We start from the raw sequence: 49,734 nt of genomic DNA on the forward strand, positions 1-49,734 counted from the left end.
GACAAGCAGCGCGCCGTCGACGCGATCGGCGCCGTCACCCCGGGCGGTTGCACCGACCTGTCGTCGGGATACCTGCGCGGCTTGCAGGATCTGCGTCGCGCCGCCGGTGTGGCCGGGATCTCCGGCGGGACGGTCCTCGTCATCAGTGACGGCCACATCAATCGTGGTATCCGCGATCACGACGAGTTCGCGAGCATCGCCGCCAAGGCGGCCGCCGAGGGCATCGTGACGTCCACACTCGGGTACGGACGCGGCTACGACGAGTCGCTGCTCGAGGTGATCACCCGGGCCGGCAACGGCAACCACACCTTCGCCGACGACCCCGACGCCGCGGGCGTTGCCATCGGTACGGAAGTACAAGGGCTGCTGTCGAAGTCGGCCCAGGCCGTCACGCTCACCGTGCGCTACGTCGAGCAGGTCGGCGAACTCTCGCTGTACAACGACCTGCCCGCGAACCAGACTGCCGACGGCGAGGTGATGATCGAGCTCGGCGACCTCTACGCCGACGAGGGGCGGAAGTTGTTGCTGCGCATGGGTGTCACCGGCCTCGCCGCACTGGGACTGGCCCAGATCGCGACCCTCGAACTGCGTTGGGTCCAGACGGCGACCCTCACCGAACACACGGTGGCCCTGCCCATCTCGGTGAACGCGGTGCCCGGCGACGAGCTCGGCGACCGCATCCCCGACCCCACCGTGCAGTCGGAGAAGCTGTATCAGGAAGGGCAACAGGCGAAGCTGGAGGCGTCGCGCGCCTACGAGTCCGGCGACACCGCAGCCGGACTCGAGTACCTCGCCCGGTCGCGGGCGAGTTTCCTCGACGCAATGGACGTGGCCGGCGCGCCCCCGGTCGTCGGTGCCGCCGACGAGATCGCCTTCCTGGATCAGTTGGAGGCCGAAGTATCCACTCTGGGAGCCGGTTACGCCTCCAAGCGTTCCCGCGACTCCTACCAGCAGAGCAACCGCAAGCGGGGGCGTGGGTAGGCCGCACCGTCCTGTTGCCGACCCGCCTCCCCAACCCCCGCTGGTCGGCCCGCCTCCCCAACCCCCGCTGGTCGGCCCGCCTCCCCAGCCCCCCGCTGGTCGGCCCGCCTCCCTTCCGCCAGTCGAGTAGCCTGCCGCTGGTCGAGTAGCCGACGAGCTTGCGAATCGGCGTATCGAGACCACCATCTCGCCGGTCGAGCGGTGCGAGCCCCCAGGGCGAGCACCGAGTCGAGATCCGGTGACACGACGACGAAACCCCACCACAGCACACACCGCGAGAGGACCCACATGCCCTCACTCACCGACATTCAACTCGACCGCGCCCACGGCACCCTCCTGGGCACCGCTGTCGGCGACGCCCTCGGCGTCCCGTACGAGTTCGGCCGACGCCTCGGCCCCACCGACATCCCGGAGATGATCGGCGGCGGACTCGGCTCCTATCAGCCGGGCGAATGGAGCGACGACACCTCCATGGCCGTCGCCATCGCGACCGCCGCCGCCGAGGGTCACGACCTCACCTCCGACGCCGGACTCGACGCGGTCGCACGCCAGTTCCTGCGATGGCTCAACGACTTTCCGGGCGATTGCCCACCGGACATCGGCAACCAGACCTACGCCGTGCTGTCGGCGACGCGACGCAGGCTGCACGGCGATCCCGACGCGCCGGTCGGCGCGATCATGCGGGAGGAGTCACTGATCCACGCCGCCGAGCATCCACGCTCGGCCGGCAACGGCGCGCTCATGCGCACCGCGCCGGTCGCACTCGCGCACCTCGACGACCGCGCCATGCTCGCCGAGGCCGCCCGCGCCGTCGCCGGGCTGACCCACAGCGACGCACTGGCCGGTGACTCGTGCGTCATCTGGTGCGAGGCCATTCGTGTCGCCATCCTCGACGGTCGCGTCGACATCCCCGCCGGACTCGACCTCCTGCCCTCGCGACGTCGCGGTCAATGGTCGACGTGGCTCGAGGAGGCGGCCACCGCCGATCCGGCCGGCTTCGCCCCCAACGGTTTCACCGTGAGAGCGCTGCAGGCGGCGGCCGCGTCGATCCTGCAGACACCCCGCACGTCGGCGGATGCGCATCAGACTCTTGTCGAATCCCTGTATACCGCAATACGTATCGGCGATGATACCGACACCGTCGCGGCCATCGCCGGCGGATTGTTGGGAGCTCGGTGGGGGGCGAGTGCGGTGTCGGGGACGCACCGCGACGCCGTGCACGGCTGGCCGTTCGTCGACGGCGACGCGACCACCTACACCGATCTGGCAACGCTGACCGACAAGACCTTGCCAGCGACAGCAAACGAGGTGCGCTCCTGACGGCGCTCACACGCAGTCAAGCGACGTCGACCATCGGAACGTCTGCCGCCGCGCACACCCGAAAACTGTCGGACCCCCATGGAATGATCAACCGCGAGAATGATCGAACACAGCACCCGACGAGAGGACGACGAATCATGGAGAGCGCGAACGCACATCCCGCACCGGTTCCGCTGCCCACGCGTCGTCCCCGCCTCGACATCGGCTGCCTGCGCCCAGCGGAGCCACAACCGATGACCTCGGTGGCGCTCGCCGTTCGACGGGTTGCCGACGCCCGGTATGTCTACTGCGCCGCGGGCTCCGACGACGTGGAGTGGGTCGGCCGGGTGTCCTCGCCGAGCACGCACGTTGCGGTCCTCGACGCCCTCGTCGATATCCGGCGTCGCGCGGCCGGGCACCCGCGACTACGGTTCGCCGTCCAGCTGTCGGCCGGAAGTCCTCTGTGGCGCAGCAAGATCGAGATCGAGACACTGCTTCCGGGGGTGCTTCTCGATTTCGCAGCCCCCGCGGACGCGCCCCTGTTTCACAAGGCCCATACACGGATCAACGCCGAGGTGGCGCCGGCGCCGCCGAGCGCCCGGGACTTCGAGCCGGTCACGGTCGCCACCGACGGATCGGTCCGCGGTGCCATCACCGGTTGGGGCTGGCTCGCCACCGACGGCAGGTACGGTCTGCGCGCATTTACGCACTCACGCAAGGTAATCGGTTCGAATCCCGTTCTCGTCGCAGAGCTCCGCGCCATCGACGACGCCGTGCGGGCCATTCGTCACGCACCGTTGACGATCCTCACCGACAGCCGACTGGCCGTGACCATGGTGCGCAAATGGGCTGCGGGCATCACGGTTCTCCCCGACGGCTACACCACTGACCGTGGTAACGGTCCGGCCGGCCTCGTCCAGGCGCAGCGGCGCATCCAGACGCACCGCGACCGCATCGACATCGTGTGGCAGCCGGGCCATCGCGGTCACCTGCTGAACGAGGGTGCCGACGCCCTCGCGCGTCTCGCGTCGCGGCGACTGACGCCGGGCAACGACCTGACGAACGACGAGTACCACCGACGCGCACAAGGGTTGGCCGACGGGTTTGCCGACGCCTTCCGCGCTGAGCACGTCGGCGAATCGCGTGCCTCGTAAACCGCCACTTCGACCACAGCGCCGGGTGGTGCCGGCCGCACCTCCGCTACCGGAACCCTCGCGCCCTTTCCCGGCGGCGCACTTCATTCCCCTGCCGGGCCGGTTTCCCGAGGACGTCGTCGTCGGCCACGACGGAATGCTGTACTGCGGTGTGGACGGTGGCAGCATCGTCCAGATCGATCCGGATGGCCACACGACGCGCATCGTCGCCGACACGGGCGGCCGCCCCCTCGGACTCGAGCCGGCTCCCGACGGTCTCATCGTCTGCGACGCCTACCGGGGCCTACTGTCGGTCGACGTCGCTACGGGCGCGGTGACGACGCTCGTGTCCGAGATCGACGGTGTGCCACTGAACTTCTGCTCCAATGCCGCGCTCGCCCCCGACGGCGCGATCTGGTTCACCGAATCGTCCACACGGTTCGGTTTCGACCACTACCTCGGGGCGTTCCTCGAGCACCGCCCGTCCGGGCGGCTGCTCCGCCACGACGTCGACGGCACCACGTCGGTCATCCTGACCGACCTCGACTTCCCCAACGGCCTCGCGCTCACCCCGTCCCGCGACGCGCTGATCCTCGTCGAAACCGCCGGATACCGACTCAGCCGCGTCAACCTGAGCGACGCGCGTCGCACCATCCTCGCCGAGAACCTCCCCGGCTATCCCGACAACCTGTCACAATTCCGCGACTGGCACGCCTGGGTCGCCCTCACCAACCCGCGCAGCGCATCCCTGGACCGCTCCGGGCGACTGCCCGGCTGGATCCGCCGGATCGCATGGCGCCTACCCGACCGGCTGATGCCCGGTCCCGACGACATCGTGTGGCTTCGTTCGATCACCGCCGACGGTGAAGTCATCGACGACATCCACACTCACCGCGACGACTACGAAATGGCGACCGGCGCCGTCGAATACCGCGGATTCCTGTATGTGGCCGGGCTGCGCCGCACCGCGCTCCTGCGACTCGATCTGTCCGCTTTGGCGATCACAACCCGGCGTCCGTAAGTCGCTTCATCAGACTCACCTTGCGGGAGTGCGTATTTCGCAAGACCGCGACCCGCTCGACGAACTCGTCGTCGTCACCACCGCGGTGGTACACCTCCTGCAGGTCGGTCAGCAGGGCGACCGCGCAGTCGTAGTCGGCGGCCTTGGTGGCCTGCATGTGCGCCTCGACTCGCGACCAGCTCCGCACGCGGTCCTCGGACAACTCGGCCAGCCGCCGCTCATGGGCGGCGAGCCGCTCGCGCTCGATCCGGGCCTTCTCCCGCGCACGTTTGCGCGCCGCCGACCGTTCCCGCGTGGTGGCGAGCTGGTCGGCACGCCGCAGGAGCTCGGCGACGAGGGGCCCGGCGGGCGCGTCGACCCGCGGCAACGATTCGCGATACCGCCCCATCAACTCGAGATGCACCTGACGCTGCCCGTCACGCAGCACCCGGACCAGCAGCGCGTCCTTCTCCGTCGCGGCAAGACCTCGAACAAAGCTCTCGTACTCGTCGGTGGTGTCCTCGATGTCGGCGGAAGACTCAGCGGCGGCTCGGAGCAGATCGTCATCGACACGCAGGTAACGGGCCAGTGCACGTTGCGGCGACGTGAGGGCCCGCAGTCCGGGCGGAACAGGTGGCGTCGGCGTCGATTCGTCCTCGTCGTCGATCAGGACGCCGTTCTCTCGCACCCACCGAAACGGGCGACTCTGCGCCGCAAGCCAGCCCAGATACAGCGCCCGGAGATCACCGGCGGCGAGTTCCCCGCGGATTCCGACCATCGACGACAGCATCGCGGGTGCGTCGAGATCGTAGTCGTCGCCCTCGTCGTTGCTCGTCAGATCGATGATGACGTGCTCGTCGGTCGACCAGATATCGACCTCACCGTCGACGATGTAGCTTTCGTACGCATCGAAATCCGCCAGCGCGATCGGGATCCGAACCATCAGCCGGTGGGTACCCCAACTGGTGACGTGCAGGTGCGCGTCGTACCACAGTCCCATCAATTGCCCTGGGCTGCCCCGAAAGTCGCCGTAGTCGTACTCGTTGACGAAGCTGGTGGCGGTGATGTCCGCACGTGACGACAGCCCACGCATCTGCGCTTGCTCCTCGTCGCCGAGCGGCCGATCGATCGCGACGAACTCGTAGTACTGGTACTCACTCATCGCGGACCCACAGATTCGTCGCGAACCGCCCGGAACGTGCTGCGCATGCCCTGGTGGAAGGTGATGCGGCCGGCGATCACCGTGGGTTCGACGAACGTGACCCACCCGGCGCCGCTCGCTTCGTCGTTGTCGTCGAATCCGACCCACGTGAAGTCGACCCGCGACGGGTCACGGTCACCGGGCGGCTCCCAGTCGATTCCGCCTTCGACCGCGATGAATCCCAGCAAACCCAGGCCATGGTCGTCGAAGATGATGAACGCCGGCCCCATCAGGTCGATGGTGTCCTGGTCCCACTCGCTCATCTCGGTGATGCGCCAGGAACCCACGAGGTCGGAACGCACAAAGGGAAGGTGATCGGTCATGGTGGCCACTGTACGAGGAAGCACCGACAGAACCGGTGGCGCACGGATCGGCCTCGACGACGTGGGCCGAACACAACCGACTCGGCTGCAGTCATACGACTGCAGCCGAGTCGGAGACGAATGCACACCCGGGAACACGTGCCGCCCAACACGGGAGCGCAGGATGCGGCGCTGGACTCCCCCGACGACGAGCTCAGCTGTCCATCAAAAGGACTGACAGCCGTAGGAATCCAACGACATCATCTGCGTCGAGTGATGCAGGAATCCGTTGAGAACGTTCGTGTACCTCGTACCCCGACCGCACGGAAGGGAAGACAAACCCTCGCCGCGCGACTTACCGTGGCAATCAACGGATTCGACAGATCGGGATGGACTCGCCCGTGGCGGGGTCTTCGAAACTCCTACGCACCACCGGGATTCCCTCTCTGTCATCATCAATTCTACTGAAGGTGCGCCACTTTCAGTAGGGACGAAAGTCCCTGATATACACTAGCGGCGATATCCGATGCGCCATAACGGATGTCGCCACAACGGCTCCGCCCAACATCTCCCGGATGTCGGACGCGGTGATGGCGGTACCGAACAGTTCCCCCTCGTCGATGGCCGCGTCAAACAGTGCGCGCTTTCGATCCTGCAGTGCCACAACACGTTCCTCGATGGTGTCCGAGGACACCAACCGATACACGGTGACCGGACGCTGCTGACCGATCCGATGTGCACGGTCGATGGCCTGCGCCTCGGCCGCCGGGTTCCACCACGGATCACACACGAAGCAATAGTCTGCCTCGGTCAGATTCAGACCGAATCCACCGGCCTTCAAGCTGATCAGAAACACCTGCGTTCCACCCGAGGTGAATTCGGCAATGGCAGAAGCACGTTCACGTGCCGTCTTGCTGCCGTCGAGGTAGCTGTAGGCGATCCCGGCGTCGGCGAGGTGCGCACGGACGATGGCGAGGAATCCGGTGAACTGACTGAACACCAACGCACTGTGCCCTTCGGCGATCAGCTCCGGCAGACTCTCCATCAGGAACTCGACCTTCGCCGATTCGACTCCACCGTTCGTCTCGTCGACCAGTCCGGCGTGCAGACTGAGCTGGCGCAGCAGACTCAGCGACCGGAACACCTGGAAGCGGCTCTTCTCCCAATCACCGAGCAGTCCCAACACTTTCTGGCGTTCCCGGGCCAGCCGGGTGTCATAGATCTTGCGGTGCCGGGGAGCGAGTTCCAGCATCATCGCCTGCTCCTGCTTCGCCGGCAGGTCCAGAACCACCTGGTCCTTGCGGCGGCGCAGCATGACCGGTTTCATCCGGCGGCGGAGCGTGTCCATCCGGCCCGACTCCTCACCGGACTCGATGGGTTTGCGGAAGTAGGTCTCGAAAGCCTTGGGGGACGGGAACAATCCCGGAGCGGTCACCGACAGCAGCGCCCACAGCTCCATCAGATTGTTCTCCATCGGGGTACCGGTGATCGCCAGTTTGAACGGCGCGTCCAACCGGCGGGCGCACTGGTGGGTCTTACCGGTGTGGTTCTTGATGAACTGCGCCTCGTCGAACAGCGCTCCATCCCAAGAGAATTCGCTGATGTCGTCGAACATCAACCGCAGCAACGTGTAGGAGGTGACCACGACGTTCGCGTCGCCGACCGCCTCGGCAGTCGGTATCCCCGACTTGGCCTCGGTCGCGACGATCGACGTGACCCGCAGCGAAGGGACGAAGCGTCGGGTCTCGGCCACCCAGTTCGGGACAACGCTCGTCGGCGCGATCACCAGGTAACGCACGTCGGGGTTCTTCTTGGCCGCCCGCGCCATCAACGCCAGCGTTTGCAGCGTCTTGCCCAGACCCATGTCGTCGGCCAGGATTCCGCCGAGATCGTTGTCGGCGAGGAAGCTCAGCCAGTCGAGGCCGTCCCTCTGATAGTCACGCAACGTCGCCTTCACGGTACGTGGAGTCGCCACTCGCCGAGGGGGTTTGGCCGCGGCCAGTTTGGCCATCCGGGCCTGCCACGCCTTGAGTTGCGCATCGACGACACCGAGTTCGAGCAGTTCCTCCCACAATGTCGCGTTCATCGACGACGTGTTCACCCGGTCGTTCTCGATCTCGCCGAGTTGCCGTGCCTCGGAGAGTAATTCGGACAGGCGTCGCAACTCCGGGGTGTCGACGCCGACGTAGGCGCCGTCGTCGAGGACGATGAACGACGACCCCATCGCGAGTTCGGAGATGAGCTGTCGCAATGGGATCTCCCGGTCCCCGACGGTCACCGCCACATTGAGGGCGAACCAGTCGTTGCCGGTGCCGTCCTCACCGGCACCGAATCGGATCTCCGGCGTCGCGTCCAGGTAGTGGTAGTCGGTGGCGATCCTGTTGTCGATCAGGATGTTCGGCTCCTGCTCGAGTTCCGGGAGGATCTCGGTTGTGATGAATGCCGCGTCCACCGGGCGCATATCCGCCGCCGTCCGCAGGATGTGCTCCGGGAGGTCCCCGATGCCGATCTCGTCGGCCAGGACCTGGTCGAGAAGAGTGACCGCCTCCTGCGCGCGCGGACCCGGGTGACTCACGGTTTCCGCACGCCACGAGACCCGCGCCGACATCACCCAGTGGGCGGTCGTCGTGGCCAGCAGGAGCAGCTCGGAGCGGATCGATTTCCACAGTGCCGCTTCGGCTGTCGCGTCGCGGTAGGGGGTGGCGCCGATCGGTTCGTTGACGTCGAAGACGTGTCGCTTGTCGTTGACCAGGTAGCCCACACTCCAGGTGTACCGATGATGATCACCGGCATCACTGAGGGTGAGCACGGCGACCGGCCCGGTGATCGTCGGCGGCGTGAGCAGGCCGTCGTCGACGGCCACGGCGCGTCGGCGTTCGATGCGGGGCAGGAACTCCAACGCGAACTCTGGCAGATCCGATTCGGGGACGGTGACTGTCCGGATCCGGGTGGCGAACTCGATCTCCCCTTGCGTCGGTACCGGATCGGCGAAGCCGGCGAGCGTCAGCGTGTCATCGGCGATGTAGGAGAGTCCGTGCGGTTGGGGCCCGGCGGTGCCGAGCAGGGACACCGCTCCGGGCTCCACCGCGGCGCCGTCGACGTGGAGGACCGCACCCACCCGAACACCGTCATCGTCCTTGGTCACGTCGTAGTCGATTGTCGCCGAACCCAACCGCACGTTCTTGACGGGAAAGCTGCGCGTCGTCTGGGCGATCGGCGTGACCCCGGCGTCGACGGCGTTGCGCAACGCCGGCCAGATCGATCGCGGTGCGTTGGTCAGCGACAGCGTGTCGGGGTTGCTCACGTAGCTATTGCGGTGCAACACCTGATAGATCGTGCGCAGGGCGTCACAGTGGGCGACGTCGAGTTCGGTGTTGTGCGTGAAGAGGACGTCCTGCCATGTCGCCCCCGTCTTGATCCACTGACCACGTTTCCCCATCACCATAGGCCGCAGGTGCAGTCCCGGTTCGGGCATGAACCGCGACGACTCACCACGCCCGACGATCAGGGCCAACGGCCGGCGTTCGGACTCGTCGCTCGAGGTACCGACCACACCGCCCAGTGCGGTCCGCCAGTTGGGGGCGACCGGCGCCGGGGCGGCCGTCGCGGTTGTCGCACCCGCTCGCTGCGAGTCCGAGATCGCGACCAGCATCAGGGTGGCCGCGTGTTTGCAGCGCACACCGACCGGACAGCTGCACCGCGTCGCGGCGAGGGTGGCCATCGACGGCGTTCCGCGGAACAGTACCGACACCCGATACTGCTGCGGTCCGCTCCCCTGGCACGTCCCGGACAGGACCTGACCGTCCGACGACCACCCGTAGGTCCTGATCATCCCGCTGCGGCGATACTGCATGGCACGCTGCAGCGTCGTCGCACCGAACTCGCGGCGGAGGTCGGCGTCGGAGGCGATCAGAGCAGGTGGGACCACGTGCCGCAGGGTACCGGGTGACGACCGATCACGGCACACGCACCAAGGGCAGCACAGCCTGAGCCCGTGTCATCCCGTGTCATCCCGTGGAGCCCACCCATGCCCGAACTGTTCGAGATCACCCGCCCGATCCAGGCCGATCCGCCCATCACCTTCAGCATCCTCACCTCGCCCGACGGCCACGTGGTGGCCGGCCTGCGCGCGAGGCTGGGAATCTTCGCGGGGACGGTCCAGTCGCGCTGAAACCCTCGGTCGGCGGCAGGGTTTGCCCATTTCTAGACATTCCCCAAGTAGCCGAGCGACAAAACCCCAGGTCATGGCTTCCGGCTACCGGGCCCGATGTCTAGAAATGGGCAACGACTTGCTCGACACCGCTACTTCTTCGTCAACGACGACTCTTTGTACGCCGCCTTCGCCCCGGTCTTGTCGGATTCGACGATCCAGAAGGGCTCGCCGTCGCTCGCGTCGAACTTCTGGCCGTCGAAGGTGAAGGGCGAGGAGCGTTTCTCGCGTGCGGTGCCGTGTTGTCTGCGACCACCTGCGGTCTCGCCGAGTCGGGCACCGCGCCGGCGGCTACTCCTCCATCCCCCGCTGGGAGAGTTCGTTGGCATCCGCCCAGCCGACGATGTCACCGCGGTTGATTGCGACTGCCAGGAGGTCGGGGAATGCATCGGGGGTGCACGCAAAGGCGGGAACCCCCATCGCACCCAACGCGGTCGCGATGTCCCGGTCGAACGACGGTGCGCCTTCGTCGGACAGCGCGAGCAGCACCACCACGGTGATCCCGTCGGCCCGCATCTGCGCGACACGTTTGAGCATCTCGTCGCGCACGCCGCCCTCGTACAGGTCGGAGATCAGCACGAAGATGCTGTGCTCGGGGCGGGTGACGAGGCCTTGGCAGTAGGCGATGGCCCGGTTGATGTCGGTGCCGCCGCCGAGGGTGGTGCCGAAGAGGACATCGACGGGATCGTCGAGTTCGTCGGTGAGGTCGACGACCTCGGTGTCGAAGACGACGAGGGAGGTCCGCACCGAGCGCATGGTGGCGATGACCGCACCGAAGATCGAGGCATACACGATGGATCTGGCCATCGAACCGGATTGGTCGATGGCGAGGATGATGTCCTTGCTGACGACCTGAGCGCGTCGGCCGTGGCCGACGAGCCGTTCGGGCACAACGGTTTTCTGTTCGGGCAGGTAGTTGTGCAGATTGCGGCCGATGGTCGCGTTCCAGTCGATGTCCCGCAGCTTCGGTCGGTTCACCCGGGCGGCGCGGTCGAGGGCGGCACCGACGGCACTGCGGGTTCGGTCGGCGATACGGCGTTCCACCTCGGCGACGACCTTGCGGACCAAGGCGCGCGCCGACGCCTTGGAACTCGCCGGGATCGCGCGGCCGAGTCCGATCAGTGTGGTCACCATGTCGATGTCGGGTTCGATGCTGTCGATGAGTTCGGGTTCGGTCAGCAACGCGTACAGGTTGAGGCGTTCCACGGCGTCGCGCTGCATCACCTGAACCACGGTGGACGGGAAGTACTCCCGGATGTCGCCGAGCCACCGCGCGACCGAGGGCGCCGACTTGCCCAGTCCCCCTTTGCGGGAACCGCCGCCGTTGGCGTCGTAGAGCGCGCCGAGTGCGTTGTCCATGGCGAGGTCGGCGCCGCCGAGGGCGGGGAACGCGTCGGCGGCCGGGTCGCCGAGGACGAGTCGCCAGCGGCGATCGCGATCGGCCGCAGCGCTTTCTGATTCACCGTTGTTGTCGGTCATGGCAATCCCAGGATTCCGGCGACGACGGCCACCGCGGGTGCGGCGAGTTCGGCGTCGAAGGTGGTGGCGGTGGTGACGGGAACGGATCGCTGCCGGTCGAGGGCGGCGGCGCGGTTGCCGATGTTGCGTCGCACCGACGGGTCGAACACACCGAAGGTCCGGCGCAGCAACGGGAGGACGTCGGTGAAGTCGTTGTCCCCGAGGCCGGTGAGCCAGCCGTCGAGGATGACGAGGAGGTCGCGGTCGTGGACGAGGAGCAGACCGCCATCGCCGAGGAAGCCGTCAATCCATTGCGCTTTGGCGGTCGGCGTCGATCCCGTCGACAGTGCGAACTGCAATCGGGTTGCGGCGTCGGCGGTTTCGATGTGTCCGCCGTCAAGGAGCAGTCGGGTGACGCGACCGACGAGGAGGCCGTTGACATCGGCGCGGTCGGCGATCGCGTGGAGCGCCCCGGTCCACCGCTGAGTGTCGTCGATGTCGAGGAGGGCGACCACCTCGTGCACGGCGTCAAGGCGTTCCTTGAACTCGTTGGCGGCGTCGTCGTTGAGGCTGGAGACCGCGGCGGGGATGCCGACGCACACACGCGTCAGCAGCGAGGACGCGACCAGGCCGAGGGCCGCGGTGTCGGTGCCACGGACGTCGCCGTAGCGTTGGGCCCGCCCGAGCGCCGGTAGGGCCTCCATCAGTTGGGCGACATCGTGATTCACGGCGGCGCGGTCGCGCAGTGCGGTGAGGACGGTGGGGATGACCTCGACGAGCTCGGCGAGCAACGCGGATTCGAGGGCCCCGGTGACCTGTCCGAGTGATGTTCCGCCGCTCGCTGTGTCGGCGACCTTCGCCGCGGCGGCCCCATACACCGTGGTGCCCCACACCGATGCCATCACGATGTCGATGACGTACTCGGGGCGCCACGCAAGGATCCAGCCCTCCTTGAATGTGCCGGTGCCGGTGACCTCGTTGGGTGTGCCCCAGTCGACGCCGAGGATCTGCAGTCGGTGTAGCAGAAGCGATTTCGCCTTGTCGGCGGGTTTGCGGAGGTCCAGGACGAGTTCTTTGGCGACCGGATCCATTTTGAGGCGTGCGGATTTCGCGGTGGCGGTGACGTCGGCCTGCAGCGGGACGACGGGGGCGTCGGCGGGGACGGCACCGAGGCGTTCACCGATGACGGCCTCGCGGTGCATCAGGTCGGCGAGGGCGGTGTCGCCGTGACACATCACCGACAGGGTGGCCTCGCCGATCTCGGCGAGACCGGCGAGGGGTCGGCGCCGCAGCACGGCGAGTGTCTCGGCGAGTCGCGCGGTTTCGATGATGTGCGCCGAGGACACATCGATGTCCTTGTCGCGCAGCAGGTTGGCCTGGTGGATGAGCCAGCGGACGATGACGTCGTCGTCGGTGGTGAACAGGTGGTGATACCAGCCGGGTGAGATGACACCCGCACCGTAGCCGGAGGCGGTGGCCAGGCGGGAGTGGGTCCAGGGAACCCAGGCGAGGCGGCTGCGGAGTTTCGGTGCGCCCTTGAGGGTTCGGGTGTCGGCGGCCGCGGGTGGGAGTTTCCCGGCAAGTGCCGGTGCGTGCCAGGCACCGCAGATGACGGCGACCCGCTGCACTCCGTCGCGTTTGAGGGCCTTGCGGATCGCTTGGCGCATATGGGCTTCGCGGCGGGCCTCGTGCCGGGCTTCGGGGTCGGAATTGTCGGTGACCTGCAGGAAGTCGTCTTCCCGCAGCGCCGCCATCGCCTCGGTGATGGCGTCGAAACCTGCTCCCTCACCCCGGGTTTCGATGACGTCGTCCCACCAGCGTTCGGGGTCGCCGTACCCGGCGGCGGTGGCGAGGGCACCGATGGGGTCGGCGCGGTACACATCCATCTCGCTGGGCGCATCCATCTCGCGGGGCACATCCATCTCGCGGGGCGGGTCTGTCTCGCGCGCGGCCCCAGCCTCGGTGCGGTGCGCGAGCACCATGGAGGTGGGGAGGTCGCAGAATTCGACCGGCACCGCGTGGGTCACCGCCCAGCGCATGGCCTGCCATTCGGGGGAGAACTCGGCGTACGGCCAGAATGCGGCACGCGACGGATCGTCGGCGGCGTAGCCGAGCAGCGCGACCGGTGGCGCCATTCCCTGGTCCGTCACCGCCGCGATGAGATCCGACGCATCGGCCGGCCCCTCGATCAGGACGGCGTCGGGTCTGATGCGGTGCAGTTCACTGACGACGGCCCGGGCCGATCCCGGTCCGTGGTGGCGGATGCCGAGCACGTAGGTGCCCGGCGCCACCGTGTCGGTGGCGCCCTTGGCGGTTTCGGCGGTGGTCACCGACATCGTCAGCGCAGCGCTCCGCGGGCCGCGCGGTAGAAGTCGGCCCAGTCATCACGCTCGCGGACAACGCTTTCCAGATACTCGGTCCAGACGACGGCGTCGGCGGAGGGATCTTTGATGACGGCACCCTGGATGCCGGCGGCGGTGTCGGCGGGGCGGAGGACACCGTCACCGAAGTGCGCCGACATCGCGATGCCGTGGGTGATCACCGAGATCGCCTCGGCGGTGGAGAGCGTACCGCTGGGTTGTTTGACCTTGGCGCGGCCGTCTTCGGTGACCCCGGAACGCAGTTCACGGAACACGGTGACGACGCGCCGGATCTCCTCGGCGGCCGACGGCAACTCCGGCAGATCCAGTGACTTGCCCAGTGCCGCAACACGTTGGGTGACAATGGAGACCTCTTCGTCGGCGGTGGCCGGCAGGGGCAGCACGACGGTGTTGAAGCGTCGACGCAACGCGGAGGAGAGGTCGTTGACGCCGCGGTCGCGGTCGTTGGCGGTGGCGATGACACTGAAACCCTTGGTGGCCTGCACTTCCCGGCCGAGCTCGGGGATGGGCAGGGTCTTCTCGGACAGAATGGTGATCAGCGCGTCCTGCACGTCCGACGGGATGCGGGTCAGTTCTTCCAGTCGGGCGATCTTGCCTTCCTGCATGGCGGTCATGATCGGCGAGGGCACCAGCGCGTCGGTCGACGGCCCTTCGGCGATGAGTCGGGCGTAGTTCCAGCCGTAGCGGATCGCCTCTTCCGGGGTGCCGGCGGTACCCTGCACCAGGAGTGTGGAGGTGCCGCTGATGGCGGCGGAGAGATGTTCGGACACCCAGGTTTTCGCGGTACCCGGCACACCGAGGAGCAGCAGCGCGCGGTCGGTGGCCAGCGTCGCGACGGCGACCTCCATCAGGCGACGCGGCCCGATGTACTTCGGCGTGATCTCGGTGCCGTCGTCGAGGGTACCGCCGAGTAGGTAGGTCACCACCGCCGACGGGCTCAGCAACCAGTTGGCCGGTCGGGCAGCGGTGTCGTCGCGCGCCAGTGCCGCAAGTTCGTCGGCGTAGAGCTGTTCGGCGTGCGGACGGAGGAGGTTGTCGGCGGTGGTCATGGCAGCTCCCTGGTCAGGACAGATCGGATACGGAGGGCTTCGGACAGCGTTGCGCAGGGGATGATGGCGTGCGGATGACGTTCCCGCACAATGGTGATCATCGACTGGAAGTCATCGGTCGCGGGCAGTCCCGTGGACATCAGATCGAACAGGGTGAGGACGTTCCCGCGGACGAGGCGAGTATTGGCGAGCATCGAGTCCAGCAGCCGCAGGGCGTGGCGCGCCATCTGGTCCGACCAGGGTGCGGGCAGCGCATGCAGTCCGACCAGTTGCCGCTCCGCCGCGAGCGAGGGGAAGGCGCGCACCACGGCATCCGGGTCGGCGAAGGCGATGACCCGGGCGGACGCGCCGGGATGGCTCATGAGCGCGGTCGCCCAGCGTCGGTCCTCGAATGTGACGGCGGCCGAACACAGTCCCTGCACAATCGTGGCCTCGTCGGAGTCGGTCGCGGCAACGATCGTCTCGGGCGGCTGACCGAACTGCTGCTCCCAATGCCCCGGCGGGATACGCGACAGCAGTTGCGCCAGAACATGATCACCCAGCGCCACGCCCTTGGGTGCGGTGAGGTTGATGCCGTCACGAGCGAGCGGTGTACCCGCCGGGCCGAGCGTGTCGAGGTCGAGACCACTCGACCGCAGCACAAAGCCCGACTCTCCCGCCACCCACTCCATCAACCCGACAGCCGCCCCCACCAACCGCCGCCGATGCGCCGACCCGTCCACCCGGTCGAGAATATCGGCTGCGACAGCCCGGATCTTCCCGCGTCGATCATCGAGTGCAGCCTCGAGGAACTCCTCGTCGTCGAGGGAGACCTGTCGAAACATGGCCGGTAGCAGCAACTCCCTGTCGGTGCCCGATTCCCCACTCCAGCCGACGGCCAGCAGTTCACGCACCGCACCGGGATCACGCTCGCGCAACGCTGTCAGGTAGGCGACACGCTCTGCGGGTTCACCGTGCGTCCACGCGGACTGGTCGGGCGGAGCGCTCACGAGCGACGAATCATCCAGCACTGCTTTGATTTCCGGCGCCTGCCCGACGAGCCAGCGTCCGCGAGGTCCGACGATGGTGGAGATCGCCGGTCGCAACGTTGCGTGCCGTGCGGTCCGCGACAGCAGGTACGGCAGAAGGGTCGCGGGGGGTCGTAACCCCGAGTCGGCCAGCAGGTTCAGACACCACTCGGCCATCCGCGGCGTCATCTCCATGGCGCGAACGGCGTAGGTGGAGACCACCTGCGGCATGGCCGCGCGCGGATCTTCCGGGGCCACCGGAATCGGCTCCGCAGACACCGACTCGGGCCCGCACGCGGCACGGGCCGCAGCGGTGAGCGAGGCCACCTGCAGAGCGAAACGAGCCGGATCACTCTGCGCTGCATCAGAGTCCGGTAGGTGTACAGCGATGACGGGATCGGCTCCCGCCGGAGTCACCGGTCGACTGCGAACCCCGACCAATGCTGCGGAGACGATCTCCTCCCAGCTGCTCACAGTGCGATCACCTCGCCGTCGCAGATCACCGACGCCACCTCGAGGCCACCGGACCCGAGTTCCCCGAACGCCGAGATCCGCCGGCCACCTGCGACGGCGAGCAGCAGCGGCCACGCGTCGCCGATCTCGGCGACCGGGATGGCCGAGCCGGTGGCGTCGATGAGTGCGGGCGCTTCGGACGCCATCCGCCCGAAGCGGCCGTCGATGAGCACAGGCCAACTCAGCGTCCACGGATCGTCGGCGATTGCGCGGGCACGGGCGCGCCGAGCGTCGGCGATCGTCGTCGGTTGCAGCGAATCCAGGGGATCGAGCTGCGCGGGCAACTGTTCCGACGGCGGTGTGGAGTCGTCGTAGAGACAGCGCAGCCCCGGCGCCCCCGGGTAGAAGTGCATGGTGGTGGCGATCGTGGCGCCGGGAACGGGTCGTAGTGGCAGGGTGGCTCCGGTGGGGGCGTAGTCGAGCAGCATGCCGAAGCGTCGGGTGCCGGCACCCCATACCCAGGTGCGGCGGCTCTGGAGGTGATCTTCGTCGGTGTCGCGGCGACCGAGACACAGCCACAGGTCGGTGATGCCCGCACCGGCCAGGACGTCGGCCTTGGCAACCGGATAGCCGACGTGGCGTCGGACGGTGGCGGCGAGGTCGTCGGGAAGCTGGTCGATGCGCTGATGCGCGGTGGTCAGCGACCAGAGCCGGCCATAGTCCTCAAGGAGTCGGCCGGGCCAGTCGACGGCGTCGTCATCGCCTCCGAAGAACAGGCCGGGGAGCCGGCGGACGCGAGCGGCGAGTCCGGGCGCCTGGGCGTCGACGAGGCGCGCGGCGACCGCGTCGAAGCGGCTGTAGGCGTCGACCTCCGAGCCGGCCAGGCCGTGGCCGACTTGGTCGGTGAGCCAGAGTTGCAGTTCGTCGATGCCGCCACGGACTCGGTCGACGCGTTGCGCCGCGGTCTTCGCGGCGCGTTCGGGATCCTTGGGTGCCGCCGGTTCCACGGCCTTCTTCCCGGCGCGTTCGACGCGTCCGGCAAGCCACGCGGCGGCGTAGTCGGACGGCTCGGCGGCATCGGGTACCTCGTGCTGCGCCCACAGCAGAAGCAGGCCGAGGGCGTGTTTGCAGGGGAACTTCCGCGATGGGCACGAACATTTGTACGCGGGTGACGCGAGCTCGACGATGGTCTGATACGGCGTCTTCCCGCTGCCCTTGCACAGGCCCCAGACCAGCAGGTCGGTGGCGCCCAGATCGGTCCATGGGGTCGGTGTGGCGAGCTTCTGCCCTGCCGTGGCCGATGACGCGTCGGGCGCCGAACCCAGCACCTGATCGGTCGTCCAGCGGTCCCCCATGGGTTTCACACAACCACATCCACCCGACATCCGTCGTCGGGAAACCCCGGCAGACGGCCGCGGAGCAGTGGTGACGGTGACCCCATCGCGTGGGCACGCGTCGACCAGGGTGTTGATCGGGCGCAGCAACTGCCGGTCCATCGGGTGTGACGATGACCCCGCCCGCCCCTGATGTCACGCCCCGCCGATGACGGGCACCGTCACCGTCTGCCCGTCACCCGCGGGAATCGCCACCGGTAGCGAGTCCTGGCCGCCCCGATAGTTGGTCGATCCTCCCGATATCACCAGGCGTAGCCGATGCCCGGTCTCGAAGCGGTGCACGATGGCGGGCATGGTGACGGTGACCGGCCGCGAGGGATCAGCAATACGTGCCGGCGCCACCAGATTCCCGACCGTCGTCGCGTTGCCGACCGCGTCCACGTCGACGATCCGGAGAAACAGCACGAGTTGCCTCTCGGCGGGCATGTTCGCCGGGACCGTGGTACTCACCCGCACCGCGACGCGTGGCGAACCGACCACGTCGAGCGGTTGCGCCAGTGCCGCGGAATCCCACATTGCGGCGGTTCCCGGCACATCCCGTTCCGGCACGCTGATCAAGCCGAGCGAATCGGGATGGTCGTGGGTGGTCGGCAGACCCCACGGAGGTGTGACGAACCGCGCGGTGCCCGGACGCGTACGCACCCCCTGGGTCGCCAGCCGATCGGTGGACGAGAGCCGATAGGTCAGTGCCGATCCCACATCGGCGGAGTCGGCGTAGGCGTAGGCGGGCTCGGTGTCACCGTCGACGCGGATCCAGTTGCGGAAGTAGGAGAATCGCGGTCCCGGCGATGCCGTTGTTCCCCGGAGGTGGTGATCCATCCACGCCACGATCCTGCGCGTGACGTACTGGGTGGCGGGATCGGGGGCGTTCTCGACGTAATCTCCGGTCTCCGGCAGAGCGGAATGACCACCGCTCATCCAGATCATGTGGGTGTCGACGCCCCGCGAGGTCAGCCCACGATAGGTGGCGACGGCCTCGTTCAGATTGAACAAGGTGTCACTCTGGCCCTGGAGGAGCAGCGTGGGGATGCGAATCCGATCGAGATAACTTGCCACCGACCCGGCCCGCAGCCGTGCCACCACGTCCGGCGTGACGACACCCGTCGTCACCGCCTGCGTCACCGCGGTGCAGATCTGCGTCGGGTAGTTGGGGCAGCCGGTCAGTCGCGTCGGGTCGACGTCGCCATGGGCGAACCCCGACGCCACGCCCGCGAAGACAAGGGACGCATCCCAATTGGTCTTCGGCGCTCCGGTGCCCCGGGTCGAGACGCCCACTGTCTGGCCGGTGTTGTTGGGCGCCAGCGAGTAGGACAGATCATTCCACGTGGCCATCGGGGTGATGGTGTCGATCCGCGGATCCATCGCCGCGGCGGCGAATTGGACTTGTCCCCCGTAGGAACCGCCGACCATGCCGACCCGCGGGTCATTCGGATGCGCGCGGCCGTCATGCGCCACCGCGTCGCGCATCACCACATCCAGGGCGGGCGCACGCTGGGTGTGTGCGGCATCGAGGTAGGCGTTGGCCTTTCCGCCGAGATAGTCGACGAGGTGCGCGGCGGCTCGGCCGTCCGGATCGGGTGTGTCAAAGCTGATGCGGCATCCCGATCCGCCGAAGCCGAGTCCCGAGTACGCCAGCACCACATAGCCACGGCGCGTGAACATCTCGGCCATCGGCTTCAGGTCATTCTTGGAGCCGCCGAAACCATTGGTGGTCAGGATCGCCGGCGCGCGGTGCGCCGAGTCCACCCCGGCGGGGACGTAGACGTCGGCGACGACGTCGCAGGGCGCACCGTCCTCACCGGTCGCCTCGAAGTGCCTGGTACTCACCGAATGGTTCGGTGTATCGCCGAATGCGATCGGGGTCAGCGCACCACCTGCAAGTGCCGGACCGACGGTCCCCGCAGCCACACCCAACGCCAGTCCCAGGGCGGCCGTCCGACGGCTGCGTCGTCTCATCACACCTCCACCACGTGGTTGTTCACCGCAGACCGCCTGCGACCCTGACGTGGTACTGATGACTGTGCGCGATGTGGAGGGCGAGCACAATGAGTTTGGGTTTTCGGGTCGGTGTGCCCGGTATGCGGGTGCGGGTGTCGACGCGGGGCGTCCGCGCGTCGGTCGGGCCGCGGATAGCGCGCGTCCACGTGGGTACGGGTCGTACACGCGTGTCGAGCGGGATGGGGCCGTTCTACGCGTCGACGGCGCTGAGCCGCAGCCGCGGCGTGAGTCGAGGACGGTCGTCGACGACGCGGAGCGGCGGGCCGTCGCCGACCCAGCTCGCACGGGCACAGCGCGCCGCGCAACGCGCACAGCAGGAGGCCGAGCGTAACGCCGCCATCGAGCAGCTTCGGCAGTTGCGTCGTGACACCACACGCGCACATCTGGAGCGGTTCGCGATCTCCTCCGCGCCGATCATTCCGCCGCCGCCGCCGATCCCGGCGGAAGCCGTTCGCGCACAGGCCTACTCGATCTACCAGCAAGGGCTCGGGCTATTTGCACGCAAGGAGAAGGAACGCGCCCGCGTTCAGGCCGATGCCGCGGTAGCGGCCTACGTCGACAGCGAGTCACGGCGCCTGGCCGGGATCCACGCCGAGCTGTGCGACGGAGCCGATGCGTGGTGGACGGCATTGTGCGCCAACGATGAACAGACTGTGTGCGATGCGGTCAATGCCGCGTTTGCGGATAACCCCGCAGCCGGATGCGCTGTCGGCGTCGACGGTGCGTCGTTGTCGGTGATCATGCGGCTGCAGGATCTCGACACCTTGCCCGATCAGATGCCGTCGACCACAGCCGCCGGACGGCCCACCCTCAAGGCGATGCCCAAACGGGAGCGGATGCTGTGGTGGATGCACATCCTCGCCTCGAATCTCGCGGCCACTGTGCTCGAGGCGCTGGCCACCGCACCGTCGATCACCGAGGTGAACGCGGCGGTTATCACCCGGATGCCCGATACTCATCGGCTCGGCTTGGTGGCCTACGGTTCGTGGTCGAGGACCGCCATCGAGCGCGGGCCGTGGGGGTGCGCTGACGACGCGTGGCGGATCCTCGACATCGGCACCGACGTACAGTGCAGTATTCGGACGACCGCCTCGGGCAACATCTCCTCGGTCGTCAAGCCGTTGCCGCTCGACGAGCTCCCCGGTGTCGCAACCCTTCTCGCCAACTGCGACGACGACGGAGATGCGGCACTGGCAGATCTGGATGCAGATCTCGCGAGCAGCACGCCGGTCTCCGAGCCCGACCCTCCGAATCCCTTCCGGCTCACTCCCTTTGACCACTGGTTGCAGACGCGTGCGGCACCGCCCCCGGCCGCTCCCCCAGCCCCCACCCCGATCCGGTCGGCGCCGATCGCTGAACCCACGCCGTCGCCCACACCCGTCACTGCGGCCCCGCAATCCCCTGCCCCACGACCTCCCGCGCCACAACCTCCTGTCCCCGTCGCGGACGACTTGAGCGCGGGCCAGTCCGTCGTGATCGGTGACGCCGCCGCGATCCCGCTCCGCATCACCTTCACCACCGCGGGCGCCGATGCCGATCTGGTTTTCCTTCTCCTCGACCGCGATGACAAGGTGCTCGACGACAGTGCCATGATCTTCTACAACCAGCCCGTCGGCGACGGTGTCACCTTGATCAGTAAGCAGCACACTGGTTCGGCCACAGTCGAATTGGCGGTGGTCCGGCCTGGCGAGGTGGGGCCGAGGGTCGCGAAGGTGTTGGTCGCCGCGAGCATCGACGCCGACTCCGGGGCGACGTTCGACTCACTTGGGCTGTGCCACATCCGGATCGGCGCCGAGAATCAGTGCTGGTCATTCACACCGAGTCCGGAACCGCAGGTTCGGGCTCTCATCCTCGTGGAGATCTATCTGCATCGCCCGCCCGACGCCGGAGCGCGGTGGAAACTGCGCGCGCTCGGACAGGGATGGGACGATGGGCTGGCGGCGTTGGCTCGTGCATACGGTGTCAACGTCGACGGGTGAGACACGAGCCAGCACGGCTGCCTAACTGTGCGCGTTGTAAATCGCCTCTGCCAGTTCGACTTTGATGTTCTGGAGCTCCGGGGTGGCGATCACGTCGGGTGAGCGGACACCATCCGGAGAGTCACCGGGCAGTTCGATTCGGCGGTCGATGGTCACCCGCCCGGGGCGGGCACACATCACCAGCACCCGCGTCGACAGGAACACCGCCTCCTCCACCGAATGCGTGACAAAGATGATCGTCTTGCGTTCTCGTCGCCACAGATTGAGCAACTCCACCTGCAGGCGTTCACGGGTGAGCGGGTCGAGCGCACCGTAGGGCTCGTCCATCAGGATGACCCGCGGATCGTTCACCAGGACGCGGGCGATCTGCGCGCGTTGCTGCATACCACCGGACAGTTCGTACGGTCGTCGACTGCCGAAGCCGCCGAGCCCGACGGTTTCGAGCATCTCGGTGGCCTTCTGGGCCCGTTCGGCTTTCGGCATTCCCCTGGCTTTGAGTCCGAATTCGACGTTGTGCTGCACCGACAGCCATGGATAGAGCGTCGGAGCCTGGAACACCACGCCTCGTTCGGGTGCCGGACCGCGGATATGGCGCCCGCCGATCATCACAGTGCCCTCGGTGGGTTCGAGGAATCCGGCGATGATCTGCAGCAGCGTGGTCTTGCCGCAGCCGGACGGTCCCACCAGGCAGACGAATTCGCCCGGATCGATGGTGAGGTCCATCGGGGAGAGCGCGACCACCTGGTCGTCGCCGGAGCCGTAAGTCTGGCCGACCGACGTCAGGGTGAGCCGGTCGGAAAGGTCTGCGCCCGTCTCGTTGTCGGGGTTCGTCACGGGTTCGGTCATTGGCCCGCCACCTCCTTGATCGCGGCGGCGTACACCGCATTGTCGTAAACCTGCTGCGGGCTGACACCGTCGACCTCACCCTGATCCTTGAGGAACGACGCGGTGTCGAACAACGAACGGGCAAGTCCCCCACCGAACCAGCGAGGTTCAGCCTGCTCTTTGGCGGTCAGGTAGATGTAGCCCTTGAGTTGGGTGCGTACCTGATCCGGTGTGACGCCGAGCTGACCGGAGATCCTCGCGACGGCTTCCTCCGGGTTCTGCGTGATCTGCTGGACTGCCCAGTCCTGCGCCATCGTCCACAGTCGCATCGCGGCCGGATTCTCCTTCACGAAATCGGTTCGCGCACCGGACAGATCGAAGGTGGGGCTGCCGGCGTCGGCGGTGTCCTTCGCGGTCATGATGACGTGGCCGTCGCGGGTCAGCTCCGACAGCGTCGGTTCCCAGATCCATGCGGCATCGATCTGTCCGCCCTGCCAGGCCCCGAGAATCGCACTGGGTTCGAGGTTGATGACGGTGACGTCGGAGGTCAAACCCGCCTTGGTCAGGGCCGCCATCAGGCTCAGATGCGAAGTGGAACCGAACGGGACCCCGATCTTCTTGCCACGCAGCTGATCGACCGAGGTGATCGAGGGATCGCGGACCACCAGTGACTCGGCGCCACCGATGACGTCCTGAATCCACACCACCGACACCGGCAGGTTCAGCGGCGCCGACAGGGCCTTGGCGGCCGGTGCCGAACCGAAGAGCCCCAGGTCGAGTGAGTTGGCACCGAAGGCCCGCACCACGTCGGCGCCCGAGGAGAACTGGGTCCAGGCGATGTCGGCGTTCGGCATGCACTTGCCGAGGATGTCGGAGTCCTTGACAACGAGGTCGCCGTTGGGGATCTGTTGGTAGCCGATGCGGATGGTGCCGGTGATCGACTGGTCCGGCGTGACCGGGCAGGACACCTCGGTGATGAGTGATCGACTTTGTTCTCCGCGACCGGATTCGACGATGCAGCCGCTGGTCGAGATCGCCACCGCGGCGCACAGGCCGACGACGGCAAGTGACCGTCGCAGCCGCCGCGGTCCGCGGTGCGGATCGGGTGTGGGGTTCATACCTTTCCCTTCCACGGCGCCACCAGGATGCCGATCCACTTGAGGATCGAATCGAGGACGAGGGCGGTGATTCCGATGACGATGATGCAGGCGATGACCAGCGGCGTGCGAAGCTGGGTGCCGGCGATGTAGGCGAGTCCTCCGATGCCGGGGATGCCGTTGTTGAGTTCCGCGGCAACGACTGTCGTCCAGGCGAATCCGACGGCCAGACGAATGCCACCGATGATGTCGGGGGCTGTCGCGGGGAGGATGACTCCGCGGATCACCTGTCCGCGTGAGGCGCCGAGGCTGCGCGCCGCGTTGAGGTAGTCGGCCTTGACGCCGTGGATACCACTCATCGTGGCCACCGTGACCGCAGGGAAGGCGGCCAGGAACAGCAACCAGATCTTGGAGGTGTCGCCGATGCCGAACCAGACGATGAGCAGGCTGAAGTACCCCAGCGGCGGTAGCGCGCGGAGGAAGTTGAGGTATGGATCTACTGTGGTGGCAATGACTTTCGAGGTACCCATCGCGATTCCCAGCGCGATGCCGACGATGATTGCCAGTCCGACTCCGGCGAAGATGCGCTGCAGGCTTGCGATGAGGTGTTCCCACAGGAAGTAGTTCTGTTCGCCGAGCACCTCTCGCGGCACACCGGGTGCCACCTGATGCCAGGTGTTGGCGCGCACGAACGCATCCCACACCGCTCCCGGTCCGGGCAGGTACAGCGGTTTGATGACGCCGGCGGCGGTGACTGTCCACCACAGCAGGACGAACACCACCAGGGCGGCGATCCGGATTCCCCAGTGCCGCAATGTTGATGATGAGGGCGTGAGACGGCTGGTGATGGCGCTTGTCATACCGCCGCCGTTCGATGAACCCGTTGGGCGCTGGTCTGATCACGCGCCAGCAGCAGCATGGAATCGACGTTGACGTGCGCCGGGCGGGTGGCCACCCAGGTGACGGCGTCGGCGACGTCGTCGGCCGACAACGGGGTGAGTCCGTCGTAGACGGCGGCGGCACGGTCGGTGTCGCCGCCGAATCTGTTGATGGAGAATTCCGTCTCCACCATGCCCGGGTCGATCTCGCAGACCCGTACCGGTTCGCCGAGCAGTTCCAGTCGCAGCACCCGCGTCAGTGCGCGCACCGCGTGCTTGGCGGCGTTGTACCCGCCGCCACCGAGGTACGGTTCGACGGCGGCGATCGAGCCGATGGTGACGACAGTGGCGCACGCCGACGACCGCAGCAGCGGCAGCAGTCCCCGGGTGACGCGTAAGACGCCGAGCACGTTCATGTCGAACATGGCCTGCCAGTCGGCGTCCACGGATTCGGCGATCGAGTCGGTCCCGATCGCGCCTCCGGCGTTGTTGACGAGGACGTCGGCGCGGTCGAGGTCGGCACAGAAGGTGATGACCGAGCCGGGATCGGTGACGTCGAGGTGGCGGACGATCACCTCGCAGTTCGGGTGGTCGGCGCGGATCTTGCCGGCGAGGTCGTCGAGGCGCTCGACGCGCCGTGCGCCGAGGAGCAGGTCAAAGCCCGCATCGGCGAGCTGAGCGGCGGTCGCGGCACCGATCCCGCTGCTGGCGCCGGTGATGACCGCCCGTGGCCGGATGTCGGTGGAGTCGGGCTGATGTGCCATGAGGCGATTCCCCCTTCGTGTGGTGATGCGTCGTCTGTCTGCGGCGGCGGTCGCCGCGTCGTGAACTCAGACTGTCGAAGATCTGGAGCCCCGAGAAGGTCCACTGGTACGGAGTTTGACGGTGCCAGATGTAACCGGATGGACTCGTCGAACATCGTTCGTGACGGCGTCACCAGCCCGAACCGACTCAGGCTTCGGGCGCGAGGAACGGCGTGTTGTGCACGTCACCCCAACTGGCACTGTCAGTTGGCCCATTTCTGGCCCTTTTGCCGAGGCCAAGCTCTTGCGACGGTGGTGTCAGGCCGGCGACTACCGCGACGTTGCCACACCCGATTCACGGAGGAGCACACATCATGCCCGCACCACAGAACCCCCACGCCGCGCAGATCTACGCGGCCGATCGCGCCCACGTCTTCCATTCGTGGTCGGCACAATCGACGCTCGATCCGATCGTCATCACCGGCGCCGAGGGCTCGCATGTCATCGACGGCGACGGTAACCGGCTGCTGGACTTCTCCTCGCAGCTCGTCTACACCAACCTGGGCCATCAGCATCCGCGCGTGGTGGAGGCGATCGCCGAGCAGGCCCGCACCTTGTGCACCATCGCGCCGGCGCATGCCAACGAGGCCCGCGCCCGCGCCGCCGAACTGATCGTCGACATCGCGCCGCAGGGATTCACCAAGGTGTTCTTCACCAACGGTGGCGCCGACGCCGTGGAGCACGCCGTGCGGATGGCGCGGCTGACCACCGGCCGCTACAAGACGTTGTCGGCGTTCCGCGGGTATCACGGTGCGACGCATCAGACCATCAATCTGACCGGCGATCCACGGCGCTGGCCCAGCGACTACGGTTCGTCGGGCGCGGTGCACTTCTTCGCGCCGTTCCTGTACCGCAGTCAGTTCCACGCCGAGACGCAGGAGCAGGAGTGCGTCCGCGCCCTGGAGCATCTGCGGTCGCTGATCGAGTTCGAGGGACCCGACAGCTTCGCCGCGCTGATCCTCGAGACCGTCCCGGGGACCGCCGGCATCATGCCACCCCCGCCCGGCTACCTTGCCGGCGTCCGCGAACTGTGCGATCGGCACGGTATCGTGATGATCCTCGATGAGGTGATGGCCGGCTTCGGACGCACCGGAAAATGGTTGGCGCTCGAGCACTTTGACGCGGTTCCCGATCTGATCACCTTCGCCAAGGGCGTCAACTCCGGATATGTACCGATGGGTGGGGTGCTGATGACCCAGCAGATCGCCGAGCAGTTCGACACCCGCCCATATCCCGGCGGGCTCACCTACTCGGGTCATCCCCTCGCCGCTGCGGCGGCCGTCGCGACCATCGAGACCATGCACGCCGAGCAGGTGGTGGAGAACGCCGCGGCGATCGGCGTCGACACCCTGGGACCCGGCCTGCGCGAACTCGCCGAGCGCCACGAGATCATCGGCGACGTACGCGGACTCGGCGTGTTCTGGGCGATCGAACTCGTCTCCGACCGCGCCACCAAAGAGCCGTTGGCGCCCTACGGCGGCAACTCCCCGGAGATGAAGGCGATCGCCGATCGGGCGCGACGCAATGGACTTCTCATGTTCCAGAACATGAATCGCTTCCATCTCACCCCGCCGTGCATCGTCTCCCCGCAGGAGACCAAGCAGGCTCTCTCGATTCTCGATGACGCACTCTGCGCAGTGTGAGACTTCCTGCGTCGGGTCGGGGATCAGGGCAGCGCTGCGGCCAGCGCCCTGATCCCCGGTTCGATCTGCTCGGTGCGCAGGGAGCTGTACCCGAGCCGCAGGTTGTGATTGCGCCAGGTTCCGGGGAAGTAGTAGCGCGACCCGTCGGCCACCAGAACCCCGTGCTCACGAGCTCGCAATGCCCAACGCTTGCAATCAATCTCGGCTGGCGCCGTGTACCACAGACTCACTCCGCCGGGCGGGTAGGAGCCACCCTCATCAGGGAGTGGCAGGTACCGGTTGACCGCCGCGGTCAGTGTGTCCCAGTTGGCGCGCAGTCGACGCCGCTGACCGCGCAACACCTTGTGGTAGTCGCCAGAGGTGATGAAGATACCAAGCGCCCGTTGCAGATGTCCGGCAAGGTGTTTGGATCGGTTATGGCGTTCGGCACGCAGCGCGGCGATCACCTCGGGATGTCCGACGACGAACCCGAGGCGCAGTCCCGCGGCGAGGAATTTCGAGAAGGAACCGATGTAGAGGACCCGGCCGGAGGTGTCCATCGCCTTGAGCGACGGAGTGGGCTGGCCGCGGAAACGGAACTCGCTGTCGTAGTCGTCTTCGATGACGAAGGCGTCGCGGTCGGCGAGTTGGTCCATCAGCAGCCGTCGGCGGGGCAGGCTGAGCGTCACGTTCGTCGGGTGATGGTGGCTCGGGGTGAGGTAGATGGCGTCGAAGCCGGGCGCATCCTCGATCACCGCACCCCACTGGTCTGTCGGGACGGGAACGACCGAAGCGCCGATGCGGGAACAGATCTGCCAGGCGTCGACGTAGCCGGGATTCTCTACCACCACCGTCGACGTCGGACCGAGGAGGACGTCGGCGATCAGTGATAGTCCTTGTTGCGCACCGGAAGTCATCAGCACCTCATCGGTGGTCGCGTGCACGCCCCGAGAGGGCAGGATCTCGTTGCACAGCGCCTCGAGCAGCAGTGGATCGTCGGAGTCACCGGCGTCGCGCACGCTGTAGGTCAGGTGCGGATTGTGTAGCGCGGCAACCATTGCCCGTTGCCACGAGCGCGCCGGGAAGGACTTCATCTCAGGCTGCGCGGAGATGAAGGGATAGGGGTAGTCCTGCCACTCGGGGAAGGCCGGCGCCTTGGTCACCGGCAGCTGATGCAGACCCGCCTGATGGCGTTCCAGTCGTGGCTGCCAATCCATTTGGATGGTCCGGTCGCGTCGTGTCGTGCGTGGCGTCGTGGACGTCGGGGCGAGGTTCACCGGATACAGACCTGAGCGCGGGCGGCTCTCCACCAGCCCAGCGCCGGTGAGCTCCTGATACGCCAGGGCGACGGTATTACGCGAGACACCCAGTGCCTGAGCCAGGTACCTGGTAGACGGCATCGGCCGGCTCGGTCCGTAGACCCCACGCGCCAACTGGTCCTCCAACAGTGCCCTCACCTGCCGGTACAGCGGCGTCGCCGACGACGGGTCCAACGCGAGCGGCGCCGGATCACCTGCGGTTGACTCAGTCATCTGGCCTCAATGTTTCTGCTCCAACTGGCGCTTTCCTCATGACAGTACGGGGTTCAGTCTAGATCGGTGAATCTCTTGACGCCGTGGTCGGCGGCCGCCGTGATCGCGATCATCGCCGTCGGTGCACTCATCCAGGCCACCACCGGCTCGGGATTCGGCATCGTGACCGCCCCGGCGCTGATCCTGGTGGATCCGCACCTCGTGCCCGGCGCCCTGCTAATGCTCGCGACCGTGATCTGTACCGTGACGGCGTGGCGCGAACGTGCCTGGATCGACCGCGGTTTCGTGACGCGGTGTGTTCTTGCCGCTGTTCCGGGAACCGCTGCCGGGGTCACGGTGGTGCATCTCGTGGGTGGCCAGACCCTGGCCGTCATCATCGCGCTGACGGTGGTTGCCGCCGGGTGCGCCGGACTGTGTGGTGTCCGCGTCCCGCTGACCACTCGCAGCACACTGACCGCCGGATTCTTCTCCGGTGCACTGAATTACGCCGCCGCCCTGCCCGGCCCACCGTTGGCGTTGACGTTCCGCGCGGCCGAGGCCGCCCGCATCCGCGCCACGATGTCGGCGGTGTTCGCGATCATCTCCGCGGCAACCGTGTTGTTGCTGGCCGCCACCGGGCGCAGCGATTCTCACGATCTTCTCGTCGCGCTGGCACTCCTCGTGCCGATGGCGGCGGGAATCCTGGCCGCCCGGGTCGTCATGCACCGGATTCCGGCGGCGGCGGTGGCCCGCGCGGGCATGGCGTTGTCGGTGATCGCCGGCGTGGGGTTGCTGGTCTCGAGCCTGTGAGGCCACGAGCATCGATGCCTGCCGGAGAACTTCGGGAAGGCGCCGGCCGGTGGAACAGCCAATGCCACAGCCCGGTCTCAGCTTGCGGCGGGTAGGCGACCGGAGATCAGCTGCTCCAACATCTGGCGTGGCGACGAGTGAGCGATCTCCCTGACTTGCGGTCGCGTTGGCCAACAGGGCGGTCATGCCCCCAGAAGAGGGGGCATGACCGACGGTACCCACGCCACTAGCGTGACCAGAAGCAACGTCGCGTCGAATGTGCATGGAGGTCAACTGTTATGACGGCAGTCAGTTTTCGGTCGGGGACTCTCGTACCGGTGGTGGTGGGACTCTCGCCGTTGCTGGCCGCCGCGTTGATTGCGCCGTCGCTGTCCACCACGCCGCCGGTTGCGGGGTCGGTGTCGCTGGCTGCTGCAGTCACCCCACTACAAGCGCCGGCGCCGTTCCGGGGTGGGCAGATCGCGCTGGTGCGCACCGACGAAGTCGTGGCGGCGATCGTCGATCAAGCGAGCACACCGGGGGCAACCGCGGTTATCCGATCACTCGCCGGGCAACTGCGTGCGGCGGGTGCGGACGGGCCGACCGCACCGCATAGCAGCTCTCGGTCGGGGCTTGCCGTGTCGGGCGGAACAACCCCCATCGGAACACGCTCCGGCAGAACATCTTCAGACCAAGATGCGTCGGTGGCGTCCGATTCGGCGACACAGTCGTCGACGAGCGGCGCATCGGCCGGTATTCGGCGCAATACATCCGGCCCCTCGTCGGTGCCCGCCTACGTGGTCGCCGCCGCTGACCGCACCTCGGCCATACAATTCTTGTTCACGGTCTCGGCTGGTCCACAGACCGGTCTACGCGTGGTCGGCCCCACCGGGATCTTATGGATTGGCAACGGCGCCGACGGTACTGCGGAGCATCCCGACGGCTACGCGGGCGGCATCCTCTGGGGCAACGGCGGTGACGGCGTTGCCGGCGGGAAGGGCGGGGATGCCGGATTGTTCGGTGATGGCGGCGACGGTGGCGACGGGGTTGCCGGAACCCTTGATGGCGGTGCCGGTGGCCGTGGCGGATTGGTGTTCGGCAACGGTGGTGATGGTGGCGTGGGCGGCAACGGATTCCGCATCGCATTCCTCGGTGAGGATACCGCGATCACCGGAACCGGCAACGGTGGTAATGGCGGTGCCGGTGGAGCGGCAGGCTTGTGGGGCAACGGTGGCAACGGTGGTCAGGGAGGGCTCGGACTTCTCGGCCTTGACGGAGTCAACTACCTCGGCCCGACGATGACCGACCCGACTCTGAGCGGCGCTGACGGCGTGAATAGCTCCAGCGGCCAAGCCAATGGCGACAACGGACAAGACGGTATGGCTCCCGGCGACGTCGTCGGTGTCAACGGCGGTAACGGAGGCAGCGGCGCCCCGGGCGACGGCTCCTGGAGCACTGGCGGCAAAGGTGGGTCCGGCGCGACCGGATCGATTGGCGGACAAGGTGGTCGAGGTGGCGATGGCGGTGCGGGCACATACGACGGCGGCGCAGGCGGCACGGGCGGCGCCGGAGGAATCGGTGCCGCCGGTGGTGACGGTGGCGATGGTGGACTCGGCGGAACGCCAGGTGTGAGCAACGTCGTGTTCGTCGGTGGTGACGGAGGCATGGGCGGGACCGGGGGAACCGGCACCGCAGGTGGAGCGGGTGGTTCCGGGGGAGCGGGCGGCTCCGGAGGCTCCGGTGGCGTGCTCTATGGCAACGGCGGGAACGGAGCGTCCGGTGGCGTCGGCGGAAATGGCGGCAACGGTGACGTCGGCGGGACCGGAGGAACAGGTGGAGCGGGTGGCGTAAGCGTCTGGGCCCCTTGGTACTCCGGACAAGGGGGCAACGGTGGTACCGGTGGTACCGGCGGCGCTGGAGGAGATGGCGGAGACGGGGGCACGGGCGGCTCCGGCGGCACCACAGGTCTCTTGGGTGGTTCGGCAGGCACCAACGGCGCCGACGCTGAAGGTGGGAGCGGCGGCGCGGGAGGAGTCGGTGGGACCGGCGGCGCCGGCGGCTCACGGGATGACGGGGATCTGAAACCCGGCTCCGCCGGGGCCGACGGAGACCCGGGTGCTACCGGCGCTGCTGGTTCGACCGGGGGCAGCGGTACCGGCTCCTGATCGGCCGTCGTCGGCCGGTCGTGTCGGCACGACCGGCTACTGACTCTCCAAAGGAATGCCCCGCCAGACATCGCCAGTTGACTGTGGATTTCGTCCACCGCGTAAGTGGCGTCCGAGTCGATACGAAGGAGCTGTCCCGGTGGCTATCGAAACTGTGCGCCATATTGGTCGATGTGCTGTACCGCCGTTTCGTCCGAGTCTTCAATCCCGGTTTCCCTGGGATCGGTTCGACGGCTGGATCGACGCTGTCTTCGCCATCGCCGCGACCTTGCTCGTGCTGGAGTTGCGTCCGCCCAGCGTCGAGGAGGGCGGACTCGGACACGCACTGCTCAACCAATGGCCGCTCTATCTGATCTACCTGCTGGGTTTCGTGCAGATCGCCGGCGGCTGGTCGGTTCTGCGTCGAGTATCGGCATGGTCGACCGGCTTGGACCACTACGCCTTGTTGCTCGCGTTCGGATCGCAGATCGGCTACATCCTGACGCCCTTCACGATCGCCGTGCTCGGCGAATCCCGGCACAATGCCACCGATTTCACCTCCGCGGTTCGTTTGATGGCGATCGTGATGATCTTCGCGATGGGCGGATTCGCCGCGTTCATGTATTACTCGGTCAAGCGCGGATTCTTTCGGCCGGACCTCGACGCCGGGGTGTTCCGTACCGCCTACGTTCTCTCGTTGGCCTCCGTTCTCTGGCCCATCGCCACTCTTGCCTTCACGTGGGTGATCGGAGGCTGGGCGCTCGCATTCTTGGTGCTGCACCTGGTCACGATCTTGTTCCCGCTCGACGCCATGTCGACCGAGCAGTATGACGAGGCCGACAAGAGCTGACCGTTGTCCGCGGGTTCAGGCAACCTTGACCGCAGCCATCACCTGTTCACATGCCGAGCGGACTTCCCCGACGGTGGGCGGCAATTCGTAGGCGTGCACGTGGCAGTATCCGCTGAGCCGGTACCACGACAGGACGAGCGCCTTCCCACCCTCGGTGTGGTCGAGGGATTTGAGGATCGCCAGTTTGGATTTCGTCGTCGCGTCCGGGACGGGTCCGACGAGTTCGGTGCAGCGCGCCTCGACGAGCGCCTCGGTGGCCTGCCGGGCGAGGAATGCCGCGAGTGTCGCGGAGTGGCTCGCCGAGTGTCCGGCCAGGATGGCGTCGGCCTGTGCCAGCAGCGCCGCCGCGGTGGTGTGCCCGTCGGCGCTCACGTCTTGCCCTCTCTCCGGAGGTCGTCGACGGTGCGTTCCAGTCGTTTGATGCTCTCCATGGTCAGATCGTCGGTGCCCTCGTGCACCGCCCCGCCGCAGAACCGCATCGTGGGTTCCCGATAGTCGCGGTAGGACTGCCAACCACCGATGCTGCGAGTCGCATCTCCGTAGAGGGCCAGCGCCACACGCGGTTTCGTCCGCAGGTGCTCGGACCACGTCGACTCCGAGGTCTCGGGGGCGACGCCGAGCCGCGCCTGCTTGCTGAAGTAGACCTGCTTGGCCGCCGATTCGACGGCAAGCCGGTAGAGGCCCGGAAGGGCTCTCTTCTTGACCTGATCGCTGACACCGTCGTCCTTGATCAGAGCGATGGCGTCGTCGACGTAGCGTGCTGCGGGCGTCGTGTTGGTGGTCACGGTGACCACCGAACCGGCAGATCGCCTGACGGACAACAGTTCCGCCGGGATCGAGGCGTTGCGGATCGCCGTCGGCAGGCGGTCGTCGTGGGAGAAGACGATCACCTGACGGTCTTTCGCGAGTTCTTCGAGTTCGCCGAGAAAACCTTCGATCTTGGCCGGATCCATGGCCTGGATCGGGTCGTCGAGGATCAGGAACCGAAACGGGCTCGCCTCCGCGGTGGCCCGCGGGATGAACAGCGCCAGGGCCAAGGCGTGCAGTTCGCCCTGGCTCATCACCGACATCGCGCCGAGTTGGTGATCGCCGATGGACCCGGTGACGTCGACTCGTCGGCGGTTGCCGGCACCGGTCAGGGAGACCGTGCCGAGGTCGACGTCGCTCTCTTGTCGAAGCCGCGCCCAGATGTCGCGGGTGCGCTCCACGATCGGAGCGAGTCGTCGGTCGCGCAAGGTTGCCGATGCGCGACGCAGCCATTCCAGGGCGTGGGTGGCTCGATTCTTCTGCGTGTCCGCACGCTCGGCTTTCCGTTGCTGCTCAACCCAACCGAGGATGTGTCCGGCCAGCGGTGCCCACGCGTCGTCGAGTTCGTCTGCGCGGGAACGGGATTGGTCGGTGACGGCGGTCGCCGCGTCCTGGATCTGCAGAAAGGCGGTGTCGACGTGGTCGGGCCACTCGGCCACGTCGGCGGGCAGCGCGCCCAGTGTTGATCGCGCGGCGGCATATCCGGTCAGCGCCGGCAAGTCCTCCCCGGCCGGTGCGGTCAAATCCGGCACCCTGGTGACCAGTCGTCGAATACCTTCTTGCGCTGAACGTTTAGCCTGTTGGAGGTTCTGATGCTGACCCAACAGCTGTGCCGATGCGGCGATCTCCTGCTGTGCCTGTTCGCGCCACTGCGCGTCGAGGGTCCCGTGCCCGCAGACCGGGCAGGTCTCGCCGTCGTGGTCGTGCTGCCAGTCGATCGCCGCCTGCAGCAGGTTGCTGCGTTGGGACAGGGCGTCGAATAGGCTTCCGGCGCTGTCGGCTTCGGCGGTCAGCGCCTCGCGGAGTTGGGTGGTCAGTGCGCCGACCTCGGCGATCGTGGGCAGTTCGACGGCGGCGATCTGGCGGAGCCTGCTCACCGTTTCTGCGGCCGCCGATCCGGTTCCGACCGCGGTGGCCTCGGCGTTGGCGGTCTTGAAGGGTCGGCGTTTGGTGAACGCGAGTACCTGTGCCGCCCGCGGGTCGTCGGAGGTCTCGAGGTGGGCACGCATCGCCTTGCGCGCCTGTTCCGCTGCTGTCGCAGGCTTCTTGAGTTCCTTGAGCACCGCAGCGAGGCGGGCTTCGGCGTCGTTGACCTGGTCGAGTGCCAGCAGCCGGTTGATGCGGTCGTAGAAGGCTGCCTGCCCCTCCTCGAACACGCCGCCGACTTCCTCGTAGGAGAGGATCGGTCGGTAGATGTCGAGTGGCTGAGTCCATCCGAGTCTGGCGACGTCGGTGGCCGGCTCGCCGTGTACCTGCGCCCAGAGTTTCGCGTCGTAGAGTCCGGCGCCGTCGTCCCAGGACGCGGCGACGATCAGGTCGGTGGCGTGCTTGCCGTCGTCGCGGACCAAGGCGAACCGCACGGTGACCGCGGCGTCGGTGTCCTGGTGGATGTTGCGCCAGGAGTCGCGCCAGTGCACGGACCGCTGCTTCCAGCGGTAACTGTCGCCGGTGAGCGCGAACTCGACGGCCTCGGCGAAACTCGATTTGCCCGAACCGTTGCGGCCACTGACGACGGTGATACCCGGAAAGGGGTTGAGCTCCAACGTCGATTCCGGGCCGATCCCCCGGAACCCCCGAGCCGTGACGGACCGGATATAGGCTGTCACCGGCGTCGTCTGCGCAGTGGCCACCGGTGCCGGCCGAGTCAGCTGGGGCGCATCATCACCTAACTGCGCGGTGAGTTCGTCATCGCTACGTAGTGCCGCGGCGACCATCAATGCGACATCCTCGTCGAGGTCGGGATCGTCCCCGATGAGGTCCCAGATCTCGCTCTCGACCGTGCTCGCGTCCACGTCGCACCTCTCCGTTGATGGCGGCCAATGCGTATCTTGGCAGATGCCACCGACGTGGGTGGCGAACGGCGCCTGACTACTGCAGTTGCGCGTCGTCCCCCATCACCGCACCTTCACGGCGAGGGTCGGCACCGCCGACCCAGCCGCTGGTGGGGTTGAGTCGCCACAGCGCGCTCAGGCCGCTGGACTGGTCGTCGACGGACACCTGCTCGCCGCGTTGCCGCAGGCCGGTCACCAACGGATCGGAGGCGCCGTCGTCGGCGGTGTTCACCAGTGGATGTTCGCCACCCACGTTGGACACCGGGGTGTTGGCCGAGCCGAAGTCGATCATCGACACCGCCTGTTGCGGGTTGAGTTGCCAATCGATCATCCCGACAAGGGTTTTGACGACGTACTGGATGATCGTCGAGCCGCCGGGTGAGCCGAGCGCACCGATGAGGGTGTAGGGGGCGCCGTTGGTGCCGGGTCGCATCACCAGCGTCGGGGCCATCGACGAGCGGGGGCGTTTGCCCGGTGACACCCGATTGGCCAGGAGTGCACCGGAGGTGTCGCGGGGTTGCGCGGAGAAGTCGGTGAGCTGGTTGTTGAGGATGAAGCCGTCGACCATGTGGAAGCTGCCGAACGCCGACTCGACCGTGGTGGTCATCGATGCGACGTTGCCGTAGCGGTCGGCGACGGTGATGTGGCTGGTGCCGTGCTCGGTGCCCGGGTAGGAGCCCAGCGGGACGTCGCCCAGGTCACCGGGTGGGGCCTACTAAGCTAAGCTAAATTAAGTACTGCCGCGAAGCGCGCTACTGACATCGGCAAGTGGCGTCGCCAAGGGTCCCGCGGCACAACTGTGTCGCAAGCGGCTACAGTCAGACCCGTGGACCAGACCCAGGGGCGCGAAGTTGACCATTCAGTAATCAATCGACTGAAGGGTTACGTCGCTCCCGCAGAATCCACACTCGCAGGTCACGAGCACGTTTTCTCCTCGGTAATCGCAGGACTCGAGGAGTTCGATGCCATTCGAGACGCCCATGGTAGCGCCACAGAAGTCTACGGCCTCTTGCTGAAGATACTGCCTACCAGTCTAGACCTTCTTTGCGCGAAGCAGTTCTTCCCCTCTTTCTCCCTCCTCCGGTCCAGCCAGGAACTTTCTCTCGCATATGCGTGGTTCTGGAATCAGCCTTTCGAAGCCCGGCGATGGTCTCGCGAGAATCGTCCAATTCCAACTACCACAATCCGCGAGCAGGCTGCTGGTATCTTCTCGACCCAGTTCCTACGACTCTCGAACATATTCACCGCAGATGTACGAGAGAATCCCGACGTGGTGAACGACCTACATTCGATCCAAAGCGAGGCGAGCGAAGAATTCAGAACCAGCTATTCGTACTGCTCAGACTTCCTTCACATGAACTCCTCAAGTGCAGAAACTATTCTGGAATCTGAGCTGAACCATACTTCCCCGCTAATTAGTGAATGGGTGAATTCGTGGCAATCGATCGTCAACGTGATCTCGATGTCGTTTCTGTTCGACGCATACCCAAGCCTTTCCCCCGATAATCCCAGTTGGGTTCAGGTTGTTGATGTCCTCGAAGACAAGTACTCACATCGACTATCTTGGCAAATGTTAAGAGGAAAGGAGTACCGAGTTGGCTAACAGGGATGTTAAACAAGTTGTTTACATACGAACGGAGGACATACCCCGAGATGAGCTCACCAAGCTCTTCTCCGAGCGTAGCGAAGAGCGGGAGAATCTCCAACTCCTTAAGAACAATATCCCATCGCTGCTGCGTGGATGCCGTGGCATGGGCAAGTCCTACCTACTCCGAATTGCCGAGCACGAGCAGCGCACAGATTGGAGCAATGCGCTCAAGTCGGAACGTTCCGATCGGCCATTCCCGGTTTACGTCTCCTTCGCCGATGCCGCCGTTGACTGCAATGATGGCGGCGACACAGCCATTTTTCGGAAGTGGATGATTCGCAGAATCGGCCATGCGATATATAGAGCCTTTCGGAAGGCTGGACTCATCGAAGGAACTAGCGGCGAGCCCGATTGGACTTCTATCGAGCAAATCAAAGAGCTGACTGAGGATCACTGCGAAAACCAGGAGCTATCCCGAGTCGCAGTCTACATTGACGAAGCCGCCCATGTATTCAATCCAGTTCGACAGTCCTCCTTCTTTTCACTTATGCGCGCCCTCCGCTCAAGCACAATCACAATCAACGCCGCCGTGTACCCAGGAGTCACCAACTACGGCCCAGAGTTTGAACTCGGCCACGACGCCCACGTGATTGATCTCGTGAAGGATATTGCCAGCGACGAGTACCTTGACTGGTGCAGAGAAATTCGAGACAAACAGTTGAGTGACTCAATCCGAAAGAAGCATTCTGCCGACGCAAATCTGGATAACTTTCACGCATTATGTTTTTCCGCATCCGGAAACCCGAGACTACTAGTGCAGCTCTTAGTGTCATCGAGCACAAACCCGATTAAAGATGGCTATAATCAGCTCCTTTCGCTGCATTCCAGCCTGGGAGACAAGTTCCCGGGCCGACGGGATCTTATCGATTGGGGGAGGATCTTCTTTGAAGACAAGATCGTAAAGGAAATGGTGCGGCAAAACAGGCTCGCAATCGACCTAGCTGCTCAGCCCCATTCTAGTGCTCACAGCCGATCCAAGCCACAGCGCTTCTTTGTCTGGGCAGATAGGCGTCGCTCGCCATCCGTTCGACTTGCGCTGGATATCTTGTGCTACAGCGGACTATTGTTTCAATATTCGTCGAATGTACGGACGAGACAGTCGGTCGGCGATCGCTACCTGGTGAACTTGGCATCCGTGTTTGGCGAGATCGACAAGAAGGACCGAAAGACTCTAGTTGATGTCGCGTTGCGCGACATGAACATTAAGCGGTGGATTGAGTTTCAAGCAAAGTCGCCATCGTTCACCGACTGCCCGGCAGTCGACTTCAGCGACGACTCACTGTCGCGTCCGGACATCTCCGCCCACCTCAAGCGAAGCATTGATGTACTTGAAATTTCCGATATCACGAAAGACAAACTGAAAAGCGCCGGATTTGGGACAATTCAAGAAGTGTTGGCTGCATCGGTGGACGACTTTAAGACACTGCACTACGTCGGAGAGAAGCGGGCAGATCTCGTTTACAACTCGGTCCGCGCTTCCTTGTATGAATACGTTACTTAGTTACCCATCGAGTGGTCAACGACGCGAATCGAGCGAACGAACAATCGACGCGACTACTAATTCCGGCGGATCATGCTCCCAGAATCTCAGAACCTCCCAGCCGAGACCCACAAGGGCATCAGTATTTCGACGATCGCGAAACTTATTCGCCTCAAGCTTCTCTCGCCACCAGTTTGAGTTGTTCTTGGGCGCTGTCGCATGGTCTGGGCATCCATGCCAGAAACACCCGTCGATGAAGACCACCAGCTTCGCACGCGTGAAAACAATGTCGCCCCGGCATCGCAGGGACGACTCGGGGCGGTAGTCCACACGGTAGCGTAGGCCTACCGCGTGCAATCGACGACGGATCTCCATCTCAACCTCAGTGTCACGACGGCGCTGAGATTTCATCCGTTGGCGGACGGTCTCGTCGAGAGGCTCCGGCTGCATCGGTCAGGTCACCATCGCTTCGATATGATCGGAGAGCGCTGATTTGAATTCCTCTCCTCCAGCGCGAAGGCGTGAGTTCGTGAATCTCTTGTAGAAACCCTGAGTAGCCTTCGCGGACAGAGGCTCCCACCGCTTCTTCACAAGCTCGCTGATTGACATCCGGTCGACGGCAAGAGGTGCCTCTGTGACTTCCCACGCTTGCCTCTCCCCGTTCACAGACGACGCGGCGCATGGCCATCGACCAACAGCATCCAGCGGACGCGCAACATCCAGGACCACACCTGGATTCACCAATCGATCCCCAACCCACTGGGCAACCGGAACTGTGACTGCATTCCCGACCATTTTCCACCGCTGGCCAGCAGTCACACTGCTCACGTCTGTCCACCGTGGAGTGAATCCCTGGAGTTGTTCTCCCACCTCGATGCGCGGTCGGACGATAGCATTCCCTGCTTGAGCCGTCTTCCGCCAAATCGCGGGTGGAGACGGAATCCCAAGTTTTGAGCCACCTTTGAGTGTTGGGACGATGTCGTTACCCCATCCAACACCGCGATTTCCTTCGGTCCAGTAGAAACCGTGAGCCTTGGGAGCTCTCAATTCTCGCGGGTCGTGACTATCGGCGAATAAGACTGTCCGTGGGTCGTTGTCGCGAGAAGCGACGATCAGCACACGTCGACGGCGCTGGGGTACCCCGAAGTATTGTGAATCAACTATCCGATACGCCCAGTTCCACCGATGCTCATCGAACCACTCGGTGATGACTCTGATCGGCTGACCCCCATGCAGACTCAGCATGTTGGTCACGTTCTCCAGCACGACCCACGATGGCTGAGCACCGTCGAGCAGGCGGAAGACCTCGCGGATCAGTCCCGATTCATGCCCACCAATTCCCGCGGCCTTTCCGACCTGACTGAGATCCGTGCAAGGAAAGCCGGCAGTCACCACATCGACCTTGGGTAGAGCCTGGAGAGCACAAATGTCGCCGACCACGGGAACGTCGAAGTGGCTCTTCAGCACCTCGACCGCGGGTCCCCAGTTCTCGCATAGCAACTTCGTAGTGAACCCCGACTGCGCGAGCCCAACTTCCAATCCACCGATTCCTGAGAAGAGGCCTACGACACGCATCCCGCCATCCTCGAGGATTCTTCTCGCAAACGCAACCAGGTCAGTAGTCAGCCAACTGTCCGTGTTCTCTCAACGTCTCCAACTGCCGAACCAACCCGTCGGACACCGCAGAGTCTCGACACAAGAGGCCACACTCGAGGTTGAGCTTGGCTGCCGCGACCGAAAAGTTCGCGCTGGTCACGAGCGCGGAGCTGCGGTCGACCACGACGACCTTGGCGTGTTGTTTGGGCATCCAGCCACCAGCAGTCTCGGGGGAGTACGTCCAGATTCGTGCGCCTTTGAGTGCGGCCGGTACGACACCACCGCTCTCGCTTTGCTTTGCGCGATCAAGAATCACCGTCACCGAGACCCCTCTTGCTATCGCGTTCGACAGCGCCTGTACGTACTCGGCTTTTGGCTGTGCCGTGTAGGTCGCGGCATAGATGGTCGACGATGCTTGATTGATGAGGTCTGCGACGGCCAGTGTGGTGCGTCCTTCGAGCCCAGGTACACCGGGTGCGGTCCACACCGCTTCGGGTGTGGTCGCACGAGGGACAGCAGCGATGCCTTCGAGCATGGCGGCCGCGTACTCGGGGTTACCAGTAGCGCCTACGAGGTCGCTCAAGAGGGTCTTGACTCTCGCCCGATGAGCGGGAAACGCCCGCTGCGCCGCGAGGTGCGGCAAGTGGCGCTGTCGTAGGACGGCTGCAACCGCGCTCGCTTCCTCGGGGGCAAGCAGTGCGCCGAGTTCGGCGACTGGCGTCACTTCCCAATCCCCACGACTGGAGACAGAAGACCAGGAGTCGCGATGTCTTTGTCAACAGGGAGTCCCAACAGCAGACGGCGGTCGAGGAATCTGTTTGTCCGCTCACAGCTTGTCTCGCTGACGAACAGGCAGAAGTGACACGCCGCGCCGTGAAGAAAGTCCTCCTGACCTCGAGGCCGACGGTGCGAGCACACTGGGTCGCTCGAGCATCGCCATCCCCTGCGCACCGCCTCCTGAACCAAGGGACCGAGGCGTTCCGGCCGACACAGATCAACGAGGCCACCGAGCGTTCCCTCGCTATCAGATGCAGTAGTCGTGATCAAGAGTCCCGCAGCCGCGGGGCGATCGTTGTCCTCTCGCCACGCGTAGATGCGCTCCGTCAAGCTAGCGGAACCGTAGCCACTAGACATCGCGGCTTCGCGAATGAGCAGATGCGACAAAGTGTGCAGCGCCCAGTAGCGAGGGGGCGGGAAGCGATCATCAGGGTCAATCGTGGAGTCGGCGGTCTTGCTCGTGCGGCGGCGGAAATTCACTCGGTGCGCGTTTCGGTAGGTCCTCCAGATCGGCAGTTGCATGACGCCTTCTTCCCATTGCCGCACGATGGCCTCGTCGAACTGGAGAAAGAATCCTTCGCCGCGATCCTCGGTGGCGGGAACCCACGTCGGCCGGCCATCTCGATTCAGAGGGGCGACTCTGCTGCGACTATCGTCGATTCGGTCAAGCGCATCAATTCTGGTGAACCCGACAAACGCGTTGACCTTCTTCAGCTTCTCGACACCCACCACATTGCTGACAACCGGCTCGAGGACTGCGGGAACGTCACGTCGGGTAGCGCGAAAGTCCGCGGCGCCACTGTGTTTCGTGTACTTGACTTCATCCGTGAGTACACGCCACTCGGGCAACAGAATTTCTGTCGGATCGGAGCTCGCTGAACCCTCTCGCCCTGCGACCTTGCCCTCCTTGATGATTTCCAGTGCGGTCCAGAGAGTTTCGTCATCAGCGGTCTCTAGCACGTCCGTTGCGGCAACGGCGGCCACCAGCGCCCGGAAGGCGGCTAGCGCATCCACACTTGAAGCGGTCGCGAGAATACTGACGGGAAGCGCTCCCAAGTGCGGCAACAGGTCTTCGGGTGATGCTGACTCTTCACGCGGGAGCGCCAGCAAGCCGACAGTTGATGCGAACCACTGGTTGGCGGCTCCGAGCATCATGAGTTTCCCGGGTTCATCGCACGGGTAGAAGGCGTCGAGGTGGGGGTGACGACCACGGCACATAGGGAGTTTGTCTCCTGCTTTCGGCCCTGTCGCCTCCAGCATTCCTCGGCGCGCGTCACAGTTGAGACACATGATCTGTACGTCAGGGCCGATGTTGCTTTTCCATTCACGCATGCGCAACTGCGGGATCTTTGCCTTCGGGCACACACTTCCTCGGTGAACCCAGGCGTCGTACGGAAACTCGTCGAGATGCCCTTTCCGACAAGCGATCATGTAGCGCGCGGGCACAGTCGGCTGGTCCTGCCCTTTGCGATTCTTGGTTCTGTTCTTGTCGGCGTCCCACCCTTTGCAATTCTTGTGGATGAATTGAGCCTTGTCGGGCCGATACCGCAACACATTCTTGAATTCAAAGACCTGATGATTGACGGGAGCGAGCCGGTTGCACCCCGTGCAACGCAACCATTGCGGGAACACCCGAGCAGGAATGCCGAGATCGATTCCGTCATCCCCGAAGCCGCTTTGGTCGTCTGGCGCCCACGGCGGCTTCCGTAGTTGGTCGACTTGACTCCCAAGGTGAGTCCGGACGAGATCTAGCAGGCGTGGTTCGACGATCACATCGACACCACCCTGCCGTCGATCGTAGTACCGTTGCCACGCATCGATGCCGTGCGGCATGACGGACAGATGAGGGAGGTCTACAGCGGACCCGATGCCAGAGGTGTAGAGCATAGCCGACGGACGAATCGCACCAACCTTGCTTCGATTCTTTGTCACCTTAGCTTCGATGTCGGCAATCGGGTCCAATTCTTTGCTTCCGACGCTGACCGGCTGGATCTCGTCTACATGGGACTCGGCGTCGCTCACTTGCTACCTCCATCAGAGAAAATCCATCGCGGCGCGCTCACCGGCTCACTGAACGCAAGCCCGTCATTCTTCGGACTAACGAGAAGGTTGAACTCCGGCTGTACCTCCCGCATTGAGTTCGCTACCATGAAAATCCGATCCGCCGGCGAGGCGAGCGCGCTCTCAGGACTGATCAGAAGAGGAAACTCAACGACGTCCTTACGCCTTCGTGAGTAGACAAGGGCGTCTTTATTCTCCTCCGATCTCCCGTACCATCGATCGATCCTCTGGAGGAGCTTCTGCCGGAGCCGATCAACTGTTTCGGAATTCGGCGCGGCCGACGTTGCTCGCGCGATGATCCGTTCCGCAAGACCGTTCGCCACAGGCATCTTCCGACGGATTTCTCCGGCCCCTGTCTCTGGTGAGAGCGAGTCGGCGGAAGGCTCGTCGACTACGCGTAGTGTGCTGACCAGCATGCCCGTTAGTCCGCGTTCCATCGCTGTTTCGGAGTACGGCGTGACACTGAGTGCCTCGACCTGAGCGTAGAACGTCTCGTGGTAGTGGCGGAAGGTCTCGAAGTGCGACATGTCCCGAGGACGCGACCAGTTCGCCAGAGAGACAACCAGACCTGGCTTGCGCGCGTCACGTCCTACACGAGAGGAGGCCTGAATGTACTCGGCAGTGTTCTTTGGTTGACCGACCACCATCATCAATCCGAGTCGTGGAACGTCGACGCCCACCTGAAGCATCGATGTTGCGAGCACGACGTCGTACGGTCGGGGCGGCGAGCTGGGCTCAGGTCTCTTCGCCTTCGCCGCAGCCGCCCAGGCTGCACCGTACTCCTTCTTTCCTTCGGTGGTCCATCGAGGTTGCTCGGGGCCACCCTTGTGCGCGAACCACGTTGACGTGAACGAGAGTGCGAGTCGGTCCAGAGTCCGTGAGATCTCCTCCGACGAGACACGCGCGGTGAGTTCGCCGGTTTCGAGGCGTGACCAGTCTGTCGTTCGGCGGGGAAACGGTTCGGTTCTTCCGGAAACGCGAGTGGTCACATCATCGTCGAGGTACCGCCTCATTCCTGCGAGTTCACGTGTGGCAGAGAAGTATCCGACAGTGGTCATGTAGGGATCCGCGGCATCGCCATGCTGATCAAGTAGTTTCTGTCCCGCGAGGAGGAGAACTTCGGACATACGAATCTCTGCGAGGGTAAGCCGAATTCCGTGTGCACAGATTCCTAAGTACTTCCGGCCCGGATCAGCGTCAGACAGCGACTTCTCTTGAGAGAAGTAGGTGTCTCGGACATCCAAAACCTGGGGCGGGAAGACCGCAACACCTCGTCCGTACAGCGCGGTGACCTGATTGAGGGCATTGCGGACGGTGGCGGTAGAGGCTACGACGAGTGGTCTGACGCCGCCGACAGCTGAACCGTACGAGCTCAGCACATCCACGGCGTTCTCGAAGACTCCTACTGCTGTGCCAAGCGCTCCGGTGATCAGATGGAGTTCATCCTGAATTATGAGATCTGGCGGACGGAGCCGCGAGACTTTTGACACTGCAACGGGTGGGTACTCTATGCCGCCCTCGCTCTTGCTCTTGTGTGACTGGCCTTTGCAGGCGCTCCGGGAATCGGGATGTCGGTAGCCGTGCCTTGGACACCGCTCGGACACATATCCGAAGAGACTCGCAGCCTCGCCTTCACGGGCGAGGCGAGCGAACTTGTCGACTGTTGCGAGCAGGAACGTTGGAGGGTTTCGGTAGAGTTCGTCGTCCACCGTCGTGATCGGAAGCGGTCCTGTATCCCCATCGATGCCAAATGGACAGTCGCCCTTTCTGTCTCCACAGAACACTTCAATCCGTTCGGTCGCGCCCACAGTGCGCAGATCCCGCTTTGGGTCAATCTTCGAGCCGCACCAAGGGCACCGCTGGAGTTGTAGGACGGTGAGTCCGTAAGTCTTTCCGGTGTCGCTGCGTGCGGTCTCGACCTGTTCTTTGGCCTCGGTGTATCGCTTGGGGCTGACGGCCGAGCCCACCCAGAGCCCGATGCTGAACGGACGGTCACCCCATGTCCCGCTGTCTTCCTGCCGAATCACCTCTGCGGCGCAAACCAATGCAGCTGCGCGCTGGAACTGCTGCGACGTCAGAAGGCGCAGCGTATAGCGCATGAGGACTGCGACGCCATCACCACCGTCGAGCGGGCCATCGGGAGTCTCGAGGATCCCCTGGAGTCTGCGGATCGCGAATGTGAACGCTGCGAGTCCCAGGTACGCTTCGGTCTTTCCACCTCCCGTGGGAAAGAACAGGAGCTCGACGTTCGCAGCGGCACCGCTCCGCGATTCATCGCTCGGATTGACCAGCGCCGGTAGCTGAAGCAGAACGAAGGCAAGTTGGAACGGCCTCCACGATGCCGCTTTGTCTCCGTCGGCTTCCACCTCGGCAACGGCATCGTTAATCGTGAGCTGTTGTCGTTCAGACCTTTTCGCTGCAACCTGTGATCGCATTCGCTGATCGCGCATCGCCCGGTTCATGAATCGAAAGGCCTCAAGCGCGTCTGCGCTCGCTCTGAGGACCCGCAAACCATTCTCCAGTCGGGTGACGACCAACGCGGCCTCACCTATTGCCTCATCCGCAGTGGTACGCAAGTGTGCCGGCAGAGTGTCCGCAATCGCCTCCTGCTTGCCGAGCCAGTCCTGGTATCCGTCGACCAGGGGGCGGAATGCCGCGTCGACCTCATCTGCGCGCAACGTCATCAGCCGTCGCATAGACGTAACCGCCGCACCAGCGTCACCGGCAATCGTCTGAGGAATCTCAGCAGTCGGTAGCCAGGATGTCTCCACCGATGTCGCGCACCGCAATGACACGCTTGGATCGAGCTTGTCGAAGCCTTCAGTCCACGTAACAGATGCAGTCCGCCCGATCGCGAACTCAAGCCTATGTCGATACTGCAGATCAAGTCGACGTCGTTCGTCGTCAGTTTCGTCGTAGCTGTCGTCGAGTACGTCCCGCGACGGCAGAAAGACCGCTTCGCCATTATTAGCTTGAACGTGAAGCTTGCTCTGGAACAACCAATCGGCCGGAGGTGCTTCCAGGCCAGTCACCTTGTCGTTGGAAAGCGCGAGTTCCACGATTATGCGATCGCCGTGCGGGAACAACTCGGCTCGGAGCGACACATCAGCATCGAGGAAGATCGGGTCGAACGTGGTGTGCTCACGATGACCTCGCACATCGATCTCAGCCAATCCCTCGAAGGGAACCCGCTTTGACCACTGCACCTTTCGACCGGACTCGTCCTCTCGCCGGAATGTCATGTAGCGACCCCACGAGGCCGTAACCGCGAGAACGCCGCATTCGCTGGGCACTTGGAAGCGCAGTCCCATAGATGACGGGTGAGTCAGAGCTCCCTTTGCCCCTTCATCCCGGTCCTCGTCAGCGTCGTACGACGGATCCTCATCTGTCCCGACCGGTACTCCGGACTGACCGTTGGAGATCGGGTCCTGGTCGGTCATTGCGACTCCAGTATCTGAGGGATCGCCACCACTGTCGTCAACGTCGGATTCAGTACCCGCCGCGGGGTCGATGGTCACCGGCGCCAAAGCCCCGACCATGTAGCGGCCTCTGGCAGTACCTCTTATCTCTTCCTCGGGCCCGTTGCGAGGACCTAGCAATTCACTCTCGATCAGCCCGACGAGTTCAGCCCTTACTACGGTAGATTTGCTCACAGTCATGAAATGCCAAGGTCCTGCCCACTCAATACTTCCAAGTTCCGTTCTTCACTTGCCCGCACGTGGTTGAGCTCAAGCAAACGCTCAACAATCGAGCCGCGCACTGAATCTGCGGGCATCCACCTTGTGCGACCTCGATACCTATAATGTCCATAACACAAGTCTAGGTCGCCCCAGCCGTACGATTCAATCACCGCCTTATCTAACGCAATTTGCGCCTCACGAATCTCTTGCAGTCCAGGGGCAATATCCCCCGGGTTATCAATCCGGTTGTAAAGATGTGTTACCGAGGGGGATTTTTCCAGCTCACCTAATACTGCACCGCTAAGTCTGCTTGCAGAGACTTCGATTGAGCGTTCACCTTCCGTTGGAAATACAAAAGTCCGAAGACATCGCGTCACCACGTAGGTGCTCGTGGCCCCCCTACCTGTTGTTGTTCTTTCGAACCACGAAAAATGTACCCCGGAATTCAGTACGCCAAAATGAGCCAAACTGTCTGTAGCCACGATAACTACCTTGTGGCTGTAAAGCGCCCTCGTATCAGTAGTCCTCAGAAAGACCGGAACCCGGGAATTTTCCGCGACCACCAAGAAGCTGCCGCATTCATTTGCGGCGGCAAATAACGGCTCACGCTTGTCCCAATGAGCCCAATAACGCGACTCGTGCACTTGACTTGTAATCGAATCGCGAACAGGCTTCACGGTCTCCCGCAAGCGCTTGGCAAGATGTGGGGCTGCCGCGAAGAGGTCTGCCTCCGTCTGAAAGCAATTCACGTCGATAGCGAGCTTGCCTGAGGGAGTGCCCCCGAGGAGCGACTTTCCGTTTACAAACGGCCTCAAGAAAGAACGCTCATTGCCACTCAGCTCGGATATGATCTTATCGTTAGTGCCAATCAGGAAGCCCTCGCCATATAAGTACACGCCACTACCCGCCATGAAACTAAGCCGCAGCTTATGCGCCGTTCTCACGTCGGCTTTCTGCCCATCAGACAGGCATCCATCGATAGTGTTGATTGTTACCCCATTCAACGTAGGATGGGCGTCCTCTTTCAGGGGAGCCTTTGATGCCCAAACGATTGCAGCACTAGTCGAAGCCTTACCGGGCCATTTGAATTCTGAAATCGCTCGGAATATAGTGCCTGAGTCGACGAGGACCTCCGTCGACATAGCTGCAGTGTCCCCCTGACCTACGCGATCTGACGCGATTAGCCCGATCACCCCCGACTCTATTCCAACCAATGCCCACGCTCTACGAATAAAATGTGCACAGATGTCTGCGGCGCCCTTACGTCCATCCAGATCCGACTTGCACCAAGCCTCGAAGCCTGCGCCGTATGCCGTAGAAATCTTCTTTCCTGACAGGAATGGCGGGTTACCGACGATTGCATCAAAGCCTCCCCCCTCTATGAGCACGTCCGGCACCTCGATTGACCAATGCAGTGGCTTCCACCGGTCATAATCGGTCTTTATCGTAGGCGTGAGTCCTGAGTCAATCCGACCACGTAGCGGACTCTGGTCCGGGTCGCTACCCCCGGTAGGAAACGCAGCTTGGACCTGCCACGACAACGTTCTGTAAGCGTCGTCCAACTGCCGACCCGGCTTACCACCCAGTGGAAGGCCGGCCGCGACAACACCATCGGCGATCAGCCGCAGATCATCGGTCACCTGACGGGACTGCTCAAGCAGGCGCTGTTTCGCGCGCGATGACCGCATCGGATCGTGTTCTTCGACCGGGCTTGCCAGTTCGTGCCGCAACCTAGTTGCCGTACGGATCTTGGCATCGATGTCTACGAACAGTTGCTCGTGCATTCTCGTTGGCTCAGGGTAGAGGTGGAAATAGCGTAACTGATCAAGATCGGTGACTCCCAGAAGCGAGTTACCGCAGAAGACCTTGTCATCGACGAACGAGAACGGCTGGGTCTTGTCCATCGACACCAGCCACAGAGACAACTTGCACATCTCTACAGCCAGTTGGTTGATGTCGGCACCGTACAAACAGCGCGAGATCACTTCACGCACTGCGCGTCTCTCGATATCGTCGGCGGGAGCAAATTCGGAGTCGGTGAGTATCCTCTCTTCGGTCCAGGCCTCGACAACCCGCTCACCCAGGTAACGCGCCGCCGCGACCAAGAAAGCGCCTGACCCCGCGGCGATATCCGCCACCTTGAGATCGAGGATCTCGGCGGATGACTTGAGCTTCCACTCCTTATCGTTGTTGGTCTGCAACGGTCCCGGGGCGTACACCAGCGGTTCGAGTGCGTGAAGGACCACCTCTTCCGCGAGAGAGCGGGGGGTGTAGTGCGCACCGGCGTTCTTACGTGAAGGTGTCTCCACAACGACGAGGCCACCCCGCGGGAAGACCATCGGTATATTCCGTAGGTCCCTGCGGATCACCTTGCCCCAGCTGATGAGGCTTTCGAGAAGTTGCGTGTCCCCACCGGCCACCGGTGTAAGAAGCCGCATCAACTCGGCGCGTTCGTCGGCCGTAGGCGGCGTCGCAATGAGCTTGGCGAGGGCTGCGGCCGTCTTGCTGGTGGCCGCCGGCTGGTTCTCCTTCACCCACTCTCTGATAGCTGCCGCCATCTTCCTCGGGTCTCCGGTGTTTGCGTCTCGAATGCGTTCGAGCACACCGAGCGGAATCTCGGGCTCTTCGCCGTCCTTGCCTACTAGGCCGAGGACTACATCGTCCTCCACATCGGCACTCGAGTAGCCGAGAAGTCCCTCGTAGATATAGCCGATTTGTTCAACGTCAATATCGCGGAAGGAGATTCGGCGCCTTTCGTCACCTGTGACGACAGTCTGAACAGACTCGAGGACATGCATCATCACCCGGTCCGACACCTTGAGTGCCAAGCCCCGCTTGTCCACGGCATGCATCCAAGGAAACCGGTTCGGGTCGAGGAGTGAACCGCCGTAGGCTGGCATTCGCATCTCGTCGTAGTTGACTCCCCCGTACAGGGCGTCACTGACGGCGAGAAGGCGGTGCCAGACGTCGTACGTCTCATCGAGCAACTCCTCACCATCCGTCGCCGCCGCTCTGAGGTCCGTCAGGAGATCTTTGATGGCGTACGAATCCCAGTACAACCGCTCCGTGGGGAGCATTTCACGTTCTTCAGCGAACAGCAGGAACACAATTCGCATCATCACGGTGACCGCCGCCTGATACACCTCATCAGGATTGGTTGGCAGCGGGTCGGCAGTACCGTCGCGACGTGCCTTGAGCCGCTCCTCCGAGAATGCCTGAATGAGCAACTCCACCGACTTACGGACCTGAGTACCCAGCTTCGCGGTGATC

35 protein-coding genes and 1 pseudogene (1 of these 36 cut by a window edge) are annotated in these 49,734 nt (G+C 64.7%); 12 read left to right on the plus strand and 24 right to left on the minus strand.

What is annotated here, in order from left to right:
- The 4 genes from ABLE92_RS15710 to ABLE92_RS15725 form a co-directional block, all read left to right on the plus strand.
- Positions 1-981: the 3' portion of a vWA domain-containing protein gene (locus ABLE92_RS15710; RefSeq protein ID WP_348805732.1), read on the plus strand. Its footprint begins 291 nt before the window's first position; 981 of the gene's 1,272 nt are visible here — the last part of the coding sequence; its start codon lies beyond the left edge, outside the window; it ends in the stop codon at positions 979-981.
- A gap of 288 nt (positions 982-1,269) precedes the next feature.
- Entirely contained in the window at positions 1,270-2,301 is a 1,032-nt protein-coding gene (locus tag ABLE92_RS15715) for an ADP-ribosylglycohydrolase family protein (protein WP_348805733.1), read from the plus strand.
- 137 nt (positions 2,302-2,438) lie between these two features.
- Complete coding sequence (locus ABLE92_RS15720; RefSeq protein WP_348805734.1) at positions 2,439-3,434, plus strand: ribonuclease HI; 996 nt, start codon at positions 2,439-2,441, stop codon at positions 3,432-3,434.
- 28 nt (positions 3,435-3,462) lie between these two features.
- Positions 3,463-4,434 (plus strand): SMP-30/gluconolactonase/LRE family protein, encoded by a 972-nt coding sequence (locus ABLE92_RS15725; protein ID WP_348805735.1) that lies wholly within the window; start codon positions 3,463-3,465, stop codon positions 4,432-4,434.
- On the opposite strand, the gene ABLE92_RS15730 is transcribed toward ABLE92_RS15725, so the two are convergent.
- The 3 genes from ABLE92_RS15730 to ABLE92_RS15740 form a co-directional block, all read right to left on the minus strand.
- The gene (locus ABLE92_RS15730) at positions 4,415-5,575 is read right to left on the minus strand and encodes a hypothetical protein (RefSeq protein ID WP_348805736.1); all 1,161 of its coding nucleotides are present in this window, start codon (positions 5,573-5,575) and stop codon (positions 4,415-4,417) included. The genes ABLE92_RS15725 and ABLE92_RS15730 overlap by 20 nt on opposite strands.
- Positions 5,572-5,937: a hypothetical protein gene (locus tag ABLE92_RS15735; RefSeq protein WP_348805737.1), complete on the minus strand. Its 366-nt coding sequence runs from the start codon at positions 5,935-5,937 to the stop codon at positions 5,572-5,574. The genes ABLE92_RS15730 and ABLE92_RS15735 overlap by 4 nt, the downstream gene beginning before the upstream one ends.
- A 460-nt stretch (positions 5,938-6,397) precedes the next feature.
- Complete coding sequence (locus tag ABLE92_RS15740; RefSeq protein WP_348805738.1) at positions 6,398-9,844, minus strand: DEAD/DEAH box helicase; 3,447 nt, start codon at positions 9,842-9,844, stop codon at positions 6,398-6,400.
- 99 nt (positions 9,845-9,943) lie between these two features.
- Here ABLE92_RS15740 and ABLE92_RS15745 point away from each other — a divergent pair, with 99 nt between their 5' ends.
- On the plus strand, positions 9,944-10,087 hold the full coding sequence (locus ABLE92_RS15745) for a hypothetical protein (protein WP_348805739.1): 144 nt from the start codon (positions 9,944-9,946) through the stop codon (positions 10,085-10,087).
- Positions 10,088-10,218: 131 nt separating this feature from the next.
- Here the strand turns inward: ABLE92_RS15745 and ABLE92_RS15750 are convergent, their stop codons facing one another.
- The 7 genes from ABLE92_RS15750 to ABLE92_RS15780 all read right to left on the minus strand — a co-directional run bounded on the left by ABLE92_RS15750 (position 10,219) and on the right by ABLE92_RS15780 (position 19,824).
- Positions 10,219-10,455, minus strand: coding sequence for a hypervirulence associated TUDOR domain-containing protein (locus tag ABLE92_RS15750; protein WP_348805740.1), 237 nt, complete (start codon positions 10,453-10,455; stop codon positions 10,219-10,221).
- A complete protein-coding gene (locus tag ABLE92_RS15755) occupies positions 10,418-11,605 on the minus strand; it encodes a vWA domain-containing protein (RefSeq protein ID WP_348805741.1) in 1,188 nt (395 codons plus the stop codon). Before ABLE92_RS15755 ends, ABLE92_RS15750 begins: the two co-directional genes overlap by 38 nt.
- On the minus strand, positions 11,602-13,920 hold the full coding sequence (locus ABLE92_RS15760) for a DUF5682 family protein (protein ID WP_348805742.1): 2,319 nt from the start codon (positions 13,918-13,920) through the stop codon (positions 11,602-11,604). Before ABLE92_RS15760 ends, ABLE92_RS15755 begins: the two co-directional genes overlap by 4 nt.
- 2 nt (positions 13,921-13,922) lie before the next feature.
- Positions 13,923-15,014 (minus strand): ATP-binding protein, encoded by a 1,092-nt coding sequence (locus ABLE92_RS15765; RefSeq protein WP_348805743.1) that lies wholly within the window; start codon positions 15,012-15,014, stop codon positions 13,923-13,925.
- Entirely contained in the window at positions 15,011-16,495 is a 1,485-nt protein-coding gene (locus ABLE92_RS15770) for a DUF5691 domain-containing protein (RefSeq protein ID WP_348805744.1), read from the minus strand. The genes ABLE92_RS15765 and ABLE92_RS15770 overlap by 4 nt, the downstream gene beginning before the upstream one ends.
- Positions 16,492-17,829, minus strand: coding sequence for an SWIM zinc finger family protein (locus ABLE92_RS15775; RefSeq protein WP_348805775.1), 1,338 nt, complete (start codon positions 17,827-17,829; stop codon positions 16,492-16,494). Before ABLE92_RS15775 ends, ABLE92_RS15770 begins: the two co-directional genes overlap by 4 nt.
- A gap of 174 nt (positions 17,830-18,003) precedes the next feature.
- Complete coding sequence (locus ABLE92_RS15780) at positions 18,004-19,824, minus strand: CocE/NonD family hydrolase (protein ID WP_348805745.1); 1,821 nt, start codon at positions 19,822-19,824, stop codon at positions 18,004-18,006.
- Between the two features lie 89 nt (positions 19,825-19,913).
- On the opposite strand from ABLE92_RS15780, the gene ABLE92_RS15785 reads away from it, so the two are divergent.
- Positions 19,914-21,845 carry a TerD family protein gene (locus ABLE92_RS15785; protein WP_348805747.1) on the plus strand — a complete coding sequence of 644 codons (1,932 nt, stop codon included), beginning with the start codon at positions 19,914-19,916 and terminating at the stop codon, positions 21,843-21,845.
- Positions 21,846-21,866: 21 nt separating this feature from the next.
- Here ABLE92_RS15785 and ABLE92_RS15790 read toward each other — a convergent pair whose 3' ends face one another.
- From ABLE92_RS15790 to ABLE92_RS15805, 4 genes are read right to left on the minus strand one after another with little or no spacing between them, the layout of a single operon-like run.
- Complete coding sequence (locus ABLE92_RS15790; RefSeq protein WP_348805748.1) at positions 21,867-22,691, minus strand: ABC transporter ATP-binding protein; 825 nt, start codon at positions 22,689-22,691, stop codon at positions 21,867-21,869.
- Entirely contained in the window at positions 22,688-23,788 is a 1,101-nt protein-coding gene (locus ABLE92_RS15795) for a taurine ABC transporter substrate-binding protein (protein WP_348805749.1), read from the minus strand. The genes ABLE92_RS15790 and ABLE92_RS15795 overlap by 4 nt, the downstream gene beginning before the upstream one ends.
- The gene (locus tag ABLE92_RS15800; protein WP_348805750.1) at positions 23,785-24,627 is read right to left on the minus strand and encodes an ABC transporter permease; all 843 of its coding nucleotides are present in this window, start codon (positions 24,625-24,627) and stop codon (positions 23,785-23,787) included. Before ABLE92_RS15800 ends, ABLE92_RS15795 begins: the two co-directional genes overlap by 4 nt.
- On the minus strand, positions 24,624-25,409 hold the full coding sequence (locus ABLE92_RS15805) for an SDR family NAD(P)-dependent oxidoreductase (protein WP_348805751.1): 786 nt from the start codon (positions 25,407-25,409) through the stop codon (positions 24,624-24,626). The genes ABLE92_RS15800 and ABLE92_RS15805 overlap by 4 nt, the downstream gene beginning before the upstream one ends.
- A 353-nt stretch (positions 25,410-25,762) precedes the next feature.
- Between ABLE92_RS15805 and ABLE92_RS15810 the strand changes: the two genes are divergently transcribed.
- Positions 25,763-27,091, plus strand: a complete 1,329-nt coding sequence (locus ABLE92_RS15810; RefSeq protein ID WP_348805752.1) for an aspartate aminotransferase family protein — start codon at positions 25,763-25,765, stop codon at positions 27,089-27,091.
- 23 nt (positions 27,092-27,114) lie between these two features.
- Here the strand turns inward: ABLE92_RS15810 and pdxR are convergent, their stop codons facing one another.
- Complete coding sequence (gene pdxR / locus ABLE92_RS15815) at positions 27,115-28,602, minus strand: MocR-like pyridoxine biosynthesis transcription factor PdxR (RefSeq protein ID WP_348805753.1); 1,488 nt, start codon at positions 28,600-28,602, stop codon at positions 27,115-27,117.
- Positions 28,603-28,668: 66 nt separating this feature from the next.
- Between pdxR and ABLE92_RS15820 the strand changes: the two genes are divergently transcribed.
- The 3 genes from ABLE92_RS15820 (at position 28,669) to ABLE92_RS15830 (ending at position 32,364) form a co-directional block, all read left to right on the plus strand.
- Positions 28,669-29,391 carry a sulfite exporter TauE/SafE family protein gene (locus ABLE92_RS15820; RefSeq protein WP_348805754.1) on the plus strand — a complete coding sequence of 241 codons (723 nt, stop codon included), beginning with the start codon at positions 28,669-28,671 and terminating at the stop codon, positions 29,389-29,391.
- A 278-nt stretch (positions 29,392-29,669) separates the two neighbouring features.
- Complete coding sequence (locus ABLE92_RS15825) at positions 29,670-31,535, plus strand: PGRS repeat-containing protein (RefSeq protein ID WP_348805755.1); 1,866 nt, start codon at positions 29,670-29,672, stop codon at positions 31,533-31,535.
- A 139-nt stretch (positions 31,536-31,674) separates the two neighbouring features.
- The gene (locus tag ABLE92_RS15830; RefSeq protein ID WP_348805756.1) at positions 31,675-32,364 is read left to right on the plus strand and encodes a TMEM175 family protein; all 690 of its coding nucleotides are present in this window, start codon (positions 31,675-31,677) and stop codon (positions 32,362-32,364) included.
- A gap of 15 nt (positions 32,365-32,379) precedes the next feature.
- On the opposite strand, the gene ABLE92_RS15835 is transcribed toward ABLE92_RS15830, so the two are convergent.
- The 3 genes and pseudogenes from ABLE92_RS15835 to ABLE92_RS15845 all read right to left on the minus strand — a co-directional run.
- A complete protein-coding gene (locus tag ABLE92_RS15835) occupies positions 32,380-32,736 on the minus strand; it encodes a hypothetical protein (protein ID WP_348805757.1) in 357 nt (118 codons plus the stop codon).
- Entirely contained in the window at positions 32,733-35,183 is a 2,451-nt protein-coding gene (locus ABLE92_RS15840; protein ID WP_348805758.1) for an AAA family ATPase, read from the minus strand. Before ABLE92_RS15840 ends, ABLE92_RS15835 begins: the two co-directional genes overlap by 4 nt.
- A gap of 76 nt (positions 35,184-35,259) precedes the next feature.
- Positions 35,260-35,934 (minus strand): annotated as a pseudogene (locus ABLE92_RS15845) (gamma-glutamyltransferase); the annotation flags it as partial.
- A gap of 114 nt (positions 35,935-36,048) precedes the next feature.
- Here ABLE92_RS15845 and ABLE92_RS15850 point away from each other — a divergent pair.
- Together ABLE92_RS15850 and ABLE92_RS15855 are read left to right on the plus strand one after the other, a co-directional pair.
- On the plus strand, positions 36,049-36,825 hold the full coding sequence (locus ABLE92_RS15850) for a hypothetical protein (protein WP_348805759.1): 777 nt from the start codon (positions 36,049-36,051) through the stop codon (positions 36,823-36,825).
- Positions 36,826-36,973: 148 nt separating this feature from the next.
- On the plus strand, positions 36,974-38,371 hold the full coding sequence (locus ABLE92_RS15855) for a helix-hairpin-helix domain-containing protein (RefSeq protein ID WP_348805760.1): 1,398 nt from the start codon (positions 36,974-36,976) through the stop codon (positions 38,369-38,371).
- A gap of 15 nt (positions 38,372-38,386) precedes the next feature.
- On the opposite strand, the gene ABLE92_RS15860 is transcribed toward ABLE92_RS15855, so the two are convergent.
- The 6 genes from ABLE92_RS15860 to ABLE92_RS15885 are packed head-to-tail and all read right to left on the minus strand — an operon-like array spanning position 38,387 to position 49,697.
- Positions 38,387-38,800 carry a very short patch repair endonuclease gene (locus tag ABLE92_RS15860; protein WP_348805761.1) on the minus strand — a complete coding sequence of 138 codons (414 nt, stop codon included), beginning with the start codon at positions 38,798-38,800 and terminating at the stop codon, positions 38,387-38,389.
- 3 nt (positions 38,801-38,803) lie between these two features.
- Positions 38,804-39,925, minus strand: a complete 1,122-nt coding sequence (locus tag ABLE92_RS15865) for a DNA cytosine methyltransferase (RefSeq protein ID WP_348805762.1) — start codon at positions 39,923-39,925, stop codon at positions 38,804-38,806.
- Positions 39,926-39,965: 40 nt separating this feature from the next.
- A complete protein-coding gene (gene drmC, locus ABLE92_RS15870) occupies positions 39,966-40,670 on the minus strand; it encodes a DISARM system phospholipase D-like protein DrmC (protein ID WP_348805763.1) in 705 nt (234 codons plus the stop codon).
- The gene (gene drmB / locus ABLE92_RS15875) at positions 40,667-42,745 is read right to left on the minus strand and encodes a DrmB family protein (RefSeq protein WP_348805764.1); all 2,079 of its coding nucleotides are present in this window, start codon (positions 42,743-42,745) and stop codon (positions 40,667-40,669) included. The genes drmC and drmB overlap by 4 nt, the downstream gene beginning before the upstream one ends.
- Positions 42,742-46,443: a DISARM system helicase DrmA gene (gene drmA, locus ABLE92_RS15880; protein ID WP_348805765.1), complete on the minus strand. Its 3,702-nt coding sequence runs from the start codon at positions 46,441-46,443 to the stop codon at positions 42,742-42,744. The genes drmB and drmA overlap by 4 nt, the downstream gene beginning before the upstream one ends.
- Entirely contained in the window at positions 46,440-49,697 is a 3,258-nt protein-coding gene (locus tag ABLE92_RS15885) for an Eco57I restriction-modification methylase domain-containing protein (RefSeq protein ID WP_348805766.1), read from the minus strand. The genes drmA and ABLE92_RS15885 overlap by 4 nt, the downstream gene beginning before the upstream one ends.
- Between the last annotated feature and the right edge of the window lie 37 nt (positions 49,698-49,734).

It is taken from the genome of Gordonia oleivorans, from assembly GCF_040044975.1.
Taxonomy (GTDB): Bacteria; Actinomycetota; Actinomycetes; order Mycobacteriales; family Mycobacteriaceae; genus Gordonia; species Gordonia oleivorans.

Bases quoted from the DNA above. Each gene is read 5' to 3' on its own strand.
- ABLE92_RS15865 (WP_348805762.1), bottom strand. From the start codon at position 39,925: ATGCGTGTCGTAGGCCTCTTCTCAGGAATCGGTGGATTGGAAGTTGGG.
- ABLE92_RS15735 (WP_348805737.1), bottom strand. From the start codon at position 5,937: ATGACCGATCACCTTCCCTTTGTGCGTTCCGACCTCGTGGGTTCCTGG.
- ABLE92_RS15760 (WP_348805742.1), bottom strand. From the start codon at position 13,920: ATGTCGGTGACCACCGCCGAAACCGCCAAGGGCGCCACCGACACGGTG.
- ABLE92_RS15730 (WP_348805736.1), bottom strand. From the start codon at position 5,575: ATGAGTGAGTACCAGTACTACGAGTTCGTCGCGATCGATCGGCCGCTC.
- ABLE92_RS15750 (WP_348805740.1), bottom strand. From the start codon at position 10,455: ATGCCAACGAACTCTCCCAGCGGGGGATGGAGGAGTAGCCGCCGGCGC.
- ABLE92_RS15765 (WP_348805743.1), bottom strand. From the start codon at position 15,014: ATGACCACCGCCGACAACCTCCTCCGTCCGCACGCCGAACAGCTCTAC.
- ABLE92_RS15775 (WP_348805775.1), bottom strand. From the start codon at position 17,829: ATGGGGGACCGCTGGACGACCGATCAGGTGCTGGGTTCGGCGCCCGAC.
- ABLE92_RS15795 (WP_348805749.1), bottom strand. From the start codon at position 23,788: ATGAACCCCACACCCGATCCGCACCGCGGACCGCGGCGGCTGCGACGG.
- ABLE92_RS15755 (WP_348805741.1), bottom strand. From the start codon at position 11,605: ATGACCGACAACAACGGTGAATCAGAAAGCGCTGCGGCCGATCGCGAT.
- ABLE92_RS15825 (WP_348805755.1), top strand. From the start codon at position 29,670: ATGACGGCAGTCAGTTTTCGGTCGGGGACTCTCGTACCGGTGGTGGTG.
- ABLE92_RS15745 (WP_348805739.1), top strand. From the start codon at position 9,944: ATGCCCGAACTGTTCGAGATCACCCGCCCGATCCAGGCCGATCCGCCC.
- ABLE92_RS15810 (WP_348805752.1), top strand. From the start codon at position 25,763: ATGCCCGCACCACAGAACCCCCACGCCGCGCAGATCTACGCGGCCGAT.
- ABLE92_RS15785 (WP_348805747.1), top strand. From the start codon at position 19,914: ATGAGTTTGGGTTTTCGGGTCGGTGTGCCCGGTATGCGGGTGCGGGTG.
- ABLE92_RS15715 (WP_348805733.1), top strand. From the start codon at position 1,270: ATGCCCTCACTCACCGACATTCAACTCGACCGCGCCCACGGCACCCTC.
- ABLE92_RS15855 (WP_348805760.1), top strand. From the start codon at position 36,974: ATGGGCAAGTCCTACCTACTCCGAATTGCCGAGCACGAGCAGCGCACA.
- drmA (WP_348805765.1), bottom strand. From the start codon at position 46,443: ATGACTGTGAGCAAATCTACCGTAGTAAGGGCTGAACTCGTCGGGCTG.
- ABLE92_RS15720 (WP_348805734.1), top strand. From the start codon at position 2,439: ATGGAGAGCGCGAACGCACATCCCGCACCGGTTCCGCTGCCCACGCGT.
- ABLE92_RS15790 (WP_348805748.1), bottom strand. From the start codon at position 22,691: ATGACCGAACCCGTGACGAACCCCGACAACGAGACGGGCGCAGACCTT.
- ABLE92_RS15800 (WP_348805750.1), bottom strand. From the start codon at position 24,627: ATGACAAGCGCCATCACCAGCCGTCTCACGCCCTCATCATCAACATTG.
- ABLE92_RS15805 (WP_348805751.1), bottom strand. From the start codon at position 25,409: ATGGCACATCAGCCCGACTCCACCGACATCCGGCCACGGGCGGTCATC.
- ABLE92_RS15780 (WP_348805745.1), bottom strand. From the start codon at position 19,824: ATGAGACGACGCAGCCGTCGGACGGCCGCCCTGGGACTGGCGTTGGGT.
- ABLE92_RS15860 (WP_348805761.1), bottom strand. From the start codon at position 38,800: ATGCAGCCGGAGCCTCTCGACGAGACCGTCCGCCAACGGATGAAATCT.
- pdxR (WP_348805753.1), bottom strand. From the start codon at position 28,602: ATGACTGAGTCAACCGCAGGTGATCCGGCGCCGCTCGCGTTGGACCCG.